At 68.9% G+C, this 57356-nt stretch carries 52 protein-coding genes (1 of these 52 running past the window's edge); 20 read left to right on the top strand and 32 right to left on the bottom strand.

Features of this window, described 5'->3' with window-relative positions; genetic code table 11:
* The 3 genes in view from lpdA to aceE are tightly spaced (at most 15 nt apart) and all read right to left on the bottom strand, a layout consistent with a single transcriptional unit that may run on beyond the window.
* Positions 1-1637: the 5' portion of a dihydrolipoyl dehydrogenase gene (gene lpdA / locus V8Z80_RS15450; protein WP_336062598.1), read on the bottom strand. 208 nt of this gene lie to the left of the window's left edge; the window shows 1637 of its 1845 coding nt (coding positions 1-1637); the start codon lies at positions 1635-1637; its stop codon lies beyond the left edge, outside the window.
* An 11-nt stretch (positions 1638-1648) separates the two neighbouring features.
* Entirely contained in the window at positions 1649-3394 is a 1746-nt protein-coding gene (gene aceF, locus V8Z80_RS15445) for a dihydrolipoyllysine-residue acetyltransferase (protein ID WP_336062597.1), read from the bottom strand.
* A gap of 15 nt (positions 3395-3409) precedes the next feature.
* Positions 3410-6121: a pyruvate dehydrogenase (acetyl-transferring), homodimeric type gene (aceE, locus tag V8Z80_RS15440; RefSeq protein ID WP_336062596.1), complete on the bottom strand. Its 2712-nt coding sequence runs from the start codon at positions 6119-6121 to the stop codon at positions 3410-3412.
* A gap of 277 nt (positions 6122-6398) precedes the next feature.
* Between aceE and V8Z80_RS15435 the strand changes: the two genes are divergently transcribed.
* The 6 genes from V8Z80_RS15435 to V8Z80_RS15410 all read left to right on the top strand — a co-directional run bounded on the left by V8Z80_RS15435 (position 6399) and on the right by V8Z80_RS15410 (position 13004).
* Entirely contained in the window at positions 6399-8153 is a 1755-nt protein-coding gene (locus V8Z80_RS15435; RefSeq protein ID WP_336062595.1) for a PAS domain-containing sensor histidine kinase, read from the top strand.
* Complete coding sequence (locus V8Z80_RS15430; RefSeq protein ID WP_155195181.1) at positions 8150-8776, top strand: response regulator transcription factor; 627 nt, start codon at positions 8150-8152, stop codon at positions 8774-8776. The genes V8Z80_RS15435 and V8Z80_RS15430 overlap by 4 nt, the downstream gene beginning before the upstream one ends.
* Before the next feature lie 28 nt (positions 8777-8804).
* Positions 8805-9677 carry a bifunctional methylenetetrahydrofolate dehydrogenase/methenyltetrahydrofolate cyclohydrolase FolD gene (gene folD, locus V8Z80_RS15425; protein WP_336062594.1) on the top strand — a complete coding sequence of 291 codons (873 nt, stop codon included), beginning with the start codon at positions 8805-8807 and terminating at the stop codon, positions 9675-9677.
* Between the two features lie 70 nt (positions 9678-9747).
* Positions 9748-11820 carry a M3 family metallopeptidase gene (locus V8Z80_RS15420; protein WP_336062593.1) on the top strand — a complete coding sequence of 691 codons (2073 nt, stop codon included), beginning with the start codon at positions 9748-9750 and terminating at the stop codon, positions 11818-11820.
* Entirely contained in the window at positions 11817-12476 is a 660-nt protein-coding gene (locus V8Z80_RS15415) for an SCO family protein (protein WP_336062592.1), read from the top strand. Before V8Z80_RS15420 ends, V8Z80_RS15415 begins: the two co-directional genes overlap by 4 nt.
* Before the next feature lie 279 nt (positions 12477-12755).
* Positions 12756-13004 carry a GlsB/YeaQ/YmgE family stress response membrane protein gene (locus V8Z80_RS15410; protein ID WP_155195178.1) on the top strand — a complete coding sequence of 83 codons (249 nt, stop codon included), beginning with the start codon at positions 12756-12758 and terminating at the stop codon, positions 13002-13004.
* Between the two features lie 53 nt (positions 13005-13057).
* On the opposite strand, the gene V8Z80_RS15405 is transcribed toward V8Z80_RS15410, so the two are convergent.
* From V8Z80_RS15405 to V8Z80_RS15395, 3 genes are all read right to left on the bottom strand, one after another.
* Positions 13058-14464 (bottom strand): dihydrolipoyl dehydrogenase, encoded by a 1407-nt coding sequence (locus V8Z80_RS15405; RefSeq protein WP_336062591.1) that lies wholly within the window; start codon positions 14462-14464, stop codon positions 13058-13060.
* Between the two features lie 52 nt (positions 14465-14516).
* Complete coding sequence (locus V8Z80_RS15400; RefSeq protein ID WP_155195176.1) at positions 14517-15248, bottom strand: glutathione peroxidase; 732 nt, start codon at positions 15246-15248, stop codon at positions 14517-14519.
* A gap of 140 nt (positions 15249-15388) precedes the next feature.
* Positions 15389-15595, bottom strand: coding sequence for a heavy-metal-associated domain-containing protein (locus V8Z80_RS15395; RefSeq protein WP_155195175.1), 207 nt, complete (start codon positions 15593-15595; stop codon positions 15389-15391).
* A gap of 165 nt (positions 15596-15760) precedes the next feature.
* Here V8Z80_RS15395 and V8Z80_RS15390 point away from each other — a divergent pair, with 165 nt between their 5' ends.
* Positions 15761-18049, top strand: a complete 2289-nt coding sequence (locus tag V8Z80_RS15390; RefSeq protein WP_155195174.1) for a heavy metal translocating P-type ATPase — start codon at positions 15761-15763, stop codon at positions 18047-18049.
* Positions 18046-18483, top strand: coding sequence for a Cu(I)-responsive transcriptional regulator (cueR, locus tag V8Z80_RS15385; protein ID WP_336062590.1), 438 nt, complete (start codon positions 18046-18048; stop codon positions 18481-18483). The genes V8Z80_RS15390 and cueR overlap by 4 nt, the downstream gene beginning before the upstream one ends.
* Here the strand turns inward: cueR and V8Z80_RS15380 are convergent, their stop codons facing one another.
* Positions 18484-18759, bottom strand: coding sequence for a DUF1488 family protein (locus V8Z80_RS15380; protein ID WP_155195172.1), 276 nt, complete (start codon positions 18757-18759; stop codon positions 18484-18486). It abuts the gene before it with no gap.
* 217 nt (positions 18760-18976) lie between these two features.
* Positions 18977-20272 carry an MFS transporter gene (locus V8Z80_RS15375; protein WP_336062625.1) on the bottom strand — a complete coding sequence of 432 codons (1296 nt, stop codon included), beginning with the start codon at positions 20270-20272 and terminating at the stop codon, positions 18977-18979.
* Between the two features lie 214 nt (positions 20273-20486).
* Between V8Z80_RS15375 and cyoA the strand changes: the two genes are divergently transcribed.
* The 9 genes from cyoA to V8Z80_RS15330 all read left to right on the top strand — a co-directional run bounded on the left by cyoA (position 20487) and on the right by V8Z80_RS15330 (position 29488).
* Positions 20487-21560, top strand: a complete 1074-nt coding sequence (gene cyoA, locus V8Z80_RS15370; protein WP_155195170.1) for a ubiquinol oxidase subunit II — start codon at positions 20487-20489, stop codon at positions 21558-21560.
* A gap of 53 nt (positions 21561-21613) precedes the next feature.
* Positions 21614-23620 carry a cytochrome o ubiquinol oxidase subunit I gene (cyoB, locus tag V8Z80_RS15365; RefSeq protein WP_336062589.1) on the top strand — a complete coding sequence of 669 codons (2007 nt, stop codon included), beginning with the start codon at positions 21614-21616 and terminating at the stop codon, positions 23618-23620.
* Positions 23613-24254 (top strand): cytochrome o ubiquinol oxidase subunit III, encoded by a 642-nt coding sequence (gene cyoC, locus V8Z80_RS15360; RefSeq protein ID WP_155195168.1) that lies wholly within the window; start codon positions 23613-23615, stop codon positions 24252-24254. The genes cyoB and cyoC overlap by 8 nt, the downstream gene beginning before the upstream one ends.
* Positions 24251-24646, top strand: a complete 396-nt coding sequence (gene cyoD, locus V8Z80_RS15355) for a cytochrome o ubiquinol oxidase subunit IV (protein ID WP_155195167.1) — start codon at positions 24251-24253, stop codon at positions 24644-24646. Before cyoC ends, cyoD begins: the two co-directional genes overlap by 4 nt.
* Positions 24647-24661: 15 nt before the next feature.
* Positions 24662-25537, top strand: coding sequence for an SURF1 family protein (locus V8Z80_RS15350; protein ID WP_155195166.1), 876 nt, complete (start codon positions 24662-24664; stop codon positions 25535-25537).
* A gap of 2 nt (positions 25538-25539) precedes the next feature.
* Complete coding sequence (locus V8Z80_RS15345; RefSeq protein ID WP_155195165.1) at positions 25540-26895, top strand: ATP-binding protein; 1356 nt, start codon at positions 25540-25542, stop codon at positions 26893-26895.
* Complete coding sequence (locus V8Z80_RS15340; RefSeq protein WP_336062588.1) at positions 26885-27430, top strand: response regulator transcription factor; 546 nt, start codon at positions 26885-26887, stop codon at positions 27428-27430. The genes V8Z80_RS15345 and V8Z80_RS15340 overlap by 11 nt, the downstream gene beginning before the upstream one ends.
* Positions 27431-27554: 124 nt before the next feature.
* The gene (locus V8Z80_RS15335) at positions 27555-28520 is read left to right on the top strand and encodes a homoserine kinase (RefSeq protein WP_336062587.1); all 966 of its coding nucleotides are present in this window, start codon (positions 27555-27557) and stop codon (positions 28518-28520) included.
* Positions 28521-28666: 146 nt separating this feature from the next.
* Positions 28667-29488: a BPSS1780 family membrane protein gene (locus V8Z80_RS15330; RefSeq protein WP_336062586.1), complete on the top strand. Its 822-nt coding sequence runs from the start codon at positions 28667-28669 to the stop codon at positions 29486-29488.
* Positions 29489-29898: 410 nt separating this feature from the next.
* Here the strand turns inward: V8Z80_RS15330 and V8Z80_RS15325 are convergent, their stop codons facing one another.
* The 22 genes from V8Z80_RS15325 to metE all read right to left on the bottom strand — a co-directional run bounded on the left by V8Z80_RS15325 (position 29899) and on the right by metE (position 52179).
* On the bottom strand, positions 29899-30777 hold the full coding sequence (locus V8Z80_RS15325; RefSeq protein WP_155195163.1) for a type II secretion system F family protein: 879 nt from the start codon (positions 30775-30777) through the stop codon (positions 29899-29901).
* A gap of 3 nt (positions 30778-30780) precedes the next feature.
* Positions 30781-31623, bottom strand: coding sequence for a type II secretion system F family protein (locus V8Z80_RS15320; RefSeq protein ID WP_155195162.1), 843 nt, complete (start codon positions 31621-31623; stop codon positions 30781-30783).
* On the bottom strand, positions 31623-33542 hold the full coding sequence (locus V8Z80_RS15315; protein WP_336062585.1) for an ATPase, T2SS/T4P/T4SS family: 1920 nt from the start codon (positions 33540-33542) through the stop codon (positions 31623-31625). Before V8Z80_RS15315 ends, V8Z80_RS15320 begins: the two co-directional genes overlap by 1 nt.
* Entirely contained in the window at positions 33535-34941 is a 1407-nt protein-coding gene (locus V8Z80_RS15310) for a type II and III secretion system protein family protein (protein WP_442951987.1), read from the bottom strand. The genes V8Z80_RS15315 and V8Z80_RS15310 overlap by 8 nt, the downstream gene beginning before the upstream one ends.
* Positions 34938-35864, bottom strand: a complete 927-nt coding sequence (cpaB, locus tag V8Z80_RS15305) for a Flp pilus assembly protein CpaB (RefSeq protein ID WP_336062584.1) — start codon at positions 35862-35864, stop codon at positions 34938-34940. The genes V8Z80_RS15310 and cpaB overlap by 4 nt, the downstream gene beginning before the upstream one ends.
* A gap of 11 nt (positions 35865-35875) precedes the next feature.
* Entirely contained in the window at positions 35876-36499 is a 624-nt protein-coding gene (locus V8Z80_RS15300; protein ID WP_336062583.1) for a hypothetical protein, read from the bottom strand.
* Positions 36500-36603: 104 nt separating this feature from the next.
* Positions 36604-37245: a hypothetical protein gene (locus V8Z80_RS15295; protein WP_336062582.1), complete on the bottom strand. Its 642-nt coding sequence runs from the start codon at positions 37243-37245 to the stop codon at positions 36604-36606.
* Positions 37246-37322: 77 nt separating this feature from the next.
* Positions 37323-38693 carry a hypothetical protein gene (locus V8Z80_RS15290; RefSeq protein ID WP_336062581.1) on the bottom strand — a complete coding sequence of 457 codons (1371 nt, stop codon included), beginning with the start codon at positions 38691-38693 and terminating at the stop codon, positions 37323-37325.
* Positions 38690-38953: a hypothetical protein gene (locus V8Z80_RS15285; RefSeq protein ID WP_336062580.1), complete on the bottom strand. Its 264-nt coding sequence runs from the start codon at positions 38951-38953 to the stop codon at positions 38690-38692. Before V8Z80_RS15285 ends, V8Z80_RS15290 begins: the two co-directional genes overlap by 4 nt.
* 119 nt (positions 38954-39072) lie before the next feature.
* On the bottom strand, positions 39073-39768 hold the full coding sequence (locus V8Z80_RS15280; RefSeq protein ID WP_155196901.1) for a fumarylacetoacetate hydrolase family protein: 696 nt from the start codon (positions 39766-39768) through the stop codon (positions 39073-39075).
* Positions 39769-39864: 96 nt separating this feature from the next.
* A complete protein-coding gene (ppa, locus tag V8Z80_RS15275; protein ID WP_155196900.1) occupies positions 39865-40401 on the bottom strand; it encodes an inorganic diphosphatase in 537 nt (178 codons plus the stop codon).
* Between the two features lie 30 nt (positions 40402-40431).
* Entirely contained in the window at positions 40432-41997 is a 1566-nt protein-coding gene (locus V8Z80_RS15270; protein ID WP_155196899.1) for a heme biosynthesis HemY N-terminal domain-containing protein, read from the bottom strand.
* 4 nt (positions 41998-42001) lie between these two features.
* Complete coding sequence (locus tag V8Z80_RS15265) at positions 42002-43285, bottom strand: uroporphyrinogen-III C-methyltransferase (RefSeq protein ID WP_336062579.1); 1284 nt, start codon at positions 43283-43285, stop codon at positions 42002-42004.
* A gap of 22 nt (positions 43286-43307) precedes the next feature.
* Positions 43308-44123 carry a uroporphyrinogen-III synthase gene (locus V8Z80_RS15260; RefSeq protein ID WP_336062578.1) on the bottom strand — a complete coding sequence of 272 codons (816 nt, stop codon included), beginning with the start codon at positions 44121-44123 and terminating at the stop codon, positions 43308-43310.
* 1 nt (position 44124) lies between these two features.
* Entirely contained in the window at positions 44125-45066 is a 942-nt protein-coding gene (gene hemC / locus V8Z80_RS15255; protein WP_336062577.1) for a hydroxymethylbilane synthase, read from the bottom strand.
* A gap of 14 nt (positions 45067-45080) precedes the next feature.
* Positions 45081-45203 (bottom strand): hypothetical protein, encoded by a 123-nt coding sequence (locus V8Z80_RS15250; protein ID WP_336062576.1) that lies wholly within the window; start codon positions 45201-45203, stop codon positions 45081-45083.
* Positions 45204-45208: 5 nt separating this feature from the next.
* Positions 45209-45916 (bottom strand): TerC family protein, encoded by a 708-nt coding sequence (locus V8Z80_RS15245; RefSeq protein WP_336062575.1) that lies wholly within the window; start codon positions 45914-45916, stop codon positions 45209-45211.
* 123 nt (positions 45917-46039) lie between these two features.
* On the bottom strand, positions 46040-46738 hold the full coding sequence (locus tag V8Z80_RS15240) for a TerC family protein (protein ID WP_155196896.1): 699 nt from the start codon (positions 46736-46738) through the stop codon (positions 46040-46042).
* Positions 46739-47076: 338 nt separating this feature from the next.
* Positions 47077-47958, bottom strand: coding sequence for a succinate--CoA ligase subunit alpha (gene sucD, locus V8Z80_RS15235; protein WP_155196895.1), 882 nt, complete (start codon positions 47956-47958; stop codon positions 47077-47079).
* 22 nt (positions 47959-47980) lie between these two features.
* Positions 47981-49141: an ADP-forming succinate--CoA ligase subunit beta gene (gene sucC / locus V8Z80_RS15230; protein WP_155196894.1), complete on the bottom strand. Its 1161-nt coding sequence runs from the start codon at positions 49139-49141 to the stop codon at positions 47981-47983.
* Positions 49142-49144: 3 nt separating this feature from the next.
* Complete coding sequence (locus V8Z80_RS15225; protein ID WP_155196893.1) at positions 49145-49750, bottom strand: DUF2889 domain-containing protein; 606 nt, start codon at positions 49748-49750, stop codon at positions 49145-49147.
* Positions 49751-49884: 134 nt separating this feature from the next.
* Complete coding sequence (metE, locus tag V8Z80_RS15220; protein ID WP_155196892.1) at positions 49885-52179, bottom strand: 5-methyltetrahydropteroyltriglutamate--homocysteine S-methyltransferase; 2295 nt, start codon at positions 52177-52179, stop codon at positions 49885-49887.
* Between the two features lie 161 nt (positions 52180-52340).
* Here metE and V8Z80_RS15215 point away from each other — a divergent pair, with 161 nt between their 5' ends.
* Complete coding sequence (locus tag V8Z80_RS15215) at positions 52341-53273, top strand: LysR family transcriptional regulator (RefSeq protein WP_155196891.1); 933 nt, start codon at positions 52341-52343, stop codon at positions 53271-53273.
* Here V8Z80_RS15215 and recX read toward each other — a convergent pair.
* Both recX and recA read right to left on the bottom strand, forming a co-directional pair.
* Positions 53270-53764: a recombination regulator RecX gene (gene recX / locus V8Z80_RS15210; RefSeq protein ID WP_155196890.1), complete on the bottom strand. Its 495-nt coding sequence runs from the start codon at positions 53762-53764 to the stop codon at positions 53270-53272. The two genes, V8Z80_RS15215 and recX, sit on opposite strands and share 4 nt — an antisense overlap.
* Positions 53761-54819 carry a recombinase RecA gene (gene recA, locus V8Z80_RS15205; protein ID WP_336062574.1) on the bottom strand — a complete coding sequence of 353 codons (1059 nt, stop codon included), beginning with the start codon at positions 54817-54819 and terminating at the stop codon, positions 53761-53763. Before recA ends, recX begins: the two co-directional genes overlap by 4 nt.
* Before the next feature lie 240 nt (positions 54820-55059).
* Here recA and V8Z80_RS15200 point away from each other — a divergent pair, with 240 nt between their 5' ends.
* A complete protein-coding gene (locus V8Z80_RS15200) occupies positions 55060-55758 on the top strand; it encodes a response regulator (RefSeq protein WP_155195246.1) in 699 nt (232 codons plus the stop codon).
* 124 nt (positions 55759-55882) lie between these two features.
* The gene (locus V8Z80_RS15195; protein ID WP_336062624.1) at positions 55883-57229 is read left to right on the top strand and encodes a sensor histidine kinase; all 1347 of its coding nucleotides are present in this window, start codon (positions 55883-55885) and stop codon (positions 57227-57229) included.
* Positions 57230-57356 lie beyond the last annotated feature (127 nt).

Below are 57356 nucleotides of genomic sequence, written 5' to 3'. Positions count from 1 at the left end.
TGGGCGTCGAACAGCAGCTTGGTGAAACCTTCGTCGCGGCCATTGGCGATCGCCCGGCCCGAGGCCTGCCAGGGAAACACGCCCTTCTCGACCTTCACGCCCTGCTTCTTCGCTTCGTCCTCGGTCAGGCCGACCCAGGCGACTTCCGGATCGGTGTAGGCCACCGAAGGAATGACGCGCGCATCGAAGTAGGCCTTTTCGCCGGCGATGGCTTCGGCCGCCACATGGCCCTCGTGCACGGCCTTGTGGGCCAGCATGGGCTGGCCCACGATGTCGCCGATGGCGTAGATGTGCGGCACGTTGGTGCGCATCTGCTTGTCGACCTCGATGAAGCCGCGCTCGGTCACGGCCACGCCCGCCTTGTCGGCGCCGATCTTCTTGCCGTTGGGCGAGCGGCCCACCGCCTGCAGCACCAGGTCGTAGCGCTGCGGCTCCTTGGGCGCGCCTTCGCCCTCGAAGCTGACGTAGATGCCGTCCTTCCTGGCTTCGGCGCCCACGGTCTTGGTGTTGACCATGATGTTGTCAAAGCGCGGCGCGTTCATCTTCTGCCAGACCTTGACCAGGTCGCGGTCGGCGCCCTGCATGAGGCCGGGCAGCATTTCGACCACGTCCAGGCGCGCGCCCAGCGTGGAATACACCGTGCCCATCTCCAGGCCGATGATGCCGCCGCCGATGATCAGCATCTTCTTGGGAATGAAGGGCAGCTGGAGCGCGCCGGTGGAATCGACGATGCGTGCGTCCTCGGGCAGGAACGGCAGCTTCACCGGCTGGCTGCCGGCGGCGATGATGGCATGGGCGAACTTCAGCGTCTGGGTCTTGCCGTCGTCGCCCTTGACCGACAGGTGGTGCGGATCAAGGAACTCGCCCACGCCCTGCACCACGGTAACCTTGCGGGCTTTCGCCATGCCGGCCAGGCCGCCGGTGAGCTTGCCGATGACGCTGTCCTTGTAGGCGCGCAGCTTGTCCAGGTCGATCTTGGGCTCGCCGAAACTGATGCCGTGCTCGGCTTGGGCGCGCGCCTCGTCGATGACGGCGGCAGTGTGCAGCAGCGCCTTGGACGGGATGCAGCCCACGTTCAGGCAAACGCCGCCCAGTGTGGCATAGCGTTCGACCAGCACGACCGACAGGCCCAGGTCGGCCGCGCGGAAGGCGGCCGAGTAGCCGCCAGGGCCGGCGCCCAGCACCAGCACGTCGTACTGGCCGTCGGCGCCGCCAGTATGCTTGGCGGGCGTGGGCGCGGCCGCCTGGGAGGAAGCCTTGTCCTGCGGGGCCGGCTTGGCCTGGCCGTCGGCCGCTTCGTCCTTGGCTGGCGAGGACGCGGTCTTGCCTGCTGATGCCTTGCCAGCCTCTTGCGCGCTGGCAGCCTGGTCCTTGCCCGAAACGGCCAAGCCGCCTTCGGCAGCCTGGACCTCCACGATCACGCTGCCCTTGGCGACCTTGTCGCCCACCTTGACCTTGACCGCCTTGACCACACCGCCTTCGGACGCCGGGATCTCCATCGACGCCTTGTCCGACTCGACCGTGATCAGGCTTTGCTCGGCCTCGATCGTATCGCCTTCCTTGACCAGCACCTCGATGACTTCGACCTGGTCGAAGTCGCCGATGTCCGGCACCTTGATTTCGCTAGTCTGGCTCATGAGGACTCCGTTTACAGCGCGATGCGGCGGAAATCGGCCAGCAGCGAGCACAGGTAGGCGTTAAAGCGCGCGGCGGCCGCCCCGTCGATGACGCGGTGGTCGTAGGACAGCGACAGCGGCAGGGTCAGGCGCGGCTGGAATTGCTTGCCGTCCCAGACGGGCTTCTGATAGGAGCGCGAGACACCCAGGATGGCTACCTCGGGGGCATTGATGATGGGCGTGAAATGCGTGCCGCCAATGCCGCCCAGCGACGAGATCGAGAAGCAGCCGCCTTGCATTTCGGCGGGCGAGAGCTTGCCCTCGCGGGCTTTCTTGGCCAGCTCGCCGGTCAGTTGCGCCAGCTCGGCCACGCCTTTCTTGTCAGCGTCGCGGATGACTGGCACCACCAGGCCGTTGGGCGTGTCGGCCGCGAAACCGATGTGGTAGTACTGCTTGAGCACCAGGTTGTCGCCGTCCAGCGAGGCATTGAACTCGGGGAACTTCTTCAGGGCCGCGACCACGGCCTTGATGAGGAAGGCCAGCATGGTGACCTTCAGGCCCGACTTCTCGTTCTCCTTGTTGAGCGTGACGCGCAGCGCCTCCAGGTCGGTGATGTCCGCCTCGTCGTTGTTGGTGACGTGCGGGATCATGACCCAGTTGCGGTGCAGGTTGGCGCCCGAGATCTTCTTGATGCGCGACAGCGGCTTGGCCTCGATGGGGCCGAACTTGCCGAAATCGACCTTGGGCCAGGGCAACAGGCCCAGCGCCGCGCCGTCGGCCGAGCCGGCGGCACTGGCCGCGCCCTGCCCCACGCCGCCCAGCGCCTTCTTGACGTACTCGCGCACATCGTCCTGGGTGATGCGGCCCTTGGGGCCGGAGCCCTGGACGTTGGCCAGGTTCACGCCCAGCTCGCGGGCGAACTTGCGCACCGAGGGCGAGGCGTGCGCCAGGCGCGCGCCCTCGTCCTGGCCGGCTTCCTTGAGCGAGCGCGCCGGCTCTTGGCGGGCCGCCGCGCCGCCGCCCTCGTCAGCCGGCTTGGCCTGCCGGGACTGCGGCGCCTGGGCCTGCTGCTGCTCGGGCTGCTGCTCGGGCTGCTGGCTGGCGGCCGGCGCGGCCGCTTGCCCGGCCTGCTGCCCTGCGCCACCGGCCGCTTCGACCTGGGCGATGACGGTACCCTTGGCGACCTTGTCGCCCACCTTGACCTTGACCGACTTGACCACGCCGCCTTGCGAGGCGGGGATCTCCATCGAGGCCTTGTCCGACTCGACCGTGATCAGGCTTTGCTCGGCCTCGATCGTGTCGCCTTCCTTGACCAGCACCTCGATGACCTCGACCTGGTCGAAGTCGCCGATATCCGGCACGGCGATGTCGGCCACCCCGCCGCCGCCCTGGCCGGCCGGCTGGGACGAGGACTGGGCCTGGACCGCGGCCGCTTCCTTGACGGCCGGCTTGGCCTGTCCGGCGTCTTGCTTGCCGGCCTGGCCCGCGTCCTGGGCGGACGTGTCCGCCTCGGCCTTGCCCGACGCCGCCGAACCGCCCTCGGCAGCCTGGACCTCCACGATCACGCTGCCCTTGGCGACCTTGTCGCCCACCTTGACCTTGACCGCCTTGACCACGCCGCCCTCGGACGCCGGGATCTCCATCGACGCCTTGTCCGATTCGACCGTGATCAGGCTTTGCTCGGCCTCGATCGTATCGCCTTCCTTGACCAGCACCTCGATGACTTCAACCTGGTCGAAGTCGCCGATGTCCGGCACCTTGATTTGCGTATTGCTCATGTCTGGCACCCTCGGTCAGGCGTATTGCGGGTTGGCTTTGTTCGGATCGATGCCGTACTTCTTGATGGCTTCGGCCACCTTGGCATGCGGCAGGCTGCCCTCGTCGGCCAGGGCCTTGAGCGCGGCCACGACGACGAAACGGCGGTCCACCTCGAAGTGCTCGCGCAGCTTGGCGCGGAAGTCCGAGCGGCCGTAGCCGTCGGTGCCCAGCACCTTGTAGCTGCGGCCCTTGGGGATGAAGGGACGGATCTGGTCGGCGAACAGCTTCATGTAGTCGGTCGAGGCGATCACCGGGCCGTCGGTCTTTTCCAGCTGGGCCGTCACGTAGGGCACCGGCGCCTTCTTGTCGGTGGGGTTGAGCAGCGCATGGCGCTCGGCGTCCAGGCCGTCGCGGCGCAGCTCGGTGAAGCTGGTGACCGACCAGACGTCCGAGGCGATGCCCCAGTCGTCCTCGAGCAGTTCCTGCGCCGCCATGACTTCGCGCAGGATGGTGCCCGAGCCCAGCAGCTGCACGCGCTGCTTGCCCTTGCCGTGGCTCTTGAGCTTGTACATGCCGCGGATGATGCCTTCCTCGTCGCCGGCATGCAGGCCGGGATGGGGATAGTTCTCGTTCATCAGCGTCAGGTAGTAGTAGACGTCTTCCTGGTCCTCGACCATGCGCTTCAAGCCATGCTGGATGATGACGGCCACTTCGTGCGCGAAGGTCGGGTCGTAGGAGATGCAGTTCGGGATGGTCGAGGCCAGGATGTGGCTGTGGCCGTCCTCGTGCTGCAGGCCTTCGCCGTTGAGCGTGGTGCGCCCGGCGGTGCCGCCCAGCAGGAAGCCGCGCGCGCGCATGTCGCCGGCCGCCCAGGCCAGGTCACCGATGCGCTGGAAGCCGAACATCGAGTAATAGATGAAGAACGGGATCATGATGCGGTTGTTCGACGAGTAGGACGTCGCCGCCGCGATCCACGAGCTCATGGCGCCCGCTTCGTTGATGCCTTCCTGCAGGAGCTGGCCGTTGGCCGACTCCTTGTAGTACATGACCTGGTCCTTGTCCACCGGCACGTACTTCTGGCCTTCGGGCGCATAGATGCCGATCTGGCGGAACAGGCCTTCCATGCCGAAGGTGCGCGACTCGTCAGCCAGGATGGGCACCACGCGCGGGCCGATCTGCTTGTCGCGCAGGATCTGGTTGAGCGTGCGCACGAAAGCCTGGGTGGTGGAGATCTCGCGGCCCTCGGAGGTAGGCTCGAGCACCGGCTTGAAGGCTTCCAGCGTGGGCACCTTGAGCTGCTCGTCAGCCTTGGTGCGGCGCTTGGGCAGGTAGCCGCCCAGCGCCTTGCGCCGCTCGTGCATGTACTTCATTTCCGGCGCATCGTCGGCCGGCTTGTAGTACGGCAGCTTCTCGAGCTGGTCGTCCGGGATGGGGATGGCGAAGCGGTCGCGGAATTCGCGGATCGCATCGATGTCCAGCTTCTTCTGCTGGTGGGTGGGGTTCTTGGCCTGGCCGACGCGGCCCAGGCCGTAGCCCTTGATGGTCTTGGCCAGGATGACGGTGGGCTGGCCGGCGTGGCGGGTGGCCGCATCGAAGGCGGCATAGACCTTGTGCGGGTCGTGGCCGCCGCGGTTCAGGCGCCAGATGTCCTCGTCGCTCATGCGCGAGACCATTTCCAGCAGCTTCGGATGCTTGCCGAAGAAGTTTTCGCGCACGAACTTGCCGTCGTTGGCCTTGTAGGCCTGGTATTCGCCATCGACGGTCTCTTCCATGATCTGGCGCAGGATGCCTTCCTTGTCATGGGCCAGCAGCGGATCCCAGTAGCCGCCCCAGATCAGCTTGATGACGTTCCAGCCCGCGCCGCGGAAGTCGCCTTCCAACTCCTGGATGATCTTGCCGTTGCCGCGCACCGGGCCGTCCAGGCGCTGCAGGTTGCAGTTGACCACGAAGATCAGGTTGTCCAGCTTTTCGCGCGCGGCCAGCGAGATCGCGCCCAGCGATTCGGGCTCGTCCATCTCGCCGTCGCCGCAGAACACCCAGACCTTGCGGCGGCTGGTGTCGGCAATGCCGCGGGCGTGCAGGTACTTCAGGAAGCGCGCCTGGTAGATCGCCATGATGGGTCCCAGGCCCATGGAGACGGTGGGGAACTGCCAGAACTCGGGCATCAGCTTGGGATGCGGATACGAGGACAGGCCACGGCCGTCCACTTCCTGGCGGAACTTGTCCAGCTGCTCCTCGGTCAGGCGGCCTTCGAGATAGGCGCGGCCGTACATGCCCGGCGAGGTATGGCCCTGGAAATACACCAGGTCGCCGCCGTGCTCTTCGGTCTCGGCATGCCAGAAATGGTTCTGGCCGCAGCCGATCATGGTCGCCAGCGAGGCGAACGAGGCGATGTGCCCGCCCAGGCCGCCGCCGTCGGGCGTCTCGTGCTTGTTGGCCTTGACCACCATGGCCATGGCGTTCCAGCGCACATAGGAGCGGATGCGCGACTCGAGCTCCAGGTTGCCCGGGTGGGCGGGCTCGAGCGCGGGAGGAATGGTGTTGACGTAGGCGGTGTTGGGCGAGAACGGGATGTGCGCCCCGGACCGGCGGGCCTGGTCGATCAGGCGCTCGAGCAGGTAGTGCGCGCGCTGCGGGCCTTCGCGGTCCAGCACGGCGGAAAGGGCATCGAGCCATTCCTGGGTTTCCAGGGTGTCTTCGTCGTTGGCGGCGGACAAGGCGCCGCCGTTAAGGGCGAAAGAGGACATCAGCGTGTCTCCAATGGGGTTTCGCGACCGTGCCAGGCGCGGGGGCCGGGCAGACTCAAGTCCCCGGTTAGCCGGGCCGACCCGTTTGTCTGTATCAGTTTACGGCTGGGGGATGGGGAGGACTTATCCCGGCATTCTAGGGATGGAACGCGAAGCGGGGCAAGCGAAATTCCACTTTACGATATGTATTTTCATGATATGAAATTCAGCTATCATTCAGCCGGCGGGACATCCGCCGCAAGCGTCTAAAATAAGTCCGTCTTACTACAGGTCGTCCATGGCCGCCGCTCCCAAGTCCCTCATCGCCACGCAATTCCACGACCACGCCCGGCTGCGCCGGCGCGGCTGGTACTGGCTGACCCCCATGGTCGTGCTGGTGCTGTACCTGTGCGTGATGGGCGCCTTCTTCTGGCTGCAGCGCATCCACGACGACAGCGTCATGTTCGTCACCATCGACCAGGAGCTGCGCCAGCAGCGCCTGATCTGGGTCGTGCTGGCGCTGTCCTGCGTGATCGTGATCAGCCTGCTGGCGCTATGGCGCCATACCCGTTACCGCTCGGACGCCGAGGCGGCCCAGATCGCCGAGACAAGCTTTCGGCGCGCCATGGAGAACTCCATGTCCACCGGCATGCGCGTGCTGGACATGGAAGGCCGCATCGCCTACGTGAACCCGGCCTTCTGCCGCATGATAGGCTGGAACGAGGCCGACCTGATCGGGCGCAGCGCCCCCTTCCCTTATTGGGTGCCCGGCAGGTACGAGCAGCACCAGCACACCCTGGACCTGCTGATGTCGGGCAACGCGCCCAGCAGCGGCCTGGAGGTCGAGTCGCAGCGGCGCGACGGCTCGCGCTTTACCGCCCGCATGTACGTCTCGCCGCTGCTGGACCCCAATGGCGAGCAGATCGGCTGGATGACGTCCATGACCGACATCACCGAGCCCAAGCGCATCCGCGAGGCCCTGACCGCCGCGCACGAGCGCTTCATGACGGTGCTCGAAGGCCTGGACGACGCCATTTCCGTCACCGCCGACACCCAGGACGGCCTGGAGCTGCTGTTCGCCAACCGCACCTACCGCCGCGTCTTCGGCGCCCAGACCGACGGGCACGAGGAACTGCTGGCGGGCCGGCGCGGGCGTTTCACCGACGAGTCGGTGGAGGTGTTCGCCCCCTCGGTGCAGCGCTGGTTCGAGGTGCATCACCGCATGCTGGCCTGGACCGACGGGCGCCGGGTGCGGCTGCAGGTGGCGCGCGACATCACCGAGCGGCGCAACCACGAGGAAGCCTCGCGGGTGCAGCAGGAGAAGATCCAGCTCACCAGCCGCCTGACCACCATGGGCGAGATGGCTTCTTCGCTGGCGCACGAGCTGAACCAGCCGCTGACGGCCATCGCCAACTACAGCATGGGCGCGGTGGCCATGGTCCGCGCCGGCGTGGCCGATCCCGAGCGCCTGCTGCCGGCCCTGGAGAAGGCCGCGGCGCAGGCCGAGCGGGCCGGCAAGATCATCAGCCGCATCCGCGAGTTCGTCAAGCGCAGCGAGCCGCGCCGCCAGCCCGTCTCCATCGAGCGCATCCTGGACAACGCGGTGGGCTTTGCCGAGATCGACGCGCGCAAGCGCCGCATCGCCATCGAGCAGCGGGTGCCCGAGGGCTTGCCCGAGGTGCTGGCCGACCCCATCCTGATCGAGCAGGTGCTGCTGAACCTGCTCAAGAACGGCCTGGAGGCCATGGAAAACAGCGCCGTGGACACCCTGCAGGTGGTCGTGCAGCAGCACGAGAACCAGCTGGAGGTCGCGGTCATCGACGCCGGCCACGGCCTGGCCGATCCCGAACGCCTGTTCGAACCGTTCTTCAGCACCAAGTCCGAAGGACTGGGCATGGGGCTGAACATCTGCCGCACCATCATAGAATCCCACCATGGCCGGCTGTGGGCCCAACCCAATCCCGCAGGCGGTACCATTTTCCGGTTCACTCTGCCGTGCGCCACGCCACAAGCGTCCGCCCCACACGATAAGTCCGAGGAGTTGCCCGCATGAACATGCCTTTCCCGTCCAGCACCGTCTATATCGTGGATGACGATGAGGCCGTGCGCGATTCGCTGCGCTGGCTCCTGGAAGCCAACGGCTACCGGGTGCGGGCCTATGCCAGCGCCGAGACCTTCCTGGCCGAGTATGACGCGGACCAGGTCGGCGTGCTGATCGCCGACGTGCGCATGCCCGGCATGAGCGGGCTCGAGCTGCAGGAGCAGCTGCTCGCGCGCAAGGCGCCGCTGCCCATCGTGTTCATCACCGGCCACGGCGACGTGCCCATGGCGGTCTCGACCATGAAGAAAGGGGCGGTCGACTTCCTGGAGAAACCCTTCAACGAATCGGACCTGCGCGAGATCGTGGCGCGCATGCTCGAACAAGCCAACCTGCGCGTGAGCCAGGCCCAGGCCCGGCGCGTGCACGATGCCATGCTGGCCCGCCTGACCGCGCGCGAGCAGCAGGTGCTCGAGCGCATCGTCGCCGGCCGGCTGAACAAGCAGATCGCCGACGATCTGGGCATCAGCATCAAGACGGTGGAGGCGCATCGCGCCAATATCATGGAAAAACTGGAGGTCACCACGGTGGCGGATTTGATGAAGGTCGCATTGACCAAGCCGGAGGCGCACGCATGAGCCGCAGTACCCATCACGGAGCAGGCCTGTGACCGCTCGCATCATCGACGGCGCAAAGCTGTCCCAGACCATTCGCGCCCAGGTGGCCGAGCGTGCCGCGCAGCTGGCCGGCCAGGGCGTGCGCCCGGGCCTGGCCGTGGTGCTGGTGGGCCAGGACCCTGCCTCGCAGGTCTACGTGCGCAACAAGGTGCGCGCCTGCGAGCAGGCCGGGCTGCATTCGGTCATGGAGCAGTATCCGGCCAGCCTGAGCGAGGACGAGCTGCTCGAGCGGGTGCGCGCGCTCAACGCCGACCCGGCCATCCACGGCATCCTGGTGCAGCTGCCGCTGCCCGGCCACATGAACGCCCATCGGGTCATCGAGACCATCGCGCCCGAGAAGGACGTGGACGGCTTTCACGTAAGCAACGCCGGCCTGCTGATGACCGGCCAGCCCTTGTTCCGCCCCTGCACGCCGTATGGCGTGATGAAGATGCTGGAGGCCGAGCAGGTGCCGCTGCGCGGCGCCGAGGCGGTCATCGTGGGCGCCAGCAACATCGTCGGCAAGCCCATGGCCATGCTGCTGCTGGCGGCCGGCGCCACGGTCACGCTGTGCAATTCCAAGACCCGCGACCTGGCGGCCCAGACCCGCCGCGCCGACGTGCTGGTGGTGGCCACCGGCAGGCCCGGCATCGTCGACGGCGGCATGATCAAGCCCGGCGCCGTGGTGATCGACGTGGGCATCAACCGCGGCGCCGACGGCAAGCTTTGCGGCGACGTGGATTTCGCCTCGGCGCAGCAGGTCGCCGGCGCCATCACGCCCGTGCCGGGCGGCGTGGGCCCCATGACCATCGCCATGCTGCTGGTCAATACGCTGGAGGCGGCCGAACGCGCGGCCGCCCGCGCGCCGGCCCTGAGCCCATGACCCCCCGAAGGCGGCTGGCCGGCACGGCTGGCCGCCATGCCTCACGAAACATCGAAGCAGGCCTATCCGCATGACCCAGCAAGACAACCCGCTCCTGGCCCCGGTGGCCGACCTCATCGACTATGCCCAGGTCCAGCCCGGGCACATCCAGCCGGCCATCGAGGCCTTGCTGCAGACCGCGCGCCAGGCCGTCGAGGCGGCGGCCGACCCGGGCCTGCCGGCCAGCTGGGAAGCGATCGTCCAGCCGCTGGATACGGCCACCGAGAAGCTCTGGCGCGCCTGGTCGGTGGCCGGCCACCTCAATTCCGTGGTCAACACCCCTGCCCTGCGCGAGGCCTACAACGCCATGCTGCCCAAGGTCAGCGAGTTCTCGACCTGGGTGGGGCTGCACGAAGGGCTGTACCGCCAATACCGGCGCCTGGCCGCGGCGCCGGACTTCCCGGCCTGGCCGCACGTGCGCCGGCGCATCGTCGAGCTGGCGCTGCGCGACTTCCGGCTCAGCGGGGTCGAGCTGCAGGGCCAGGCGCGCGAGCGCTACGCGCAGCTGTCCGACCGGCAGGCGCAGGTGTCGCAGAAATTCTCCGAGAACGTGCTGGACAGCGTGGACGGCTGGTCGCTTTTGGTCGAGGACGAGGCCGAGCTGGACGGCCTGCCCCAGGACGTGAAGGACGCCGCCCGCGACGCCGCCGCCCAGGACGGCAAGCCGGGCTGGAAGCTCAGCCTGAAGATGCCCTGCTACCTGCCCGTGATGCAGTACGCGCGCAACCGCGCGCTGCGCGAGCGGATGTACCGGGCGCACGGCACCATCGCCTCCGAGCAGGGCGAGCCGCGCTGGGACAATTCGCCGCTGATCGAAGAGCTGCTGGCCCTGCGGGCCGAGGAGGCCCGGCTGCTGGGCTACGCCAGCTATGCCGAGCTGCGGCTGCAGACCCGCATGGCGCGCGATGCGCAGCAGGTCGCCGGCTTCCTGCGCGACCTGGCCCGCCGGGCCCGGCCTCACGCTGAAAAGGACCTGGCCGAACTGCGCGCCTTTGCGGCCGGGACGCTGGGCCTGGACCCGCTCATGCCCTGGGACATGGCCTTCGCCTCCGAACGGCTGCGTGAGGCCCGCTACGATTATTCCGACGACGAGGTCAAGCGCTATTTCACCGAGCCGCGCGTGCTGTCGGGCCTGTTCGAGGTGATCGAAGGCCTGTTCCAGGTGCGCCTGCGCGATCACGAGGTTTCGGCCTGGCATCCGGACGTGCGCGGCGTGCAGGTGCAAAGCCCGCAAGGCCAGGTGCTGGGCTATCTGTACCTGGACCTGTACGCGCGCGCCGGCAAGCAGGGCGGCGCCTGGGTGGACAGCGAGCGCAGCCGCCGCGTGCTGGGCGGCTCGGTGCAGACCCCGGTGGTCTACCTGACCTGCAACTTCGCCCGGCCGCAAGGCGGCAAGCCCGCCTTGCTGACCCACGACGACGTCATCACCCTCTTTCACGAAACCGGCCATGCGCTGCACGCGCTGCTCTCGGAGGTGGACGAGCCGGGCGCCTCGGCTTTCGCCAGCGTCGAATGGGACGCCATCGAGCTGCCCTCGCAGTTCATGGAGAACTTCTGCTGGGAATGGGACGTGGTGAACCGGCTCTCGCAGCATGTGGAGACGGGCCAGCCGCTGCCGCGCGCGCTCTACGAGAAGCTGCTGGCCGCGCGCAACTTCCAAAGCGGCATGCAGATGCTGCGCCAGGTCGAGTTCTCGCTGTTCGACATCCTGCTGCACGAGACGGCCGAGCCGCAGGCCATCGCCCAGGTGCTGGCCCTGCTCGATACGGTGCGCCAGGAGGTGGCGGTGGTATTCCCGCCGGACTGGCACCGCTTCCCGCACGCGTTCTCGCACCTGTTCGCCGGCGGCTACGGCGCCGGCTACTACAGCTACAAATGGGCCGAGGTGCTCTCGGCCGACGCCTACAGCGCTTTCGAGGAAGCCGCGCAAGGCGCGGGCGGCACGCTGGATGCCGACACCGGCCTGCGCTTTCGCCGCGAGATCCTGGCCGTGGGCGGCACGCGTCCGGCGGCCGATTCCTTCAAGGCCTTTCGCGGCCGCGAGCCCAGCATCGACGCGCTGCTGCGCCACAGCGGCCTGACAGAGCAGGCGGAGGCGGCATGAACCCGCCGGGCCGCCCCAAGGGCGAATACCGGAGTGCGCAGCACGAAGGTAGCCCAGTGAGCACGCTGCGCCGCCTGGCTGCGCTGGCGCTGGTCTGGGCGCTGGCCGCCTGCAATCCCAACTCGGGCGACTGGACGCTGTACGACGTCAGCGGACACGTGCCCGACCTGCGCTTCTCGCTCTCGGCCGCGGGCGGGCGCACCGTCACCCAGGCCGACGTGCAGGGCAAGACCGTGCTGATGTTCTTCGGCTACGCCAGCTGCCCGGACGTCTGCCCCACGACCATGGCCCAGTTGAACGAAGTCATGACGCGCCTGGGCCCGCAGGCCGAACAGGTGCGCATACTTTTCGTCAGCGTCGACCCCCACCGCGACGATCCCGACACCTTGCAGGCCTACGTCGATGCCTTCAGCCCCAACGCCCTGGGCGTGACGGGCACCGAGCGCCAGGTGGCCGACCTGGCGCGCCGCTACCGGGTGGCCTACCAGATCGAAAAGCCCCGGCCCGGCGACGATGCCGACGTATACGAGGTCACGCACAGCCGCGGCATCTATATCTTCGACCAGCGGGGCCGGGCGCGCCTGCTTGCCTCGGATTCCGAGTCGGTGGACGCGCTGACCCGCGACATCAAGCAGCTGCTGGCGCAGGCCTCGTAAAAGCCCCCACGCTGCGCCTGCGGCTTGCTGCCCCCCGAGGGGGCCTTTTTGCCTTGGGGCGGCCCGGCGGCAAAAAATGCCCCCACGCTGCGCCCGGCTGATGCCTGTATACAACACGGCCAGAATTGTTACAGGCAGGCGGGAGCGCCCTCGCTATCATCGACCGGGCACGCATCCCGTGCGATACCCAAATATCCGCCCCACGCCGCCTCCTGGGAGCGCCCCCTTTGGCCGGGGTCCTGCCTGGAGACGGCCGGCAGCCAACCAAGGAGCAGCAGCATGAACATTCTCATCATGATCATCGTGGGCTTTATCGTGGGCCTGATCGCCCGGGCCATCATGCCCGGCGAGCAGAAGATGGGCCTGGTCCTGACCACCGTGCTGGGTATCGTGGGTGCCCTGGTGGCGGGCTGGCTGGGCCAGCTGGCCGGCCTGTACGCGCCGGGCGAGCCGGTGGGCTGGATCGCCTCGGTCATCGGGGCCCTGATCGTGCTGTTCGTCGTGGGACTGGTGCGCCGCAAGGCATAAGCCCCCGCCCCGGCCATGCAAAGCGCCGCTGCCAAGGCAGCGGCGCTTTGCTTTCAGGCCTGCTCCTGCTGCGGCAGCTCCAGCTGGGCATAGGCATCGCGCAAGGCGGTGCGCAGGCCTTCCTCGACCACGGGATGGTAGAACGGCATGTCCAGCATCTGCGCCAGCGTCATCTGCTGCTGCGCCGCCCAGGCCAGCAGGTGGGCGATGTGCTCGGCGCGCGGGCCCACCATCTCGGCGCCCAGGAAGCGGCCCGTCGCCTTCTCGGCATAGACGTGCAGCAGCCCCCGGTTGCGCAGCATGACGCGCGAGCGGCCCTGGTTGCCGAAATCGACCTTGCCGGTGACGAAGGTGCCGGCCTGCAGCTGCTTGAGCGACTTGCCAGCCACCGCGATCTGCGGATCCGAGAACACCACCATCAAGGGCGCGCGGCGCAGGCCGGGCGTCACCTGCGGAAAGCCGGCGGCGTTCTCGCCGGCGATGCGGCCCTCGTCGGCGGCCTCGTGCAGCAGCGGGACGTCGTTGTTCACGTCGCCGGCGATGAAGATGGGCAGCTCGCCGCACTGCATGGTCAGGCGGTCATAGCGCGGAATGCCCTTGTCGTCCAGCGCCAGCGAGGTATTGGACAGGTCCAGCCCGGCAATGTTGGGCCGCCGGCCCGTGGCCACCAGCGCATAGTCGAAGCGCTCGGTGCGCTCGCTGTTGTCCAGCGCCACGTAGCGCACCTGCACCTCGTCGCCCACGCGCCGGGTGTCCAGCACCCGCGCATCCGGATCGAGATAGAACTCTTCCTGAAAGAGCTTCTTGGCGTGCTGGCGCACCACCGGGTCGGTGATGCCGCCCACGCTGCCGCTCACGCCGAAGACGCGCACGTCCACGCCCAGGCGCTTGAGCGCCTGCCCCAGCTCCAGGCCGATGACGCCGGGGCCGAAGACGGCCACCCGGCGCGGCAGGTCGTCCCAGTAGAACACGTCGTCGTTCACCACCAGGCGCTCGCCCAGGGCCTTGAAGGACTCGGGCACCAGGGGCACCGAGCCGGTGGCGATGACCACGCTGGCCGCGTGCACCTCGGTGTGGTCGTCCACCCGCAGCACGGTATCGGACACGAAGCGCGCATAGCCGCGCAGCTTGTCCTCGGCCGGGATATGCTCCACGCTTTCGAGCACGAAGCCCACGAAGCGGTCGCGTTCGCGCTTGACGCGGTCCATCACCTCGCGCCCGTTCACGGTCACGCCTTGCACATGCACCCCGAAGGGCGCCGCCGCCTGCGCCTCGTGGGCGGCCTCGGCCGCCGCGATCAGCAGCTTGGAGGGCATGCAGCCCACGCGGGCGCAGGTGGTGCCGTAGGGGCCGCCTTCGATCAGCAAGGCGCGCTTGCCCCGGGCCTTGGCCGCCCGGTAGGCGCCCAGCCCCGCGGTGCCTGCGCCGATGACGGCGACGTCGGTATGCAAGGTTTTCATTCGTCTATCCTGATTGCGTTGATCTCGTCGATGGCTGTGGGCTGGCGGGCCGTCAGGCCTGCAGCCGCCGCTTGAGGTCTTCCAGGCCGCCGACCAGTTCGCCATTGATGAACACCTGCGGCGCGGTGGACTTGCCCGAGACCGCGCCGATAACCCGCCCGCGGACCTTGTTCTCCAGCGGCACTTCGACCGGGTCGTAGCCCCGGTCCTGCAGCAGTTGCTTGGCCTGCACGCAGAAGGGGCAGCCCGGCTTGGAAAACACCACCACCTGGTCCGGCCGCTTGGCCGCCGGCGCGATGTAGTCGAGCATGGTATCGGCATCCGACACCTCGAAGGGATCGCCCTCCTTTTCCGGCTCGATGAACATCTTCTGGACCACGCCGTCCTTGACCAGCATGGAATAGCGCCAGCTGCGCTTGCCAAAGCCCAGCGCGCTCTTGTCCACCAGCATGCCCATGCCTTCGGTGAACAGGCCGTTGCCGTCCGGCAGCAGGGTGATGTGCTGCGCTTCCTGGTCCTTGGCCCATTCGTTCATCACGAAGGTGTCGTTGACCGATACGCAGACGATGCTGTCCACGCCGTTGGCGAAGAAGGCCGGCGCCAGTTCGTTGTAGCGCGGCAGGTGGGTGGACGAGCAGGTGGGCGTGAAAGCCCCCGGCAGCGAGAAGACCACGACGGTCTTGCCGGCGAACAGCTCGTCGGTGCTGAGCTGCGTCCAGGCATTGTCCTTGCGGACGGGGAAGGAAACTTGAGGGACGCGCTGGCCTTCCTTGGCTTGCAACATGGGGACTCCTGATCCGTTGACGGGTTGCGTGAATAACGTATGGATCAGATGATAGACCCCATCTATCAATAAATCGAATTTAATTATTCAACTAAATCGATAGGCTTACGCCATCGCCCGATGCTGCCCGGCTGCGCGCCTTATCCGGCGATTTCGGTGGGACTGTAGCCGGCGTCCTGGATGGCCGCCAGCACCCGGTCGCCTTCGGTGGCGCCCAGCACGGTGACGGTATGGGTGGGAAGGTCCACATCGACCTGGCTGCCCGGCACCGCGGCCTGCACGGCCTGGGTAATGGCGTTCACGCAGTGGCCACAGCTCATGTCGGGGACGTGGTAGCGAATGTTCATTATCGATCTCCTTGGTCCAGTCGGGGGCGTCCGGGCTGCCGGCGCCACCCCCATCATGGGGGTTCCCAGCGTGGCAAGGTCAAGCGCGTGGCGGGCTTGACCTTGCCATCATGGTAAGGATGATACTGCGGGTATCGCAGCCATTTTCCGCCCGGGAGCCTCCCGATGTCCGCCCCCTCTTCCGACGAAGTCCGCCTGTCCATCTCGGGCATGACCTGCGCAGCCTGCGCCCGGCGCGTGGAGCGCGCCCTGGGCGCGGTGCCCGGCGTGACGCTGGCCCACGTCAACCTGGCCACCGAACGGGCGCAGGTGCGGCGCCAGCCCGGCCAGGACGCCGCGGCGCTGGTGCAGGCGGTCGAGCGCGCCGGCTACCGGGCGGCGGTGCTGGGGCGCGACGAAAGCGCGGCCCGGCGCCGCCAGGACCAGGAACGCGCCCAAGCCTTGCGGCGCCAGAAAGCGGCCTTTGCGGCAGCCGCCCTGCTGACGCTGCCCGTGTTCGTGCTGGAAATGGGCTCGCACGCCAGCGCGGCGCTGCATCACTGGATCGCGCAGGCGCTGGGCGCGCGCAACAGCCATGCGCTCCAGGCCGTGCTGACCACGCTGGTGCTGGCCGGCCCCGGCCGGCATTTCTTCGGGCTGGGATTGAACGCGCTGTGGCGGCGCCAGCCCGACATGAACACCCTGGTGGCGCTGGGCGCCGGCGCCGCGTGGGGCTATTCGATGGTTTCGCTGCTGGCCCCCGGCTGGCTGCCCGCCGGTGCCGCCCATGTGTACTTCGAGGCGGCCGCGGTCATCGTGACCCTGATCCTGCTTGGCCGGCTGCTCGAAGCCCGCGCGCGGGGCCGCACGAGCGCGGCCATCACCCGGCTGGCGGGCATGCAGGCCCGCAGCGCGCTGGTCCTGCGCGACGGGCGGCAAGCCGAAATCCCGATCGCCGGCATCCGCGTCGGCGACCGGGTGCGGGTGCGGCCCGGCGAGCGGGTGCCGGTGGACGGCGCAGTCGAAAGCGGCCAGTCCTACGTCAACGAGGCGATGATCACCGGCGAGGCCGCGCCGGTGCGCAAGCAGGCCGGCGACAGCGTGACCGGCGGCACGCAAAACGGCAGCGGCAGCCTGACGCTGCGGGTCGCGCGGACCGGCGAGGACACGGTGCTGGCCGGGATCATCCGCATGGTGCAGGCCGCCCAGGAAGCGCGCTTGCCCATCCAGGCGCTGGTCGATCGCGTCACGGCCTGGTTCGTGCCCGCGGTCATCGGCCTGGCGGCGTTGACGTTCGCCGCCTGGCTGACCTGGGGGCCGGCGCCCGCGCTGGGCAATGCGCTCGTGCATGCGGTGACGGTGCTCATCATCGCCTGCCCCTGCGCCATGGGGCTGGCCACGCCCACTTCCATCATGGTGGGCACGGGACGCGCGGCGGAGCTGGGCATCCTGTTTCGCCAGGGGGACGCCTTGCAGGCGCTGCGCGACATCGACGTGGTGGCCTTCGACAAGACCGGCACCCTGACGGCCGGCCGGCCGGCGCTGACCGATTGGATCGCCATGCCAGGCTTTGCCCGCGATACCGTGCTGCGCAGGTTGGCCGCCGTGCAGGCGCATTCGGAGCACCCCATCGCCCACGCCATTTGCGCGGCGGCGCGCGAACAGGGCCTGCACTGGCCCGCCGCCGAGCATTTCGAGGCGCTGGTCGGCGCGGGTGTGCGCGCCCAGGTGCAGGGCGAGCCGGTCGTGGCCGGCGGGGCGCGGCTCATGCACCAGATGGGGCTGGACATCTCGGCCTGGCAGGCGCAGGCCGGCGCCTGGGGCGATGCCGGCGGCACCCCTGTGTTCGTGGCCGTGGGCGGGCGCCTGGCCGCCCTGCTGTGCGTGACCGACCCGCTGCAGCCGCAGGCGCGCCAGGCGCTGGCCGCCCTGCACGCGCAGGGCGTGCGCACGGTCATGATGACGGGCGACAACGCCCATACGGCCCAGGCCGTGGCCCGCCAGCTCGGCATGGACCAGGTTCATGCCGAGCTGCTGCCCGAAGGCAAGACCGCCGCACTGGCCGGCTTGCGCGGGCAAGGCCTGCGCGTGGCGTTCGTGGGCGACGGCATCAACGATGCGCCGGCCCTGGCGGCCTCGGATGTGGGCATCGCGCTGGGCACCGGCACCGACATCGCGATGGAGTCGGCCTCGGTGGTGCTGATGTCGGCCGACCTGCGGCGCGTGCCGCTGGCCATCTCGCTCTCGCGCGCCACCCTGGCCAATATCCGGCAAAACCTGTTCTGGGCGTTCTTCTATAACGTGGCGCTCATCCCGCTGGCTGCCGGTCTGCTGGCCCCGCGCTGGGGCATAAGCCTGACGCCGGCCTTTGCCGCCGGCGCCATGGCACTGTCCAGCGTGTTCGTGGTGGGCAACGCGCTGCGGCTCAAGCGTTTTGCGCCGCCCGTGGCAGGGCTGCGCCAGGAGACGGCATGAACATCGGCAAGGCCGCCGCCCTGTCGGGCGTTTCGGCAAAGATGATCCGCTACTACGAAAAAATCGGCCTGATCGAGCCGCCCGAGCGCAACGCCGCCGGCTACCGGATCTATGCCGACCGGCACGTGCATACCTTGCGCTTCGTGCAGCGCGCGCGCGAACTGGGCTTCTCGGTGGCCCAGATGCAGGCCCTGCTGGCCTTGTGGCAGGACCGCGGCCGCGCCAGCGCCGACGTCAAGCGCCTGGCCCTGGCGCACGTGCAGGCCCTGGAGGCCAAGGCCCGGGCCCTGACCCAGATGGCCGGCACGCTGCGGCACCTGGCCGAACACTGCCACGGCAACCAGCGGCCCGAATGCCCCATCATCGAGGCGCTGGAGCAAGGCGGCCCTGCCGGGCAAGCGCCGGGCAATCGCGCCGGCGCGGCCCCGCGCTAGCTAGCGCGCCGCGGCCTGCGCCCGCGGGCCGGCCAGGTCGGCGCCGGTCAACAGCAATCCCTTGTCCAGGGTGGTTCCGGCGCGCTGGCGGGCAGCCCGGTGGATGGCTTCGGAATTGGCGCGATAGCTGGCGATCAGGCCGGCCTCGCTCATTTCGGCGCCGAAGCACTCCACCAGCGCCTTGGAGCTGATCGCGGCGGGATAGCTGCGCTTGGCATCGCGCAGGGTAAAACGCACGCAGGTCTTCTCGGCGACGGCATTGGGGTCGTAGTCCATGATCCGGCTCCTTTGTCGTTTAGCGGCATGCAAACGAATCGACAGCCAGATGCTAGCGCCGGGCAGCCGTCCCGGATGCAACAGTGTCTGTAAAGCCGTAAACGCCTCGCGCGCCGCAAGGCGCGCGAGCAGGCAAGGATGCGGACCGGCGGCCCTCAAAAGGGACGCAACCGCGCGCCAGGGGTCTTCCTGGGGCGCGGGCCGCGTCGGGCCGGGATCAGTAGCGCGACTCGATGGCCCGGTTGATGCGCAGGGCGAGCAGCGTGCATGCAGTGCCCGACAACAGATAGATGCTGACGGATACGAGCCCGAAGCGCGAGGACAGGCCCAGCGCGACCAGCGGCGCGAAGGCCGCGCCGAACAGCCAGGCCAGGTCGGAGGTCAGGGCCGCGCCGGTGTAGCGGAAGCGGCGCGAGAAGTTGGCCGTGACCGTGCCCGAGGCCTGGCCGTAGGACAGGCCCAGCAGGGCAAAGCCCACCAGGATGAAGGCATCCTGCCCGGCCGGGCCGCGATCGAGCATCCAGGGCATGACCACGGCGAAGATGCCGATCAGCACCGCCAGGGTGCCCAGGGTGTTGCGCCGGCCGATGCGGTCGGCCAGCTTGCCCGAGGCGATGGTCGCGGCAATGCCCACGAAGGCGCCCCACACCTGCATCCACAGCACGCCCTCGATGGCCTGCCCGTCGTTCAGGGCGATCCAGGACAGCGGGAAAACGGTGACGATGTGGAACAGCGCATAGCTGGCCAGCGCGGCGAAGGCGCCCAGGAACAGGTTGTAGCCCTGGCCGCGCAGCATCTCGATCGTGCCGATGGGCTCGAGCTGGCCTTCCTCGAGCAGGCGGGTGTATTCGTGCGTGACGACCAGGCGCAGGCGGGCGAACAGCGCCACCACGTTGATCGCGAAGGCCACGAAGAAGGGATAGCGCCAGCCCCACTGCAGGAAGTCCTGCTGCGACAGGCTGGCGTGCAGGTACAGGAACAGCGCGCTGGCCACCAGAAAGCCGATGGGCGCGCCCAGCTGGCCCAGCATGGCGTACCAGCCGCGCCGGTGGCGCGGGGCGTTGAGCGAGAGCAGCGAGGGCAGGCCGTCCCAGGAGCCGCCGAAGGCCACGCCCTGCAGGATGCGGAAGACGGCCAGCAGGAAGATCGCATAGTTGCCCAGCGTGCCGTAGCCGGGCAGGAAGGCCATGCCGGCCGTGGCGGTGCCCAGCAGGAACAGCGCGGCGGTCAGCTTGAAGCCGCGGCCGAAGCGGCGCTGGATGGCCATGAACAGCGAAGTGCCGAAGGGCCGGGCAATGAAGGCCAGCGCAAAGATGGTGAAGGCGTACAGCGTGCCTTGCAGGGGCTCGGCGAAGGGGAAGAACACCGACGGGAACACCAGCACGCAGGCGATGCCGAAGACGAAGAAGTCGAAATACTCGGAGGCCCGTCCGATGACCACGCCGATGGCGATCTCGCCCGGCGCGACCTTGGAGTGCCCGTCGGCCGAAATGCGCCGCAGGTCGCGCTCCATCGCGCGGGAGGAAGGTTCGGAGGAAGTATGCGTCGTGCTGGACATCTTGCTGGGCTCGTGAATCGCTACTGACGGTTTTTTACGCGGACCCGAAGAATCTCATTACTCGCCGCGCCGCGCCATAGGACAAAATGTCCAATTCCCCCGGGGCTGCGCTCTATCGTACAGTCAGCGTCGCATTTTCCTGCCCACGCTCCTCCAGATACATTTGGCAATGTCCCTCCAGAAGCCTCTACGCGCGCTGGCCGCGCTCGCCGCCTTGTCCCTGCTGTCCGGGTGCAGCTGGGTGGTGATGTCCCCCTCCGGCGATGTTGCGATCCAGCAACGCGATCTCATCCTGTACTCCACCTACCTGATGCTGATCGTCATCGTCCCGGTCATCATCCTGACGCTGCTGTTCGCCTGGCGCTACCGCGCCAACAGCGCCCGCGCGCAAAAGGAATACGCCCCCGACTGGGACCACTCCACGCTGCTCGAGCTGGTCATCTGGGCCATCCCCCTGCTGATCATCATCGCCCTGGGCGCGCTCACCTGGACCAGCACCCACCTGCTCGATCCCTACCGGCCGCTGGACCGCATCGACGCCCAGCGCCCGGTGCAGGAAGGCACCGAGCCGCTGGTGGTCGAGGTGGTCGCCCTGGACTGGAAGTGGCTGTTCCTGTATCCGGAACAAGGCATCGCCGTGGTCAACGAGATGGCCGCGCCGGTCGACCGCCCCATCCAGTTCAAGATCACCTCGTCCTCGGTGATGAACTCCTTCTTCATCCCCGCGCTGGCCGGGCAGATCTACGCCATGGCCGGCATGCAGACCACCCTGCACGGCGTGATCAACCGCCCCGGCGAATATGTCGGCTTCTCCGGCAACTACAGCGGCGCGGGCTTCTCGGACATGCGCTTCAAGTTCCTGGGCCTGGCCGAGGCGGACTTCGACAAATGGGTGGCGGAGAACCGCCAGAGCGAGAACACCCTGGACCGCGCGGCCTACCTGCAGCTCGAGCAGCCCAGCGAGCGCGAGCCCGTGCGCCGCTACGGCACCGTCGCGCCCGATCTCTACCATGCCATCCTGAACCGCTGCGTGGAGCCGAACCGCATGTGCATGGACGAAATGATGGCCATCGACGCGCGCGGCGGCCTGGGCATCACCGGCACCTATGCGATCACCTCGCTGGACGACGCCACGCGCCAGGCCCTGGGCCTGACCCGGCGCCCGGCCCGCAGCTACGTCGCGGCCATCTGCACCACCGACGACCCCTCCTTCGTGGTTCCCGAAGCCCAGGCTTCGCTGTAGTCATGCCCGCAAGCCCCTTCTCGACCAAGTGCCTCCGGTACCGGTAAAACAAGATGTCTGACCAATTCGATCTCAAATCATTGCTGCTCGGGCGGCTCAGCTGGGATGTCATTCCCATGACCCACGAGCCCATCCTGGCCGTCACCTTCGCGGCGGTCGTGCTGGGCGGCCTGGCGCTGCTGGGCGCCATCACCTACTTCAAGCTCTGGGGCTACCTCTGGCGCGAATGGTTCACCACGATCGACCACAAGAAGATCGGGATCATGTACATCATCCTGGCGCTCATCATGCTGCTGCGCGGCTTTGCCGACGCCATCATGATGCGTATCCAGCAGGCCATCGCCTTCGGCGGCTCGGCCGGCTACCTGCCGCCCGACCACTATGACCAGATCTTCACCGCCCACGGCGTGATCATGATCTTCTTCGTGGCCATGCCGCTGGTCACGGGGCTGATGAACTACGTGGTGCCGCTGCAGATCGGCGCGCGCGACGTGGCCTTCCCCTTCCTGAACAACTTCAGCTTCTGGATGACCACCAGCGGCGCCGTGCTGGTCATGGTCTCGCTGTTCCTGGGCGAGTTCGCCAAGACTGGCTGGCTGGCCTATCCGCCGCTCTCGGGCATCCTGCACAGTCCAAGCACAGGGGTGGACTACTACATCTGGTCATTGCAGATAGCAGGGGTCGGGACATTGTTATCCGGCATCAACCTGCTGGTGACCATCGTCAAGATGCGCGCGCCCGGCATGACCCTGATGAAGATGCCCGTCTTTACCTGGACCTCGCTGTGCACCAACGTGCTGATCGTGGCCGCCTTCCCGGTGCTGACCGCCGTGCTGGCCCTGCTGTCGCTGGACCGCTACGTGGGCACCAACTTCTTCACGAACGACTTCGGCGGCAACGCCATGATGTACGTGAACCTGATCTGGATCTGGGGCCATCCCGAGGTCTACATCCTGATCCTGCCCGCCTTCGGCATCTTCTCCGAAGTGGTCTCGACCTTCAGCCGCAAGCGCCTGTTCGGCTATGCCTCGATGGTGTACGCCACGGTCGTGATCACGGTGCTCTCGTACCTGGTGTGGCTGCACCACTTCTTCACCATGGGCTCGGGCGCCAGCGTGAACTCGTTCTTCGGGATCACGACCATGATCATCTCCATCCCCACCGGGGCCAAGATCTTCAACTGGCTGTTCACGATGTACCGCGGGCGCATCCAGTTCGAGGTGCCCATGCTCTGGACCGTCGGCTTCATGGTGACCTTCGTGATCGGGGGCATGACCGGCGTGCTGCTGGCCGTGCCGCCGGCCGACTTCGTGCTGCACAACAGCCTGTTCCTGATCGCGCACTTCCATAACGTGATCATCGGCGGCGTGCTGTTCGGCATGATGGCCGGCATCAACTACTGGTATCCCAAGGCCTTCGGCTACAGGCTCGATCCCTTCTGGGGCAAGGTCTCGTTCTGGTGCTGGCTGATCGGCTTCTGGGTCGCCTTCATGCCGGTCTACATCCTGGGCCTGATGGGCGTGACGCGCCGCCTGAGCCGCTTCGACGATCCTTCGCTGCAGATCTGGTTCCAGATCGCCGCCGTGGGCGCCTTCATCATCGCGCTGGGCATCGCCGCCTTCCTGATCCAGCTGGTGGTCAGCCACCTGCGCCGCGAGCAGCTGCGCGACCACACCGGCGACCCCTGGAACGGCCGCACCCTCGAATGGTCCACCTCCTCGCCCCCGCCGGCCTACAACTTCGCGTTCACGCCGCAGGTGCACGACAACGACGCGTGGTGGCAAATGAAGGAGCGCAACTACCAGCGCCCCAGCGAAGGCTTCCTGCCGATCCACATGCCCAAGAACACCGGCGCGGGCATCATCCTCTCGGGCCTGTGCACGGTGCTGGGCTTCGCGCTGATCTGGCACATGTGGCCGCTGACGGTGCTGTCGTTCCTGGCCATCATCGTGGTCACCATCGCCCACACCTTCAACTACAAGCGCGACTACTACATTCCCGCCGAGGAAGTGGTTCGCGTCGAGTCTGAACGTACCCGCCTGCTTGCCCAACATGTCTGACCATACCGCCACCCTCAACGCTTCCGGCGTGCACGCGCCGGACCAGCTGCGCTTCTACGTCCCGGGCGAGCACCATCCGCAAAACGGCACGCTGTTCGGCTTCTGGCTGTACCTGATGAGCGACTGCCTCATCTTCGCCTGCCTGTTCGCCGTCTACGGCGTGATCGGCCGCAACTACGCGGCCGGCCCCTCGGGCGCCGACCTGTTCGACCTGAACCTGGTGGCCATCAACACGGCCATGCTGCTGTTCTCCTCGATCACCTACGGCATGGCCATGATCCAGATGCAGAACCGCAACGTCGGCAAGACGCTGATGTGGCTGGGCATCACGGGCCTGTTCGGCCTGGCCTTCCTGGCCATCGAGATCTACGAGTTCGCGCACTTCATCCACCTGGGCGCCACGCCCCAGCGCAGCGGCTTCCTGTCGGCCTTCTTCGCGCTGGTGGGCACCCACGGGCTGCACGTGCTCTTTGGCATCATCTGGCTGGTGACCCTGATGGTCCAGGTCCGCCGCCACGGCCTGATCGCCGAGAACCGCCGCCGCCTGATGTGCCTGTCCATGTTCTGGCACTTCCTGGACGTCATCTGGATCGGTGTCTTCACCTTTGTCTACCTGATGGGAGTGCTGCCTTGAGCGCCCATACCGAAAACCTCCACCCCGGCCACGACCACCACGATCACCACGATGATGGCGAGGCCGCCTACCACGCCACCACGCGGGGCTACGTCACCGGCTTCATCCTGTCGGTCATCCTGACGGCCATACCCTTCTGGGTGGTCATGGGCAAGGTCTTCTCGGACTCCACCACGACCGCGCTGGTGGTGCTGGGCTTTGCCGCCGTGCAGATCGTCGTGCACATGATCTACTTCCTGCACATGAACACCCGCGTCGAGGGCGGCTGGACCATGCTGTCGCTGATCTTCACCGTCGTCATCGTGGTCATCACGCTGGCCGGGTCGCTGTGGGTCATGTACCATCTGAACACCAACATGATGCCCATGATGCACGACATGCAGTCGATGTAAGGCATCGCCAGCACGATGACCCAAGTCCACGCCCGCCCCGCCGTCTCCCCGCCCTCCGGGCGCGGACCGCGCGGGCGCGGCGTGCTGGCAACCCTGGCGGCCCTGGCCGCTTTTGCGTTTCTGGGGCTGGTCGCGCTGGGCAACTGGCAGATCGAACGGCGCGCCTGGAAACTGGACCTGATCGAACGGGTCCAGAGCCGCGTCCACGCCGAGCCGGTTCCGGCGCCCGGCCCTGCCGCCTGGCCGCAGGTCAGCGCCGCGCAGGACGAATACCGCCGGGTGCAGGTGGCGGGCGTCTACGCGCACGACCAGGAAACGCTGGTGCAGGCCGTCTCGGCCCTGGGCAGCGGCTTCTGGGTGCTGACGCCGCTGCGCCGGGACGACGGCAGCACGGTATTGGTCAATCGCGGCTTCGTGCCGCCCGAGCGGCGCGACCCGGCCACGCGGGGCAAGACGCCTGACCAAGGCCCTGTCACGGTCACCGGCCTGCTGCGCATGACCGAGCCGGAAGGCGGATTCCTGCGCAAGAACGATCCGGCGGCCGACCGCTGGCATTCGCGCGACGTCCAGGCCATCGCCCAGCGGCGCGGGCTGGACCGCGCCGCGCCCTATTTCATCGACGCCGACGCATCGGCAAGCGATCCGCAAGGCTGGCCGGTGGCCGGGCTGACGGTGCTGTCCTTTCGCAACCATCACCTGGTCTATGCCCTGACCTGGTACACCCTGGCCCTGATGGTCGCAGGCGCGGCCTTCTACGTGGCGCGCGACGAACGGCGCCTGCGCCGGCAGGCCGCCGCCGCGGCCCGCAGCCAGGCCGGCGCATCGCCGCACGGCGGCGCCGCCGCCGGGTCCGCCGGCAAAGCGCCCTATACTCCGCCCGAACGGAGATAGCCATGACCACGTCTTTGAAGCCGGCGGCCGCCCCGCGCAGGGGCCGGCCGCCGCCCACGAGCGCCGGCTACGTGGGCGACAATACCGGCCGGCGCAACATGCATGTGCTGATCCAGCTGCGCTGGCTGGCCGTGCTGGGGCAGGTAGCCACCATCTCGGTGGTCCACTCCGTGTTCGGCATCCCCCTGCCCCTGGACGCCATGCTGGTGGTGCTGCTGGTGCTGGTGGCCTTTAACGTGGCCAGCGTGCTGCGCCTGCGGATCCGCCGCGAGGTGGCCAACTTCGAGCTCATGGCCGCGCTGCTGGTGGACGTGGCCATGCTGACGGTGCAGCTGTACCTGAGCGGCGGGGCCACCAACCCCTTCGTGTTCCTTTACCTGCTGCAGGTCAGCCTGGCCGCGGTGCTGCTCAAGCCCTGGTCCACCTGGGCCATCGTCGTGGTGACGGCCCTGTGCTTTGCCGGCCTGACGCTGACCGGCATCCCGCTGGCCCTGCCGCCGGATCACAACGAAGGGCTGGGCAGCCCCTACATCCAGGGCATGCTGATCTGCTTCGCACTGAACGCGGCGCTGCTGGTCATCTTCATCACCCGCATCAACCAGAACCTGCGGCGCCGCGACGCCCGACTGGCGGACCTGCGCCAGCGCGCCGCCGAGGAAGAACACATCGTGCGCATGGGCCTGCTGGCCTCGGGGGCGGCGCACGAACTGGGCACGCCGCTCTCGACCCTGGCCGTCATCCTGGGAGACTGGCGCCGCATGCCGCCCTTCACCCGCGATCCCGAGCTGATGCAGGAGCTGGTGGAGATGCAGGCGCAGGTGCAGCGGTGCAAGTCCATCGTCAGCGGCATCCTGCTCTCGGCTGGCGAGGCGCGCGGCGAGGCGCCGGTGCAGACCACCGTGCGGACCTTCCTGGACGACCTGGTGGCCCAATGGCAGGCCACGCGGCCGGGCGCCCGGCTGCACTACCATAACGACTTCGGGCAGGACCTGCTCATGGTGTCGGACTCGGCCATCAAGCAGATGATCGGCAACGTGCTGGACAATGCCCTGGAAGCCTCGCCGGATTGGGTACAGCTGCGGGCCGAGCGCGCGGACGACGGCCTGCGCATCACCGTTACCGACCGCGGCCCGGGTTTCGACCCCGGCATGCTCAAGCAGCTGGGCAAGCCCTACCAGTCCAGCAAGGGGCGGCCAGGGGGCGGACTGGGCCTGTTCCTGGTCGTCAACGTGGCGCGCACGCTGGGCGGGCACGTCGGGGCGCAGAACCTGCCCGAAGGTGGCGCAAAGGTGGTGCTGACCCTGCCCTTGTCCGCCATCACGCTCGATTTCACGGAGGAAGAGCACGGTGAGTCCTGAGGGCGCCCCCCGCACGCTGCTGATCGTCGAGGACGATGCGGCGTTCGCGCGCACGCTGGCCCGCTCTTTCGAGCGGCGCGGCTACCGGGTGCTGCACGCCGTGGGGCTCGAGCCGCTGCAGGAACTGCTGCGCACCGAGCATCCCAACTATGCCGTGGTCGATCTCAAGCTCAAGGGCGAGGCCTCGGGCCTGGCCTGCGTGCAGGCGCTGCATGCGCACGATGCCAAGATGCTGATCGTGGTGCTGACCGGCTTTGCCAGCATCGCCACGGCGGTCGAGGCCATCAAGCTGGGCGCCTGCCACTACCTGGCCAAGCCCTCGAACACCGACGATATCGAAGCCGCGTTCGAACGCGCGGAAGGCGACGTGGCCGTCGAGGTCACCGAACGCACCACCTCGATCAAGACGCTGGAATGGGAACGCATCCACGAGACGCTGGCGGCCACGGGCTTCAATATTTCCGAGACCGCCCGCCGCCTGGGCATGCACCGGCGCACGCTGGCGCGCAAGCTGGGCAAGCAGCGGGTCAAGTGAACGGTGCGTGCGCCCAAGGCCAGCCCGTTCCGGTCCGCCGCGCGCCCTTGGTCTAAAATCGCGCTTTCGCCGGCTCGCCCCGCTGCTGGCCGCTCTTTCACCCACGCATTGCTTCGATACGCCGATGGCTGTTTTTACCCCGGTTTCCGACCAAGACGTCAGCACGCTGCTGCAGGATTACGACCTGGGCAGCCTGGTCGCCCTTCGGGGCATCACCGCTGGCATCGAGAACAGCAACTTTTTCCTGGACACCACGCGTGGCAGCTTCGTGCTCACGGTGTTCGAGGTGCTGACCGCCGAACAGCTGCCTTTCTACATCGACCTGATGCACCACCTGGCCGAGCGCGGCATGCCCGTGCCGCAGCCACAGCCCCTGCGCAGCGGCGGGCGCATAACCCGCTTGCACGGCAAGCCCTGCGCCATCGTCACGCGCCTGCCCGGCGGCTACGAGCCGGCGCCGTCGGCGGCGCACTGCGCCCTGGCCGGCCAGACGCTGGCGCGCACCCACCTGGTCGGGCAGGATTTCGGCAACCGCCAGCCCAACCTGCGCGGCCTGCCCTGGCGGCTGGCCACGGCGCCCAAGGTGCTGCCCTTCCTGGACGCCGGGCAGGCCGCGCTGTTGAGCCACGCCCTGGACGAGCAGCGCCGGCTGGCCGAAACGCCGCAATGGCAGGGCCTGCCGCAGGGGCCCTCGCACTGCGATCTGTTCCGCGACAACGTGCTGTTTGCCGGCACCTTCGAATCGCCGCGCATGGGCGGCTTCATCGATTTTTATTTCGCCGGCTGGGACCACTGGCTGTTCGACGTGGCGGTGGCCGTCAACGACTGGTGCATCGAGCCGGCCAGCGGCCGTTTCGACCTGCCCCGGCTGCAGGCCTGGCTGCGGGCCTATGCCCAGGTGCGGCCGTTCACGGACGACGAGCGCCAGGCCTGGGGGCCCATGCTGCGTGCCGCCGCGCTGCGCTTCTGGCTATCGCGCCTTTATGATTACTACCTGCCGCGGCCGGCGCAGACGCTCAAGCCGCACGATCCGCGGCACTTCGAGCGCGTGCTGCGCGCGCGGCAGGCCGACCTGCCCGAGCTGCCGTGAAATGAATTCGCCCCTCGAAACGCTGCGCGCCCCGCTTTCAAGAATGCGTCGCCCGCGGGCCGGCAAGGCCCGCTGCGCGCCGCCCCCGCTTGACCGGCTTGCGTCTCAAGCGGCCGGAATCGCGCGCCGCGCCATGGAAAACTGATATGCAAGCTGTTTCCTTACCCGCCATGGCCGGTTGGCGCTGGGTCCAAGACGGTTGGACCATCTTCCGGCGCCAGCCCCTGGCCATGTTCACCTGGGCCATGCTGGTGGGACTGGTCATGATGGTGGCCGGCGCGCTGGCGCCCATCGGCCCCCTGCTTTTCATGGCCCTGATGCCGGTGGTCACCGTGGTCAGCATGGCCGCGGCGCGCCGCATCGACCAAGGCCAGCAGATGCTGCTGGGCATGTGGTCCGAACCGCTGCGGCGCCCGGGCGTGTTCAAGCGCCTGACCGGCCTGGGCAGCCTGTTCATGGGGCTGAGCCTGCTGGCCGGCCTGATCGCCTTTTTGCCCTACAGCGGCGAGATCCGCCAGGCGGTCGAGGCCGCCATGCAAAGCGAAGACCCCCTGCCGCTGATGATGGCCATCCGCGCGCCGCTGGTCATCTTCGGCATTCTCTACGTGATCCTGGCCACGCTGTTCTGGTATGCCCCGCCCCTGGTGGCTTTCCATGACATCCGCCTGGTCCAGTCGCTGTTCTATTCCACCGTCGCCTGCTGGCGCAACAAGTGGGCCTTCCTGATGTACGGGCTGGCGCTGGGCGGCGCCTTCATGGCGCTGGAGCTGCTGGGCGTGCTGCTCATGCTGCTGGGCATGCCGGCGCAATGGGTGCTGACGCTGCGCACGCCCTTGAACGTCGTGCTTGGCGCCGTGCTGTATTGCAGCCTGTATCCCAACTACGTCTCGGTCTTCCAGTTGAACCGGCACGCGGACGAGCCGCCGCCCGAGCAGGCCGCGCAGGACCCGCAGGATCCCCGGGACTGACGGCGGGCCGGCGCAGCCCGCCTGTCCGCCATCCCGGGGCGATGGTGCGGCATCCCGGGGCAAGGCGGCGGCGCGGGCGCCATCCTGCAAGGCCGCCTGCACGGCGTGCTGTACCCGGCGCCAGTGCTCGTCCGGCCCGTTGACGGCCGGCGGCCAGGTCTCCACCACCGAATGGGCGCCCCGGCACCAGGCCACGCGGCCCGGGGCCAGGTGCGCAATGCTGCGCAGCACACGGCCCTGGCGGTCCAGGAAATACACCGCGATGGCATGCCGCATGCCCAAGGTATGGACGGCACGGCAGGGCCGCAGCCACAGGCCGTGGTCGGCGTCGGGCGGCGCTTGCCGCCACCAGCCGGCCAGCCGCCGCCACGGCGTGAAGGCGCGGATCAGGCAAAGGGGGCGCGCCGCCATCACGGCATGGCCTGCAGCAGCCGCTGCACGATGGGAAACCCCAGCACCAGGAACGTGCAGGGAAAGATGCACACGATGAGGGGAAACAGCATCTTGACCGGCGCCTCCAGCGCCTGCTGCTCGGCCCTGAGCAGACGTTCGGCACGCTGGCGTTCCGATTGCGCCTGCAGCACCGGCCCCAGGCTCATGCCCAGGGTGTCGGCCTGGACGATGGCCGACACCAGGCTGTGCAGCGCCGGCAGTCCTGTCCGCTGCGCCAAGGCCTTGAGCGCATCCAGGCGCGCCACGCTGGCGCGCACGTCCGCCAGCGCCGCCTGGAACTCGTCGCGCAACGGGCCTGCCGGCCCGCGCTCGACCGCCTGCTGCAAGGCGCCTTGCACGTTCAGGCCGGCGTCCATGCACAGCGTGATCATGTCCAGCAGGAACGGCAGCTCGCGCAGCATGCGGCGCGAGCGCTGGCGCGCGCGCTGGCGCAGCCAGGCCGTGGGCCAGCACGCCGCCGCGCCGGCGAGCCCGGCGCCCAGCCATGCCGCATGACGAACAGGCAGTTGCGCCAGGACGGCCATGACCCAGGCCAGGGCGATACCCGCCAAGGCCAGCGCCCATTGCGCCGCGGCCACGTGGGCGGCGCTCAGGCAGCCTTTCAAGCCTGCCCGTCCGATGGCCTGCTCCAGGTGCTCGCGGCGGCGCCATCCCAGCAGCCGCTGCGCGGTGCCGGCGCCGGCTTGCAGCCATGGCCAGCTCCAGCGCCACGGCCAGGGCAAGGCCGCGATGGCGGCCGCAGGCCGATCGCCGCGGCGCAAAGGCCCCATCAGCCAGTGCAGCGCCAGCAGGCCGCAGGCGCCTGCCGCCGCCACGCTCAGGATATGCCAGCCCATGCGCTAGACCTCGATGCGCGTCAAGCGGCGGATCATGGCGATGCCGGCCGCCTCGAGCAGCAGGATCAGGCCCAGCACCGTCCAGCCCGCGGGCGTGCGCCACAGCGGGGCCATCGCCTCGGGTTCGAGCTTGTCCAGCACCGCCAGCAGCAACACGGGCAAGGCGCCAACCACCCAGGCCTGCATCCGGCCTTGCGCCGTCAGCGCATGGATGCGCCGATGGATGAGCAGCCGGGCCCGCAGGTTGACGGCAATGCGCTCGAGCGCGTCGGACAGGTTGCCGCCGGTGCGCACGGCGATGCGCAAGGCCGCGCACATCAGCCCGCACGCCTCGGTCGCCATGCGGGCATGCAGGTTTTCCAGGCACTGTTCCAGCCCGATACCCATGCGCTGCTCGCGCAGCAGCAGCCCCAGTTCCTGGGACAGGGGCACGGCGCCGTCCGCGACGGCCGCGCGCAAGGCCACCGGTAGGCTGGCGCCGGCACGCAGCGACCATGCCATGGACAACAGCGCTTCGGGCAGTTGCTCATCGAAGCGCGCCAGCCTTATCGCCTTGGCCCTGGCGGCCAGCCAGCGCGGCATGTACAGGCCCGCCGCACCACATAGCCCGGCCACCGCGATGCTGCCGCTCAATACGTAGGCCAGCAAGGCGCCAACCCCGCACAGCAGGACGGTAAGCAGCCAAAGCTGCAGCGGATCGACGAAGACGAAGAACTCGCTCAGGCGCAGCCGCGCCTCGGCGGTGAAGGCCTGCTGGTAGCGATGCCAGGCCAGCCTGGCCCAGGCCTGCGCGAGCCAGGCCAGCAAGGCGGCCGCCACGGCCGCGCCCGCCATGGCCAGCAGCATCACGGCGCCGCAGGCGCGCCGGCGCGCCGCCCCTGCCCCGGCGCCAGGCCGGGCGCGAACAAGGCCATATCGCAGCCGGCGCCTTGCTCGCGCCAGCCGTCCACGAACTGCGGCACCAAACCGCTGGCGCGAAAGACATCGCCGCGCCGGTCGTAGTGATAGATCTCCTGCAGCTGGATGCAGCCGCTTTCCATACCCGTGACCTCGACGATCGCGCTGACCAGGCGCCGGCCGTTCGACAGCCGCGACTGCTGCACGATCAGGTCGATGCTCGAGGCGATGTGCTCGCGCACCGCCTGCAGCGGCAAGGACATGCCGGCCATCAGGATCATGGTCTCGAGCCGGGCCAGGGCATCGCGCGCACTATTGGCGTGCAGGCTGGTCAGCGAGCCCTCATGGCCGGTGTTCATCGCGGCCAGCATGTCGAAGGCCTCCGCGCCCCGGCACTCGCCGACGATGATGCGGTCCGGCCGCATGCGCAGGGCATTGCGCACCAGTTCCCGGATGGTCACCGCGCCGCGTCCTTCCAGGTTGGGCGGCCTGGCCTCCAGCGAGATCAGGTGATCGTGCTGCAGGCGCAGTTCCGCCGCATCCTCGATGGTGACGATGCGCTCGCCCTCGGGTACGCAATGCGACAGGACATTGATCAAGGTCGTCTTGCCCGAACCGGTGCCGCCGGCCACGACGATATTCTTGCGCCGTTGCACGCACAGCGCCAGGAAGGCCGCCATGCGGCCATCCAGCGCATGGCCGGCCACCAGGTCCTGCATGCCCGGACGGCGCTGCGGGAACTTGCGCAGCGTCAACGCCGCTCCTTTCAAGGCGACCGGCGCAATCACCGCGTGCACGCGTGATCCGTCGGGCAGGCGCGCATCGACCAGCGGAGAGCTTTCGTCGATTCGCCGCCCCAGGGGCGTGACGATCTTTTCGATCACGCCCAGCAGCGACTGCTCGTCGCTGAAGCTGGCGGCCTCGCGCACCAGCCGGCCCGCCCGCTCGACATAGATCTCGTCATGGCGGTTGACCATGATCTCGGTGATCCCGGGATCGGCCAGCAAAGGCTCCAGCGGACCGAGCCCGACGGCCTCATCCAGCACGGCCCGCACCAGCGCCGGATCGGGCCGCGAGGGCCCGGGCAGCTCGGCCACGATGCGCTGCAGCTGCGCCGCGGCCTCCGCGCGCAGCATGGCGTCACTCATGCTGGAGACGTCGCGCCGGCGCAGATCCAGCGCCTCGAGCAAGGCCTGGCGCAATGCCTGGCGTTGGCCGGGCTCGCCGGCTGGCGGGCTGGCGGGGCCGCTGGCCGGCGAAGACGGCGCCGGCGTGGACGCGGGCTGCGCTGCCCAATCCTGGCCGCCCCGCGTGTCGGCCGGCTCGCAGCCGCAGGCCGTACTTGACGCCGGCAGGCTGGCCGGCGGCGCTGGCGCGTCGCCCGCCGCCGGCGCATCCGTGCCGCCAGGCAGACCAGGCCGATGGGCCGGCTGCCCGGCGGCATACGCCTGCGCCGCTTCCTGCAAGCCGGCGGGCGCGGCCGCCTGCGCGGCGCCCGCCGGCTGGGAGCCGGACAGCCCGCCAGGATTGCTGCCCTGGCCGCTGCGCAGCAGCGCCAGCCGGATCAGGCATGGCCCGATCACGATCTCGTCCTGCGTGCGCAAGGGACCATACCGTGCAATACGTTTGCCGTTGACGCTGGTCCCCGCCAGGGAACCCAGGTCCTCGAGAACCAGGCCGGCATCGACGCAGTCCAGCCTGGCATGCGTCCTGGCCACCCGCCAATGGCGGATGCGAACGTCGCATTTGGCTTCCCGGCCGATGACGCAGGGCACGCCGATCGCCTCCTGCCGCACGCTGCCGTCCTGGAAATGCAGCGTCATGCACAAGCCCCGCGCACCGGGATCCATTTCAATGACGTCACTCATCCACTGTCTCCTGCAAGTCATGGCGATTGCCGTGCCGGAGCCCCTCCGTCCATTGCGAACCGGGGCCGGCATAGGGATCCCAGCCGGCGCGAGGCGACAGGCCCCGCACCGGTCCGTTCAAGCGCGGCGCCTCGGGAAAGGCCTGGCCGATCTCCTGCCTGCCGCGGCGCACCCGCTCGGCCATGTCCGGATCGTCCGGGGATACGAGCACGGGCGTCACGAAGATCGCCAGTTCGGTCTCGCGCCGCTGGAACCGCTCGGACCGGAACAAGGCCCCCAGCACGGGCAGGCTGCCCAGGCCCGGCACCTGCGACTGGTCGCGCGCCTGCTCGCGGGACAGGAAGCCGCCCAGCACCAGCGTCTGGCCCGAACGCACGTTGAATTCGGTGCTGGCGCGCCGGATCGACAAGGCGGGCCCCGAGGGCGTGCTGACCGAGGCGTCCACCGCGCTGACCTCCACGTCGATGCGCGAGCGCACCGTGCCGTTGCGCTCGGCCCGCGGTGTGATCGATAGCGATACCCCATAAGGTTTGAAGACCGTATTGGAGCGTCCCTGCTCGTCCGTCGTGGCGTAAGGCACCTCGCCGCCGGCCAGGAAGCTGGCCGTGGCGCCGCTGCGCGCCATGAGCTGAGGCTGCGCCAGCACCACGGCCTCGCCGCTTTGCGCCAAGGCCTGCAGCCGCGCGGGCACCAGGGCGTTCAGGCCGAAATAGCCCAGCGCCGGCCGGGCGGGAAAGCCGGCGGCCAGCGGCGGCTCGCCCGGCGCGGCTTGCAGGCCCGGGCTGGCCGCCTCCCAGGCCAGCCCGGCCGCCAGCCCGCCCTGCGCCGAGGGATCCCAGCGCACGCCCAGCTCCCGCAAGCGGGAACTGGGCACCTCGATGACCTGCACATCCAGCAGGATCATGCTGTCCCAACCCACCTGGCTGGTGAAGTCGATGACCTGCGGATAGCGCTGCGCCAAGGCGGCAATGCGCGCCTGGTCGGCATCGGAGATGCCTTCGCCCTCGATCACGATCTTCTCGCCCACCGTGCGGCTGCGCGCGCCCGGCGTCTGCGCCAGCAAGGCGTCCAGTTCGGCCCGCGCGCGCCGCATGCCGGCCGGGGCGACCTCGACCGCGTAGGCGCGGCGCCCGCCCGCGCCGGTCCAGACATGCAGCGTGGTGCTGCCGGCGCCGCGTGCGAACACCAGCACTTCGCGGCCCTCGGCGGTAGCGGCCTGCACCACCTGGCTATCGCCCACGGCGACCCTGCGCACATCGGGCGCCTCGAGCACCTGCGTCTCGCCGACCTGCATCGACAGGACGGCCTGCTGGGCTGCCGCGGCCCCGGCCCAGGCCAGGACCGGGGCCGTGCACAGCATGGCCGGAAAACGCCGGCAGCGTGCGAGCCAGGGTGTCATCGGCCACTCCCCTGGCGCGCGCCGGACGGCCCCGCGCCGCGCCCATGTGCCAGGCCGAAGGCGGGCGCGTCGAACCAGCCCCGCAACGGCCCAGCCGGCCCCGCATGCCCAGCCTCCATGTCCGGCTCCGCCAGCCCCGGCGCATCGCCGTACAAGACCACGGGGGCCGGCCGGGGCGGCTGGGGCCGGGGCATGCCCAGCAGTGCGGCAAGATCGCCGCCCGCTGCGGCCCGCTCCTGCGTCGCATCATCGGGATGGCGCAGCAAGGCGGTAAGCGCCGCCGTATCGCGAGCGGTCAGCAGCTTGACCGCATCGGCAGGCTCCAGATCGAAGGTGACGGTGTCGCTGCCCGACTGCGCTTGCATGCCCGGCAGGTCCTGCCAGCCGCCGACGGCGATGACGCGCGCGCCCAGCAGCAAGGGGGCGGTGACGTTTGCGCCTTCGCTCTGGAAAGAGACGTACAGGTCCAGCTTGTCGTCGGGGGCCAGCAGGCCGGGCTGCAGATTCAGGTCGGCCACGGCGACGCTGACCGCCCGCCGGCCGGGCGCCAGCCGTGCCGACAAGGCCTGCGGCCGGGGCTCGGCCAGGTGCGCAGGCAGGATGGGTTCGCCGCGCCGCACCGCATGGGCCAGCGTCTTGCCCTCGAGCAGGTCCAGCGCCTCGTCCGGCAAGGCGTCGGCGCTAACCCACTGCTGCGGGAATTCGCGCAGCGCCAGCAAGGCAGCGTGCAGGCGGGTTCCTTGCGGCAGGTCGTCGTCGGCCACCAACGCGAATACCGTCGGTACGCGCGCCTGGCTTTCCAGGTCCTGGACCTTGGCCTGGATATGCCGGGCCGCGGACCAGGCGGCAAGCAGCCCGGCGGCGGCCGCCAGCCCGAGCCAAAGCCATTGCCGGGCGGTGCCGGACAGGCGCCATCCGCGCATGTCGGCGGCCCTCATCGCGGCAGGCCCTCGCGCAGCAGCACGCAGGCGCCGTCCTGCGCCGCCTCGACGCAATGCAGGTGCAGCCCATGGCCGTTCCTGCATCCGGCGCTTGCCGCCGCGCATTCCTCCCAGCCGGCGCGCCGCAGGCCGGCCAGTATCCGGCCGCGCTCGAGCGCCGGACCGGCATAGAGTTGAACACGCCGCGCAGCCATGCCTGCCTCGCCCGGCCAGTGCGCTTCGTGCAAGAGCGCCGCCTGGGCCGGCATGCCGGGCTCGCGCGCGCCGCCCGCGGCGGCGCTTGCCGCGGTGCCGGCAACGGCGGTTACCGCCGCGCCGGCCGTCGCCGCGCCCACGTCCCAGCCCGACAGCCATCCGGCCGTGCGGCCCTGCACGCCGGTCAGCCTCATGAGCCAATGCGTCGGCGCTTCGAACCAGGAAAGCTGGGCCTGCCCCGGCTCGATCAGCAAATCGGCCCCTTCCGGCAAGGCCGGCGCCAAGGCTTGCAGCAGGACGTCCACCGGCACCGGGGCATGGAAATGCCGCAGGCGCAGCGGCTGGCCCTGCCATTGCAAGACCATCGGCGCCTCGCTGAACGAGCCGCGCGGCAGCGCCAGGACCACGCCGCCGGCCTGCAAGCGCGGCGGGTCCGCCGCCCAGGCAGCGGCGGCAGGGCCCCACTCGCCCGGTAACATGACGCATAGGACCGCCAGCCAGCGCCAGCGGCACGCACCGGACCGCCTCATGGCGCCCCCCAGGGCCGGGGCGCACGCAACAGGCGCTCGGGCACCACCGCGCGCCAGGCGCCCAGCCAATCGAAATCCGGAGCGGTGCGCGGCCAGGGCCGATCCACCGCTTTCATGAACGCCGCTACGCGCGCACCGCGGGCCATGCTCGCGTCGGCGGCCTGTGTCCAGCCCGTGGACGAGAGCGCGATGCGCCGCTGGGTCTGCAGATCTGTGCTGCTGTGCGCCGCGCCGGTAGCCAGCGACGTGTGGCGCACCACGCGCACGGCAGGCTCGGCCTGCGTCGCGCGCAGCAGCCGCGGCAACGGCACCACGGTGCTGGCCCAGGCCTTGAGCAGGCCCGGCTCGTGCGCCAGCCATTCGCGCCGCAAGGCCTGCGCGTGCCCGGCGCCGGCCGGCACGCGATCCGCGCCCGGCTCCCGGTGCCAGCGCAGATCCCCGCCGTGCCCGGCGGCCTGCCCCGGCACCGTGGCGGGCACCGCCGACGGGTGCAAGGGGTCGGCCTGTGCCGCCGCCTGGAACGCCGCCAGGCGGCTGGCGTCGGCGGCCTGCATCCCGGCATGCTGCACCGTGCCGGTATAGGCGACGGCCAGCCAGAGCGTGGCCAGCACCGGCAAGGCAAGCAAGGCTTCGGCCAAGGCCTGCCCTGCCTGTTGCCCGGTGCCGGGCGGGCGCCAAGACCGGGCTTGGCCGTACCTGGGCATGCCGCACCGCGTCATGGCTGCTCCAATGGACGCAAGCGGGCCTGCCAATACGGATGGAACAGGCTGGGCGCTTCGGCGCGGCCATCGGCCCGCGCATGCGGGCGCACGAAGTAGGTCTCGGCTGCGCTATCGGCCTGCACGGCATCGATTGCGGCAAAAGCAGCCGGGCCATGCCAGCCGGCCCGGCTGGCGGGCAGCCCAGGCAAGCGCAGCGAGACGGCGTCCAGACGCAGCCTGATGGCCAGGCGCAAGCTTTGGGCGCCACCCGGCGAGCGCGCCAAGTCGGCATGGCCGGGCAAGCCGCGGCCGGGCCAGTGCGCCGCGCCGCGCACGGCATAGGAATTGGCCAGGAAATTATCGCTGCCGTCGAGCAGGCTCCAGTCGGTGGCCGCGCGCACCCAGCGCCAGAAATCCTGGGCGGAAAAGTCCTCGGGCGGATCTTCGTGGTGAACCAGGCCGCCGGTTCCGCCCTGTGTGCCGGCCAGGCCCCAGCCCATGGGATATTCGCGGAAATAGCAGCCAATGCGGCGGTTGCTGCGCAAGGCATGGTAGGACAGCGTATCGTGGGCCTGCCAGCGCCCTTCCAGGTCCATCCGGGTATCGCCGCGCCGGCGCAGCTCGTGGCGCAGCCAGGGACACTGGCGCGACACGGACCAGGGGTTGCGTACGGTACGGTTGCGCGGGTGCAGGAAGCGGTAGGGCGCCACGGCCGTATCGACGGCGCCGCGCAGGCTGCCCCTGCCCGATGGCGCATGGCTGACGATAAAACCGGACAGGTTCTCATCGAGCAGCTGCATGGCCGGCAAGGCATCGGCCATGGGCAGCAGGCCCGGCTGCGCGGCCTGGAAATTGGCGGCCAGCACCTGCCGCATCGCGCTCATCCGCGCTTGCGGCAGTTCGGCCACGATGGCGCGGCGCGCGCTGTCGAGCACGTCGTGGACCACGGTTTCGTGGCGGGCGTATGCCTGCGCCAGCCCATCCGGGCCGCCCAAGCCCGGGCGCGCGGCCGCATAGGCCGATCCGTACGCCGCCCCGAACAGCATGCCGATCAGGAACGAGGGCGGATTGCCGCGGCGCACCCGCCCGGACTGCGCCTGGCCATGCTGGGCCCAGGCGGCCAGCGTGACCAGGTGGGCCATACCGACCTGGTGCGCGATCTGGGCCCGGTTGATCATGGCCAGCAGGTTCAGGCTGCGCGCCTGGGCCAGTGCGCCGCTATAGGCGACGGCGTCGGCCACATGCGTCAGACGGCTGCGCGCCGCGGCGCTGCTGCCGGCCATGCTCATGGCCAGCCATGCCAGCCCGCCGGCCGCGGCCACCAGCAAGGCCAGGGGCAGGGCCTGCCCGCCCTGGCGCAGGCCCAGGCAAGCCTGCGCCCTCACTTGGCGGCGCCGGCGTTGTTGGTGAAAGCCTTCAGGCCGCGCGCATCGGTCTGCTTGGCGGCATTGCCGGCGGCCTTCTGCGCGGCGCGCGATTGCGTGCTGCCGTCTTCGCCGGCAAGCTCGCGCGCCATGGCGGCTGTCTGCGAGCGGACGACTTGCCCGAACAACTGGTAGACCGCAATAGCGGCCACCGCGATCAGGGCGACGACAATGATGTACTCGGTCATCCCCTGGCCGAGCTGGGACTTGCGCTGTTTCATGAGGGCTCCATGCGTTGGTAGGCATGGAGCCAGTCTGCGCCCTTGCCCGGCGCCCCGCTATGCGGAGCTGCCGAGGCGGATGCAAACGTCGCACCGCCCTTGCGGGCGGCGCGTAGGCGTCAGACCACCTGCACGCGCAGCTCGCCCAGGCCCTGCACGCCGCCCACCATCAGGTTGCCGCGCGTGACCGCGCCCACGCCTTCGGGCGTGCCGGTGAAGATCAGGTCGCCGGGCTGCAGTTCGAACAGCCCCGACAGGTAGGCGATAGTCTCGGGGATGTTCCAGATCAGTTCCGAGATGTCGCTGCTCTGGCGGCGCTGGCCGTCCACGTCCAGCCAGATCGCGCCCTTGTCGATCAGGCCGGTCTTGCTCACGGGGTGCACCGGGCCGATGGGGCCGGACAGGTCGAAACCCTTGGCCACTTCCCAGGGCCGGCCCTGCTTCTTGGCTTCAGCTTGCAGGTCGCGGCGCGTCATGTCCAGGCCCAGCGCATAGCCCCAGACGTGCGCATTGGCCTGCTCGACGGCGATGTCCTTGCCGCCCTTGCCGATCGCCACCACCAGCTCCATTTCGTAGTGCAGATTGGCAGTCTTGGAGGGATAGGGCATCTGGCCGGTCTGTCCATCGTCCACGGCCAGCAGCGCATTGGCCGGCTTGGCGAAGAAGAACGGGTCCTCGCGGCCGCTAAAGCCCATCTCCTTGGCGTGCTCGGCATAGTTGCGGCCCACGCAATACACCCTGCGCACGGGAAAGCGCGCACTGCTGCCAGCCACCGGCAGCGCCACGGTCGGGGCGGGTTCGAATACGAATTCCATGCTGCGATACCTTATGAAAAAGGCAGCCCGAAAAGGCTGCCGGTAAGCTTCTGACGACACGCAAGGCCGGGGGCGCCCAGGCCGCCCGGCCCGGCATCACTTGGCGCCGGCCTGGTAGCGCGCCGCGCTTTGCTCGACCTCGGCGCGGGCTTCGTCCACGCCGCCCCAGCCCTTGACCTTGACCCACTTGCCCTTCTCGAGATCCTTGTAGTGCTCGAAGAAATGCTGGATACGCGCCAGGTCTTCGGCCGGCAGGTCCTCGGGCTTCTTGATGTCGCGATAGACGGGATAGAGCTTGTCCACCGGCACGGCCAGCAGCTTGGCATCGCCGCCTGCCTCGTCGTCCATGTGCAGCACGCCCAGCGGACGGCATTTGATGACCGCGCCGATCTGCACGGGGAAAGGCGTGACCACCAGCACGTCGGCAGGATCGCCGTCCTCGGACAACGTCTGGGGGATATAGCCGTAGTTGCACGGATAGTGCATGGCGGTCAGCATGAAGCGGTCGACAAAAACCGCGCCGGTTTCCTTGTCGACTTCGTACTTGACCGGCTGGGCGTTGGCGGGAATTTCGATGATGACGTTGAATTCGTCGGGCAGCTTGCTGCCCGCGGGCACACGATCAAGACTCATTATGCGACCTTGTTGGGGATGAAGAAGAAGTTATTTTTTCTCGGCAGGCGCATCCGGGCCGGGCTTGCCCTCGGGCTGCACCTCGTTGAAATCCACGCCCGGAATCGGCGCGCTGTCGAAATATTCGTCCAGCGCTTCGGTGGCGCGGACCTGGCCGCCAGCCGGCCCGGGGGCTGGGTCCTGGACCTGGCGATCGGCCGCCCCTTCGAGTTCGCGGGCGTAGGGATCGAGCACGTAGTCCGAGGCGCTGGCGGCCTCGGGCGGCTCGGCGTGGAGGACCGGCTCGGGCGCCGGCGCGGCGGTGCCGGGCGTCTCGATGAGATAGTCGTCCATGCCCTCGCCGGCCAGCAAGGCCGGATCAGAGCGCATGTCGGCAGCCGGCAGCGAACCGTCCGAGGCCAGCACCGGCAGCGGCATGCCCGCCGCGGTGGCCAGGCGCCAATGGCGCGCGGCATCGTGCGCGCGGTCCAGGCGGTCGTACAGGCTGCCCAGCAAGGCATGCACCCGCGCGTCGTTGCGCCGCTGCGCCGAGCGCAGCAGGTAGCGCTCGGCCTGCCCCCACAACTGGCCGGCCAGGCAGAGCATGCCCAGCACGCACAGCAGGTCGGGATCGTCCGGACGCTTGGCCAGCCATTCCTCGGCCTTGGCCAGGCGGCGCTTGACCTGGGCGGGCTCGCAGCGCGCATAGGCCATGATGAGCCGCTCGTCCATCCTGGCCGCCACCGCGGCCTCCAGCACGCGGGCGGCCTCGTCGGGCTGGCCGGCCTGCTCGAAACGCGCCGCCGCCGCCAGGGCAACCTCGGGCAAGGTGCGCTCGTCGGCCTTGAGGTCTTTCCAGACGGCGCGCCAGGCATCGTCGCCGCCGGCGCGCAGGCGCTCGGCCGCCGCCGTCTCCAGCAGGGAAATGCCTTCGCCCTTGGCCAGCACGCCGCGGCGCATCAGGCTGCGCGCCAGGCCGAAAGTCTGTTCGTGGTTGCCCAGCGCATGATGCGCGCGCAACAGCAGCCGCTGCGTATGCAAATGCCGCACTCCGCCGTCCTGCAAGGGCGCCAGGCGCTGGACCGCGGCCTGGGCCTGGCCCTGGTCAAGCAGCAGGTCGGCGGCCACCGTGGCCACGGCCTCCTTCAGGCCCGCGTCCTGCCCGGCATGCTCCAGCGCCTGGTCCAGCAGCGCGTCGCGGCGGGATATCTCGCCCAGGCCGTGCGCGGCGCGCGCGGCCGACAAGGCGGCCAGGACCTTGCGCGGCTGGCTGCGCGTCTGTCCCAGCAGCTTGGTCAGGTCTTTCTCGGCGTGGGCATAGCGCCCTTCCAGAAAGCCGATCCAGCCGCGCTCGAGCAGCTCGTGGTCGCGCACCTGGGCGCGGCGGCCACGCCAGGCGCGCACGCGGCTGGGAATCGACAGCAGCCAGCCCAGCAGGCGCAGCCCCACATAAAGCCCGATGAAGGTCGCCACCAGCAGGAGCACGGCCAGGGTGAGCGAAAGCTGCACGCGCCAGGGCTCGACCAGGATGAGCACGTTGCCCTCGTGCTCGCGCAGGAATACCGCCAGGGCGACGGCGACAGCGGCCAGCAGAAGCGTCCAGAACCAGGTGCGCATGCCTTCAGTCTCCGCGGCTTTGCTGGCTGGCGGCACGCACGGCAGCCAGGGCGCTCAGGCTGTCGGCGATATCCGGCAGGGGCACGGCCACGTCGGTGGCGGCCAGCTCCCGGGCCAGCCGCAGGGCCGCCTGGGTTTCAGGCGCACGGCTGTCAAAGCGCGAGCCCAGCGCCGACTCGACGGTGGACAGCTCGCTTTCCCACACCGGGCCCTGGCGCATCAGCAGCGCCAGTTGCGCGGTCAGCAGGCGCATGCGCAGGTTGCCGCGCAGTTGCGCGCCCTGGTCGGGCGAGAGCAGCAGCGCATCCGAATCATCCACGCGCTGGATGCTGATCAAGTCGCCCACTTCGCGGCCCAGCGTGTCCCAGGCCCGGCCCGGCCAGGCCGACATCTCGGCACGCAGGCGCTCCCACCAGGGCGCATCGGGATCCACGGGCGGGGCCGCCGGCGGCGGAGCCGGACGGGCAGAAGGCTGTCCGGCAGGCTCGTCCACGCTGGCCGCGGCCGCGTCGGGCACCAGCAGCGGCGCGCGGCCCACCAGGTCGATCAGGCGGTCGAGCCTGCCCGAGACGGCGGCCACGTCGACCAGCGGCACCGCGCGCAGGCGGTCCAGGTCGCCGTTGATGGCTTGCTGCAACGGGGCAAGGCGCGGCTGGTCGGCGCGCGCCAGGCGGGCCTGGGCCGTTTCGAGCGCCACCACCGCGTTGCTGACGTTGCCGGCCAGGCGCAGCTGCTGGCTGGCCAGGGCCAGCATGCGATCCACGTCGTTGACCAGCAGCGCCTCGCCGGTATTGTCGGAGAAATTCTGCAGCGACTGCTCGAGGCTGTCGAACTGCGTTTGCGCATCCTGCAGCGCGCTTTCGAGGGCGGCGACCCGGCTGCCCTGCGTCTGCACCAGCGACAGGGCCTGGCGCGCATCGCGGCGCAGCTGGCCGACCTCGGCCGATACGCCATCGAGCCGGCTGGCCAGTTCGCGCACGCTGCGCTCGGCCTGCCTGTGCTGGTACCACCAGCCGGCGGCCAGCGCCGCGGCCAGGAGCACCAGCACGATCACCGCCACGCCCAGGCCGGGCGTGCCGCGGCGCGGCGCAGCCCCCGCCTTGGGCGCCGCGGGCGGCGGCGCAGGCGGAGGCGAGGCGGAAGTCTGTGCGGAAGCCGTCGCGGTAGGCTCGACGGCCGGTGCCGGCCCCTTGGTCGTCTGGGCGCCCGTGGCGCTGTCAGGTGTCGTTTCTGTCATGTCGCGATTGTAGTCGTTGCCGCGCTCGCGCGAGCGTTTGCCGCCACGCACGGCGGATGCCCGCCATGCCCCGCTAGCGCAAGGCCGCGAAGCCGCGTGCCAGCGCCCCCTCTTCAGGCAAGCAGATTTTTACCATCGCCTTGGCGCGCGCGTCATTACGGAACGTATCGGCCGGGCCGGCCTGCCACAAGGGCGCCAGCCGCGGATGGGTCACGACCGCCGGGCAGCCGGCCAGCCATTGCGCCAGCCCGCGTGCGCGCGCCTGCTCGCGCACGGCGGCCAGCCCTTCGGCGCTGGTGATCAGCCAGGCCGCCGGCTGCTGCGCCTGCGCGGCCTGGCGCAGGCGCAGCAGCGTGGACTGCGGCCAGGACTGCGGCAGGCGCCGGTACAGGGCCAGTGTCTGGACGCGGGCACCCTGCCCGGCCAGCCGCTGCGCCAGCCAGTCCCGGCCATGCTCGCCGCGCACCAGCAGCACTCGCTGCGGACGCAGGCCGCCGGCCTGCATGGCCTGCCACAAGGCTTCCGAATCGTGGTTCAGGGCTTGCGGCAGGGGCGAGACCAAGGCGGCCCGGCGGTTCCAGCCGGGCTGCGCCTGCACGGCGGCGGCGCTGGCCGCGCCCACCACGGCCGCGGCGGTGGCCTGCGGCCAGACAAACCCGCCGTAACGCCTGCGCAAGCAGGAAAAGTACAGGCGCGCGGCGTTGCCGCTGACCAACACGACCAAATCGTAATCGCGCGGGTGCGGCAGCTCGGGCGGATCGAGGGCCTCGATGCGCAGCGCGGGCTGGACCAGCACTTGCCAGCCGGCCTGGCGCAGGCGTGCGGCCAGCGCTTCGTTACGGCCTTCCGGCCGCGTCAGGACGGCAAGCTCCGGCTTGGCGCCGGACACCTCAGGACGCTCCGTCCGCCAGCAGGCCGCGCAGCAGCTCGCGCGCGCCGGCCTGCAGCAGGCTGTCGGCCGCCTGCAGGCCGACCTGTTCGGCTTGCGCCGGCGCCCCTTGGGCCTGGGCATGCAGGACCTGCCGGCCGTCGGGACAGGCCACCAGCGCCCGCAGCGACAGCAGCCCGCCGCCGCATTGCGCATAAGCGGCCAGCGGCACCTGGCAGGAGCCCCCCAGCGCCCGCGAGACGGCCCGCTCGGCCAGCGCGCAAGCCGTCGTGTCGGCGCAGGCCAAAGGAGCCAGAAGCTCGCGCAGGTCCTGGCGCGAGGCCAGGATCTCTATGCCCAGCGCGCCCTGCCCGGCCGCCGGCAGGCTTTCCTCGGGTTCGAGGCAGCAGCGGATGCGCTCATGCAGGCCCAGCCGTTGCAGCCCCGCGGCCGCCAGGACGATGGCGTCGTATTGGCCGGCGTCCAGCTTGCCCAGCCGGGTGTCCAGGTTGCCCCGCAGGGGCTGGACGCGCAGATGGGGATGGCGCGCGCGCAGCTGCGACTCGCGCCGCAGGCTGGAGGTGCCCACGACCGCGCCGGGCGGCAGTTCGGCCAGGCTGGCGTAATGGTTGGAAACCAGTGCATCGCGCGGGTCGGCCCGCTCGAGCACGGCGGTCAGCAGAAAAGGGTCGCTCAGGTCGACCGGCACGTCCTTGAGCGAGTGCACGGCCATGTCCGCGCGGCCGTCCAGCAGCGCGTTCTCGAGCTCCTTGATGAACAGGCCCTTGCCGCCGACCTTCGAGAGCGTGCGGTCCAGGATACGGTCGCCGCGGGTGGTGAGCTCTAGCAGCTCGACCCGGCAGGCGGGATACAGGCCTTGGAGCCGGTCCCGCACGTGCTCGGCCTGCCAGAGGGCAAGCCGGCTCGCGCGGGTGGCAATGACCAGTCGTTCGGGCTGTGACACGGCGGGCCCTGGCACTACATCAGGGCCTTGGCCGCCACCGCCACCACGATGCCGATGACCGCCAGGATCATCAGGCCGGTCAGAAGGCTCAGGCCGGATTCATGCTGACGGGGATGGCTGGTCTTGCGCAGGCTCATTTCGCTTAGGCTTCCTTGATGGCGTTTTTCTTCCGGGCAGCCAACGCGCGTCCGAGCAGGACGACGAGCAGCGCACCGACGATTTCAGCCCCGTATTTGACCACGGGAGGCTGCACGCCGAGGTTGCGCTCGATCACGACATCGGTCACCAGCATGCCGCCGGCGATCCAGCCCAGCAGCGCGGCGCCGAAAACCACCACCATCGGGAAGCGGTCGATGAGCTTGAGCACCAGCGTGCTGCCCCAGATGATGATGGGCACGCTGACCAGCAGGCCGAAGATCACCAGGCCCAGCTGGTGGTCGGCATGGGCGCCCTGCGCGGCGCCGGCAATGGCGATCACGTTGTCCAGGCTCATGACGAAGTCGGCCACGATGATGGTCTTGATGGCCTGCATGATCGAACTGCCGCCCTGGATGTTGCCGTGCGCATCCTCCTCGGGAATGAGCAGCTTGATGCCGATCCACAGCAGCAGCAGGCCACCGACCACCTTCAGGAACGGAATGGACAGCAGGGTCAGGGCGAAGAAGATCAGGATGACACGCAGCAGGATGGCACCGGCCGTGCCCCACAGGATGCCCTGCATGCGCTGCTTGGGCTCGAGGTTGCGGCAGGCCAGCGCAATGACCACCGCGTTGTCCCCGCCGAGCAGGATGTCGATCAGAATGATCTGAAAAACTGCCGCCCAGCTGAGCGTCTGGAAAAACTCAAGCACTTTGATCCCCCTTTACGGATATCGAAAAACCTATGAATGAACGAACGAATGAATGATGCCGGGATGCCCCGCCGCACGCGAGGCATCCGGCGGGACAAGCCCGCGATTGTAGTTCAGCTTTCATTAAGCTTTTTGGTGACGGACCAGAAAGAATTTGCCCAGCGCCAGCACGAGCGCAGCGCCGATGCCGCCGGCGATCAGCGCCAGGCTGTGATGGGAAATGCCCAGCATGGCATCGACACGGTGCAGGGGCTGGTCCAGCGCCGGATCGCCCACCAGCATCTCGCCGGCCACGAAGCCCAGCAGCGCCGCGCCCACCCACACGATGACGGGAAAGCGCCCGATGATCCCGAGCAGCAGCGAGCTGCCGAAGATGACCAGCGGGATGCTGATGGCCAGGCCCGCCACCAGCAGCGTGAAGTCGCCCATTGCAGCGGCGGCCACCGCCACCACGTTATCCAGGCTCATCACCAGGTCGGCCACCATGATGGTGCGGATGGCCGCGCCCAGCGTGGCGGTCTTGGCGCCCTGCCCGCCGGCCTGGCCCTCGGGCAGCAGCAGGGTCACGCCGATGTAGACCAGCAGCAACGCGCCCACGGTCTTGAGCCAGGGCAGCAGCAGCAATTGCGCGGCCACCAGCGTCAGCACGATGCGCATGACGATGGCCGCCACCGAGCCGGCCACGATGGCTTTTTTCTGCTGGTGCGCGGGCAGCGCCCGCGCAGCCAGCGCGATGACCACGGCGTTGTCGCCGGAAAGCAGTATGTTTACCCAGATGATCTGGATCAGCGCGATCCAGAAGACGGCGGAAGTCGGTTCCATATCCCTCGGTCCAGCAATGCGAAGATGGTTGATTGGCGGTCTGGGCGCCTGTTCGTCTTGTGCGAGCCGAGGGGAACGATATGCGGGCGCCGGAATTCTTATGGGGAATTTTCTTTCATTATAGTTTCATCTCGCTGACCGGAAATACACGCCACTGAAAGCATTTCGGCAAGGGGCCGCACGCTGGGCCTTCGGCCAGATGCCCCTGCCCCGAGGGGCCGCTTTTTGCCTCGGGCGGCCCAAGGCGAAAAAAAACCCCGGCATGTGCCAGGGCTTTTGACGGAGGCCTCGACACGGCGGGCCGGCGTCGCGGCCTGCCGGTCGATGCGCAAGCCGGTTTACAGCACCGACTTGAGCAGCTTGCCCATTTCGGAGGGGTCGCGCGTGGTGCGGATGCCGCATGCTTCCATCGCGGCCAGCTTGGCGTCGGCGGTGTCGGCCCCGCCCGAGATCAGCGCGCCGGCGTGGCCCATGCGCTTTCCGGGAGGCGCAGTCACGCCGGCGATGAAGCCGACCACGGGCTTTTTCATGTTGTCCTTGGCCCACTCGGCCGCGGCCACTTCGTCCGGGCCGCCGATCTCGCCGATCATGATGACGGCGTCGGTATCGGGATCGTCGTTGAACAGCTTGAGCACGTCCACGTGCTTCAGGCCGTTGATGGGATCGCCGCCGATGCCCACCGCGCTGGATTGGCCCAGGCCCAGGCCGGTCACTTGCGCGACGGCCTCATAGGTCAGGGTGCCCGAGCGGCTGACGATGCCGATGCGGCCCTTGCGGTGGATGTGGCCGGGCATGATGCCGATCTTGATTTCGTCCGGGGTGATCAGGCCGGGGCAGTTCGGGCCCAGCAGCAAGGTCTTGCTGTTCCTGGCCTTCATGCGGTTGCGCACTTCCAGCATGTCGCGAACGGGGATGCCTTCGGTGATGCAGATGACCAGGTCCAGCTCGGCCTCGACGGCTTCCCAGATGGCGGCGGCCGCGCCCGCGGGCGGCACGTAGATCACCGACACGGTCGCGCCGGTTTCGGCCTTGGCGTCCTTGACGGTCGCGTAGATGGGCACGCCCTCGAAGTCCTCGCCGGCCTTCTTGGGATTGACGCCCGCCACGAAGGCGTTCTTGCCGTTGGCGTACTCGCGGCACATGCGGGTATGGAACTGCCCGGTCTTACCCGTGATGCCCTGGGTAATGACCTTGGTGTCCTTGTTGATCAGAATCGACATTTACGGTTTCCTTGGCAAATTCTTAACGGACGGCGGCAACGACTTTGGTGGCGGCTTCGGCCATCGTGTCGGCGCTGATGATCGGCAGGCCCGATTCGGCCAGCATCTTCTTGCCCAGCTCTTCGTTGGTGCCCTTCATGCGGACCACCAGCGGCACGTTCAGGTTGACGGCCTTGCACGCGGCGATCACGCCTTCGGCGATGACGTCGCAGCGCATGATGCCGCCGAAGATGTTCACCAGGATGGCCTTGACGCTCTTGTTCTTGAGCATGATCTTGAAGGCCTCGGTGACCTTCTCGGCGGTGGCGCCGCCGCCCACGTCCAGGAAGTTGGCCGGCTCGCCGCCGAACAGCTTGATGGTGTCCATGGTGGCCATGGCCAGGCCGGCGCCGTTGACCAGGCAGCCGATGTTGCCATCGAGCTGGATGTAGGCCAGGTCGAACTTGCTGGCCTCGATCTCGGCCGGATCCTCTTCATCCAGGTCGCGGTAGGCGACGATCTCGGGATGGCGGAACAGCGCGTTCGAGTCGAAGTTGAACTTGGCGTCCAGGGCGATGATGTTGCCCTTGCTGTCGCGGTTCAGCGGGTTGATCTCGACCAGCGAGGCGTCGGTGTCCATGTAGCACTGGTACAGCTTCTTGAACACGTCCACCGCCTGGGCGGTCGAATCGGCCGGCAGGCCGATCTTGTCGGCGATCAGCTTGGCCTGCTCGTCCGACAGGCCGGTCAGCGGATCGATGTACTCGGTGACGATCTTCTCGGGCGTGGAATGGGCCACTTCCTCGATGTCCATGCCGCCTTCGCTGGAAGCGATGAAGGCCACCTTCTGGGTGGCGCGGTCGGTCACCACCGATACGTAGTATTCCTTCTGGATGTCCGCCCCTTCCTCGATGTACAGGCGGTTGACCTTCTGGCCTTCCGGGCCGGTCTGGTGCGTCACCAGCTGCATGCCGAGGATCTCGCCGGCCAGCTTGCGGACTTCGTCGATCGAGCGCGCCAGCTTGACGCCGCCGCCCTTGCCGCGGCCGCCCGCGTGGATCTGCGCCTTGACGACCCAGACCGGACCGCCCAGCTTTTCAGCGGCGGCAACGGCCTCTTCGACGGAAAAAGCGGGAATCCCGCGCGGCACGGGGACGCCAAATTGCTTCAGCAGTTCCTTGCCCTGGTACTCGTGGATTTTCATGTGTTACCTGTCGGTCGGATGAGAGGAAGAGGAATGAACATCGGCGCCCTGCGGACCGCGGGCGCCTTCGGGGGCCTGATACCAGCGCGGATAGAATTCGCGCGCCACCGCGCCGTCCACCCGCAAGGCATGGCAGCCGTCGAGCTGGAACGGGCGCTGGCCCGTGTCGGCCTGCTCGCGGCGCCGGTTGGCCATGGTCTGCACGGCGGCAGTGGGCAGCACGAACGACAGCTCGGTCATGTGCGTACAGCCCTGGACGCGGCCGAAACGCTCGCGCACGCGCTGGCGGAAACCGCGCAGCAGGTTCAGGCCGACCAGCCTTTCGTAGTCCGGCTCGATGCAGGAGCAGGCCTGGCCGTAGGGCGCGGCGTCATAGGCGGCCTCGGCCGCGACGATGGTGTATTCGGCGTCGAAGGTCACGCGCAGGTGCATATGATGCACGGGCGCGCCCGCCCGGTGAAGCCGGCCGCGCGTCTCGAAATCGTAGGCCTTGGTGTCGATGAGCTCGGCTTCCATGTCCCAAAGCCCGTCCGCGCGTCCATACGACTGGATGCGGATGGAACGCGTATGCAGCGGCTGGCGTTCGACGGTGGGCGAGGAAAGCGGCATGGAAGGCGCAATACGGATGCTGCGGGGCAACAAAGTTTCAAAGTATAGCGCAGCGACAAGACAGCGGCGCCCGTGCGAACCGGACGGCAGGAGCGGCCATGCCCGCCCCTGCCCGCACCGCCCCCCGGGCCGTTTCAGGCAGCCTGTCGCAGCTGGCGCGCCGCCTGCACCATGCCGGCCAGGGCCGCCTCGGTCTCGGGCCAGCCGCGCGTCTTGAGCCCGCAGTCCGGGTTGACCCACAGCCGCTCCTTGGGCAGGCGCTCGGCCGCCCGCCGCATCAGCCCGACCATCCACTGCACGTCCGGCACGTTGGGCGAATGGATGTCATAGACCCCGGGCCCGATGTCGTTGGGATAGCTGAAGCGCTCGAAGGCATCGAGCAGCTCCATGTTCGAGCGCGAGGTCTCGATGGTAATGACGTCGGCATCCATGGCGGCGATGGATTCGATGATGTCGTTGAACTCCGAATAGCACATGTGGGTGTGGATCTGGGTATCCGGACGCACTCCGGCGGTGGCCAGGCGGAAACAATCGACGGCCCAGTCCAGATAGGCCTGCCAGTCGGCGCGGCGCAGCGGCAGGCCCTCGCGAAAGGCCGGCTCGTCGATCTGGATGACGCGGATGCCCGCCTGCTCCAGGTCCACCACCTCGTCGCGCAGCGCCAGCGCCAGCTGCCGGCAGGTCTGCTCGCGCGGCTGGTCGTCGCGCACGAAGGACCACTGCAAAATGGTGACCGGTCCGGTCAGCATGCCCTTCATCGGCCGCTCGGTCAGCGACTGCGCGTAGGCGGACCAGCCCACCGTCATGGGCGCCGGGCGCGCCACGTCGCCAAAAATGACCGGCGGCTTGACGCAGCGCGACCCGTAGCTCTGCACCCAGCCGTTGCGCGTGAAGGCGAAGCCGGCCAGCAGCTCGCCGAAATACTCCACCATGTCGTTGCGCTCGGGCTCGCCGTGCACCAGCACGTCCAGGCCCACTTTTTCCTGGAAGCGCACGACCTGCTCGATCTCGGCGCGGATCTGCCTTTCATAGGCGGCGTCGCTGATGGCCCCGGCCTTCCAGTCGCGCCGCAGCGCGCGGATCTGCGCCGTCTGGGGAAACGAGCCGATGGTGGTGGTCGGAAACGCTGGCAGGCCCAGGGCCTGCTGCTGCGCGGCGATCCGCTGGGCGAAAGGCTCGCGCTGGCGCGACAGGGACGACGCCTGCGCCATGCGCGCGGCCACCGCCGGATTGTGGATGCGCGGCGACTGGCGGCGCGAGGCCAGGGCGCGGCGCTGCGCCTGCAGCGCCGCGCCGACCTGCGCGTCCTGGCTGCCTTGCAGCGCCGCGGCCAGCAGGCGCAGCTCGTCCAGTTTCTGGATGGCGAAGGACAGCCAGCTGCGCAGCTCGGCATCCAGCTCGGTTTCCTCGGCCAGGTCCACGGGCACGTGCAAGAGCGAGCACGAGGGGGCCAGCCACAGGCGCTCGCCCAGCCGCTGGCGCACGGGCGCGAGCGCCTGCACGCAGGCGTCCAGGTCGCTGCGCCAGATATTGCGCCCGTCGATCACCCCGGCCGACAGGACCTTGTCCGGCCCCAGGGCGTCCACCACCGCCTGCAGCTGGCCGGGCGCGCGCACCAGGTCCACGTGCAGCCCGGCCACGGGCAAGGCGGCGGCGATGGAAAGATTGTCCTGCAGGCCCGAGAAATAGGTCGCCAGTAGCAGCTTGACCGGCGCGCCGGCCAGCTGCGCGTAGACGCGGCCATAGGCCTGGCGCCATTGCGGCGGCAGGTCCAGCGCCAGGATGGGCTCGTCGATCTGCACCCACTGCACGCCTTGCCCGGCCAGCCGGCGCAGCACTTGCTCATAGACGGGCAGCAGGTTCTGCAGCAGTTCCAGCTTGGCGGCATCGTCCGCGCCGGCATAACGGTCGCCCTTGCCCAGCCACAGCCAGGTCAGCGGCCCCGGGATCACCGCCTTGACCGCATGGCCTTGCGCCAGCGCCTCGTCGACCTGCTCGAACAGGCTATCGCGGGCGATGCGAAAGGTCTGGCCCGGCACCAGTTCAGGCACGATGTAGTGATAGTTCGTATCGAACCACTTGGTCATCTCGCAGGCGGCCGTGGGCGTGCCGGTGGGGGCCCTGCCGCGCCCCATGCGAAACAGGGTGTCCAGCGCCACCGGACCGTCCTCGGGCTGGCCGAAACGCGCCGGCACCGCCCCCAGCAAAGTGGTCCATTCCAGGATATGGTCGTACCAGGCGAAATCGCCCACGGGCACGAAGGCCATGCCCGCCTCGGCCTGCAGGCGCCAATGGCGCGCCCGCAGCTCGCGGCCGGTGGCCAGCAGCGCCTGCTCGTCTTGCTTGCCGGCCCAATAGGCCTCGACGGCACGCTTGAGTTCGCGCTGCGCACCGATGCGCGGAAAGCCCAGGTTATGAATGATGGTCATAAAAATTGCCCGCCTTCAGGAAGATTTACGCAACAAACCTGCATTCTCCCCGGGCCACTTCATGAATCAAAATCAAATCCAGCATAGATTTATTGAGAAATTCTCATAAAATACGCCGATGCGGCCGCGCGCCGCCCCGCTACGCATCGACACGGCCCCCCATGCTGGAAATCCGTCATCTCGAAACCCTCGTCGCCATCCGCGACGGCGGCAGCCTGCTCGAGGCTGCCGAACGCCTGCACCTGACCCAATCGGCCCTCTCGCACCAGCTGCGCGACCTGGAAACCCGGCTGGGCGTGTCCCTGCTGAACCGCCGCACGCGCCCTGCCCGCCTGACCACGGCGGGATTGCGCGTGCTGGCGCTGGCCGACGAAGTGCTGCCCCGCCTGAAAGCCACCGAGCGCGAACTGCAGCGCCTGGCCGCCGGGCGCACCGGGCGGCTGCACATGGCCATCGAATGCCACTCGTGCTTCCAATGGCTGATGCCCGCGCTGGACAGCTTTCGCGGACAGTGGCCCGAGGTGGCGCTGGACCTGTCCGCCGCGTTCTCCTTCGCTCCCCTGCCGGCACTGGTGCGCGGCGACCTGGACCTGGTCATCACCTCCGATCCCCAGCCCCTGGAAGCCGTGCAGTACCTGCCGCTGTTTCGCTACGAAATGATGCTGGCGGTGGCGCGCGCCAACCCCTTGGCGGCGCACAAGCACGTCGAGCCGCAGCAACTGGCCGACCAGGTGCTGATTACCTATCCGGTGGACAAGCAGCGCCTGGACGTCTTTCGTGCTTTCCTGGATCCGGCCGACGTCGAGCCCGCGGCGGTGCGCCGGGCCGAGCTGACCCCCATCATCGCGCAGCTGGTGGCCAGCAATCGCGGGGTGGCCGCGCTGCCGAACTGGGCGCTGACCGAATACCGGGAACAGGGATGGATGCATCTGTGCCGCCTGGGCCCGCAAGGGCTCTGGAGCACGCTGTATGCGGCCGTGCGCACCGAGGATGCCGACGCCTCGTACATCCAGGATTTCCTGCAGATCGCCAAGGACGTGTGCTTTCGCACGCTGGCGGGCATCAAATCGGTACGCGGCGCGCCGTCGGACTAGTCGGCCGGTCCGTCCGCAAGCATGTCGTCCACGGCGCCGCCGGCCCGCTTCAGTATCTTGCCGACCACTTCGGCGCTGAACCCGCGCGCGGCCAGGAAACGCGCCTGGCGGGCATACTCGGCCGGCGTAGCGGCCGGCTTGCCGCCATAGCGCTTGTGCCAGACCTGCCAGGCCCGCTCGTACTCGGTGGCCTGCAGGCCGGCGCGCGCCTGGCGGATGAAGGTTTCGTCCACCCCGCTGCGGCGCAGCGTCTGCACGATGCGGGCGGTTCCTTGCCGGGCCGTGTGCTTGCGCAGCAGGCTTTCGGCGTAGCGGGTCTCGGACAGCCAGCCTTCCTGCTGCAGGCTGTCGAGCACGGCCTCGATTTGCGCGGCATCCTCGCTATGGCGCTGCAGCTTGCGGACCAGTTCCTGCCTGCTGTGCTCGCGGCGCGAGAGCAAGGCAACGGCGCGGGCCTTGAGACTGGGCCCGCGCCCGCGCGCATCGGTCACTCTTCCTCGGCCTCGGAGGGGGCGATGCTCATGGCGCGGCTGACCACGCCCATGTTGGCGCGCACCTTGTTCTCGATCTCGAAGGCCAGCTCGGGATGCTCGCGCAGGTACTCGCGCACATTGTCCTTGCCCTGGCCGATGCGGTTGCCTTCGTAGCTGTACCAGGCGCCGGACTTGTCGACCACGCCGGCCTGCACGCCCAGGTCGATGATTTCGCCCTCGCGCGAGATGCCCGTGCCATACATGATGTCGAACTCGGCCTGCTTGAAGGGCGGCGCGACCTTGTTCTTGACCACCTTGACGCGCGTCTCGTTGCCCACGACCTCTTCGCCGCGCTTGATCGAGCCGGTGCGGCGGATGTCCAGGCGCACCGAGGAATAGAACTTGAGCGCGTTGCCGCCCGTGGTGGTCTCGGGGTTGCCGAACATGACGCCGATCTTCATGCGGATCTGGTTGATGAAGATCACCATGCAGTTGGTGCGCTTGATGGTGGCGGTGAGCTTGCGCAGCGCCTGGCTCATCAGGCGGGCCTGCAGGCCCGGCAGGGAGTCGCCCATCTCGCCTTCGATTTCGGCCTTGGGCACCAGCGCGGCCACCGAGTCGATGACGATCAGGTCGACCGAGCCCGAGCGCACCAGCGCATCGGTGATCTCCAGGGCCTGCTCGCCGGTGTCGGGCTGCGAGATCAGCAGCTCGGTGAGCTTGACGCCCAGCTTGGAAGCGTACTGCACGTCCAGCGCATGCTCGGCGTCGACGAAGGCGCAGGTGCCGCCCAGCTTCTGCATCTCGGCGATGACCTGCAGGGTCAGCGTGGTCTTGCCCGAGGATTCGGGGCCGTAGATCTCGATCACCCGCCCGCGCGGCAGGCCGCCCACGCCCAAGGCGATGTCCAGCCCCAGCGAGCCGGTGGAGACCACCTGGATATCGTGTTCGACCTCGTTGCCGCCGTACAGCATGATCGAGCCCTTGCCGAACTGCTTTTCGATCTGCGACAGCGCGGCGGCCAGCGCCTTGCTTTTTTCCGCCGCGGCGGCCTTGCTGCTTTTGTCGTCCATGTGCATCCTTGACTTGGGTTGGCGGCAGGCGCCCGGCCCCAGGGGGCCCGCGGTGCCGGAACTGGCGGCCGCGGCTTCATGCCGCGGGTGGCCTTGCCGCTATGGCGAAATTATTGCATCCGATTGTACTGTACAAACGAACAGTATGACAAAAATTTCCGCGTAATCCCGGCTGGGCAAGCCGGCGGCGGCTATGCCAGAATCGGCCATCGCCAAAACGGCCGAACCCGCTTTTTCATCATGCGCATCCTGATCGCCGAAGACGACGGCATCCTGGCCGACGGCCTTTCCCGCTCGCTGCGCCGCAACGGCTATGCCGTGGACTCCGTACAGGACGGCCTGTCGGCCGATTCCGCCCTCTCGGCGCAGCCCTTCGACCTGCTCATTCTCGACCTGGGCCTGCCGCACCTGTCGGGCCTGGAAGTGCTCAGCCGGCTGCGCGCGCGCAACTCGCGCCTGCCGGTGCTCATCCTGACCGCCGCCGACAGCATCGAGCAGCGCGTCAAGGGGCTGGATTTGGGCGCGGACGACTACATGGCCAAGCCTTTCGCGCTGTCCGAGCTGGAGGCGCGCGTGCGCGCGCTCACCCGGCGCGGCGCGGGCGGCGGCTCGACCGTGCTGCGGCACGGCCGCCTGGTGTTCGACCAGACCGGCCGCGTCGCCCTGGTCGATGACCAGGCGCTGGATCTCTCGGCCCGCGAGGTCAGCCTGCTGGAGATCCTGCTTACCCGCGCCGGGCGCATGGTCAACAAGAACCAGATCGTCGACCACCTGTGCGAATGGGGCGAGGAGGTCAGCTCCAACGCCATCGAGGTCTATGTGCACCGCCTGCGCAAGAAACTCGAACCCAGCGGCGTGAAGATCGCCACGGTGCGGGGCCTGGGCTACTGCCTCGAACGGGACCAGAGTGCCGCCTCCCACCCCGCCGCCACGCATTGAAGCCCCGCGGCCCGGCGCGCACGAAGGCCTGAACCAGGAAGCGCTGGACATCCTCGAAAGCGGCCACGCCGAACCCAATTTCGCGCCGCCGCGCCGCTCGCTGCTGGGCGAGATCCTGGACTGGATGCTGGCCCCCCTGTTCCTGCTCTGGCCCATGAGCGTGGCGATCACCTACGTGGTGGCGCAGAACATCGCCAACGTCCCTTACGACCGGGCGCTGTCGAACTACCTGCACGTGCTGGCCGACCAGGTCCAGGTGCGCGACGGCCAGGCCGCGCTCGAGCTGTCCGCGCCCGCCCGGCGGCTGCTGCGCACCGACCAGGCCGACAGCGTGTTCTGGATGGTGACCGGCAGCCACGGCCAATACCTGGGCGGCGACCGCGAACTGCCGCTGCCGCCGCCGGGCACGCCCGCCGTCCCGGGGCAGATCAGCTATCGCGACGATACGCTGCGCGACTTCGGCATCCGCCTGGCCTACACCTGGCTGCCGGCGGCCTCGACCCAGGCCCAGCCCGCGCTGCTGGTGGTAGCCGAGACGCTGGAGCGGCGCGAACAACTGGCCAACGACATCATCAAGGGCGTGATCATCCCGCAGTTCGTGGTGCTGCCGATCGCCGTGCTGCTGGTCTGGTTCGGGCTTTCGCGCGGGGTCGCGCCGCTGAACGCGCTGCGCCAGCGCCTGCGCGAACGGCGTCCGGACGACCTCTCGCCGCTGGACGAGAACGCCGCGCCCACCGAGATCGCACCGCTGGTCGAGGCCGTCAACGAACTGCTGGGCCGGCTCTCGGCCAGCGTGCAGGCGCAGCGGCGCTTCGTGGCCGACGCGGCGCACCAGCTCAAGACGCCGCTGGCGGGCCTGCGCACGCAAGCCGAACTGGCGCTGCACAACGCCAGCCCGGAGGACATGCAGTCAAGCCTGCGCCAGCTGGTGGCCGGCTCCGAGCACGCCACGCGGCTGGTCAACCAGCTGCTGCTGCTGGCCAAGGCCGAGAACGCCGGCGGCGTGTCCATGGAGCGGCTGGATCTGGATGCCCTGGCCCGCGAGCAGACGCAATACTGGGTGCCGCAGGCCATGGCCACCGGCATAGACCTGGGCTTCGAGGCGCCGGACGGGCCGCTGTGGGTATTCGGCAACCCGCTGCTGCTGGCCGAGCTGCTCAACAACCTGCTGGACAACGCCCTGCGCTATACGCCGCAGGGCGGCCACGTCACCGTGCGCCTGGCCCACCAGCGCATGCACGCGGTGCTCGAGGTCATCGACACCGGACCGGGCATCCCCCCCCAGGAGCGCGAACGGGTCTTCGACCGCTTCTACCGGGTGCTGGGCACCGGCGTGAGCGGCAGCGGCCTGGGCCTGGCCATCGTGCGCGAGATCGCCCAGAAACACCAGGGCCAGGTGGTGGTCGACGCCGCGACGCCGGCGGGCCAGGGCACCTGCGTCAGGCTCACCCTGCTGCGGCTGGCCGACTAGCTGTGAACATTCAATAGGTTGTATCCATGGTTCATCCGAACCGGGTTTGAGACACTGGTAATCGCCAAACCACCAGAATGCTCAAGGAGCCAGGCCGGATGAACACCCATAAGCATGCCCGACTGAC

This window comes from Orrella sp. JC864, assembly GCF_037026685.1.
GTDB lineage: Bacteria > Pseudomonadota > Gammaproteobacteria > Burkholderiales > Burkholderiaceae_B > Orrella.
The sequence above is the reverse complement of the archived record's forward strand: the minus strand, read 5'-3'. Positions and strand labels throughout refer to the sequence as shown.

Bases quoted from the DNA above. Each gene is read 5' to 3' on its own strand.
- V8Z80_RS15435 (WP_336062595.1), top strand. From the start codon at position 6,399: ATGGCCGCCGCTCCCAAGTCCCTCATCGCCACGCAATTCCACGACCAC.
- V8Z80_RS15310 (WP_442951987.1), bottom strand. From the start codon at position 34,941: ATGACACCCTGGCTCGCACGCTGCCGGCGTTTTCCGGCCATGCTGTGC.
- V8Z80_RS15405 (WP_336062591.1), bottom strand. From the start codon at position 14,464: ATGAAAACCTTGCATACCGACGTCGCCGTCATCGGCGCAGGCACCGCG.
- V8Z80_RS15380 (WP_155195172.1), bottom strand. From the start codon at position 18,759: ATGGACTACGACCCCAATGCCGTCGCCGAGAAGACCTGCGTGCGTTTT.
- cyoC (WP_155195168.1), top strand. From the start codon at position 23,613: ATGTCTGACCATACCGCCACCCTCAACGCTTCCGGCGTGCACGCGCCG.
- sucC (WP_155196894.1), bottom strand. From the start codon at position 49,141: ATGAAAATCCACGAGTACCAGGGCAAGGAACTGCTGAAGCAATTTGGC.
- V8Z80_RS15200 (WP_155195246.1), top strand. From the start codon at position 55,060: ATGCGCATCCTGATCGCCGAAGACGACGGCATCCTGGCCGACGGCCTT.
- cyoA (WP_155195170.1), top strand. From the start codon at position 20,487: ATGTCCCTCCAGAAGCCTCTACGCGCGCTGGCCGCGCTCGCCGCCTTG.
- V8Z80_RS15195 (WP_336062624.1), top strand. From the start codon at position 55,883: ATGCTGGCCCCCCTGTTCCTGCTCTGGCCCATGAGCGTGGCGATCACC.
- V8Z80_RS15315 (WP_336062585.1), bottom strand. From the start codon at position 33,542: ATGAGTGACGTCATTGAAATGGATCCCGGTGCGCGGGGCTTGTGCATG.
- V8Z80_RS15375 (WP_336062625.1), bottom strand. From the start codon at position 20,272: ATGGAGCGCGACCTGCGGCGCATTTCGGCCGACGGGCACTCCAAGGTC.
- V8Z80_RS15390 (WP_155195174.1), top strand. From the start codon at position 15,761: ATGTCCGCCCCCTCTTCCGACGAAGTCCGCCTGTCCATCTCGGGCATG.
- V8Z80_RS15285 (WP_336062580.1), bottom strand. From the start codon at position 38,953: ATGAAACAGCGCAAGTCCCAGCTCGGCCAGGGGATGACCGAGTACATC.
- sucD (WP_155196895.1), bottom strand. From the start codon at position 47,958: ATGTCGATTCTGATCAACAAGGACACCAAGGTCATTACCCAGGGCATC.
- V8Z80_RS15345 (WP_155195165.1), top strand. From the start codon at position 25,540: ATGACCACGTCTTTGAAGCCGGCGGCCGCCCCGCGCAGGGGCCGGCCG.
- V8Z80_RS15215 (WP_155196891.1), top strand. From the start codon at position 52,341: ATGCTGGAAATCCGTCATCTCGAAACCCTCGTCGCCATCCGCGACGGC.
- V8Z80_RS15350 (WP_155195166.1), top strand. From the start codon at position 24,662: ATGACCCAAGTCCACGCCCGCCCCGCCGTCTCCCCGCCCTCCGGGCGC.
- cueR (WP_336062590.1), top strand. From the start codon at position 18,046: ATGAACATCGGCAAGGCCGCCGCCCTGTCGGGCGTTTCGGCAAAGATG.
- V8Z80_RS15335 (WP_336062587.1), top strand. From the start codon at position 27,555: ATGGCTGTTTTTACCCCGGTTTCCGACCAAGACGTCAGCACGCTGCTG.
- aceE (WP_336062596.1), bottom strand. From the start codon at position 6,121: ATGTCCTCTTTCGCCCTTAACGGCGGCGCCTTGTCCGCCGCCAACGAC.
- V8Z80_RS15325 (WP_155195163.1), bottom strand. From the start codon at position 30,777: ATGGGCTGGCATATCCTGAGCGTGGCGGCGGCAGGCGCCTGCGGCCTG.
- V8Z80_RS15250 (WP_336062576.1), bottom strand. From the start codon at position 45,203: ATGAGCCTGCGCAAGACCAGCCATCCCCGTCAGCATGAATCCGGCCTG.
- ppa (WP_155196900.1), bottom strand. From the start codon at position 40,401: ATGAGTCTTGATCGTGTGCCCGCGGGCAGCAAGCTGCCCGACGAATTC.
- V8Z80_RS15280 (WP_155196901.1), bottom strand. From the start codon at position 39,768: ATGGAATTCGTATTCGAACCCGCCCCGACCGTGGCGCTGCCGGTGGCT.
- V8Z80_RS15240 (WP_155196896.1), bottom strand. From the start codon at position 46,738: ATGGAACCGACTTCCGCCGTCTTCTGGATCGCGCTGATCCAGATCATC.
- V8Z80_RS15410 (WP_155195178.1), top strand. From the start codon at position 12,756: ATGAACATTCTCATCATGATCATCGTGGGCTTTATCGTGGGCCTGATC.
- V8Z80_RS15400 (WP_155195176.1), bottom strand. From the start codon at position 15,248: ATGTTGCAAGCCAAGGAAGGCCAGCGCGTCCCTCAAGTTTCCTTCCCC.
- metE (WP_155196892.1), bottom strand. From the start codon at position 52,179: ATGACCATCATTCATAACCTGGGCTTTCCGCGCATCGGTGCGCAGCGC.
- V8Z80_RS15270 (WP_155196899.1), bottom strand. From the start codon at position 41,997: ATGCGCACCTGGTTCTGGACGCTTCTGCTGGCCGCTGTCGCCGTCGCC.
- V8Z80_RS15320 (WP_155195162.1), bottom strand. From the start codon at position 31,623: ATGCTGCTGGCCATGGCGGGCGCGGCCGTGGCGGCCGCCTTGCTGGCC.
- V8Z80_RS15420 (WP_336062593.1), top strand. From the start codon at position 9,748: ATGACCCAGCAAGACAACCCGCTCCTGGCCCCGGTGGCCGACCTCATC.
- V8Z80_RS15430 (WP_155195181.1), top strand. From the start codon at position 8,150: ATGAACATGCCTTTCCCGTCCAGCACCGTCTATATCGTGGATGACGAT.
- cyoB (WP_336062589.1), top strand. From the start codon at position 21,614: ATGTCTGACCAATTCGATCTCAAATCATTGCTGCTCGGGCGGCTCAGC.
- aceF (WP_336062597.1), bottom strand. From the start codon at position 3,394: ATGAGCAATACGCAAATCAAGGTGCCGGACATCGGCGACTTCGACCAG.
- V8Z80_RS15415 (WP_336062592.1), top strand. From the start codon at position 11,817: ATGAACCCGCCGGGCCGCCCCAAGGGCGAATACCGGAGTGCGCAGCAC.
- V8Z80_RS15225 (WP_155196893.1), bottom strand. From the start codon at position 49,750: ATGCCGCTTTCCTCGCCCACCGTCGAACGCCAGCCGCTGCATACGCGT.
- cpaB (WP_336062584.1), bottom strand. From the start codon at position 35,864: ATGCGCGGATGGCGCCTGTCCGGCACCGCCCGGCAATGGCTTTGGCTC.
- V8Z80_RS15330 (WP_336062586.1), top strand. From the start codon at position 28,667: ATGCAAGCTGTTTCCTTACCCGCCATGGCCGGTTGGCGCTGGGTCCAA.
- V8Z80_RS15395 (WP_155195175.1), bottom strand. From the start codon at position 15,595: ATGAACATTCGCTACCACGTCCCCGACATGAGCTGTGGCCACTGCGTG.
- recA (WP_336062574.1), bottom strand. From the start codon at position 54,819: ATGGACGACAAAAGCAGCAAGGCCGCCGCGGCGGAAAAAAGCAAGGCG.